The sequence below is a fragment of the Dyella soli genome (genome assembly GCF_054482295.1).
The window spans coordinates 789842-845578 of sequence record NZ_JBTFFU010000001.1 but is presented as its reverse complement, the minus strand read 5'-3'; the positions used below and the strand labels follow the sequence as shown (position 1 = coordinate 845578).

At 62.0% G+C, this 55737-nt stretch carries 53 protein-coding genes (1 of these 53 running past the window's edge); 28 read left to right on the top strand and 25 right to left on the bottom strand.

Features of this window, described 5'->3' with window-relative positions; all coding sequences use genetic code 11:
- The 3 genes from ACXU4B_RS04005 to ACXU4B_RS03995 all read left to right on the top strand — a co-directional run.
- Window positions 1-353, top strand: the 3' portion of a protein-coding gene (locus ACXU4B_RS04005; RefSeq protein ID WP_131407976.1) for an SDR family NAD(P)-dependent oxidoreductase. It extends 358 nt beyond the left edge of the window; 353 of the gene's 711 nt are visible here — the last part of the coding sequence; the start codon falls outside the window, past its left edge; the stop codon is at window positions 351-353.
- Between the two features lie 270 nt (window positions 354-623).
- Window positions 624-1841 (top strand): YbfB/YjiJ family MFS transporter, encoded by a 1218-nt coding sequence (locus tag ACXU4B_RS04000; RefSeq protein ID WP_131407974.1) that lies wholly within the window; start codon window positions 624-626, stop codon window positions 1839-1841.
- A gap of 256 nt (window positions 1842-2097) precedes the next feature.
- On the top strand, window positions 2098-3027 hold the full coding sequence (locus ACXU4B_RS03995; RefSeq protein ID WP_131410331.1) for an MBL fold metallo-hydrolase: 930 nt from the start codon (window positions 2098-2100) through the stop codon (window positions 3025-3027).
- Window positions 3028-3103: 76 nt separating this feature from the next.
- On the opposite strand, the gene ACXU4B_RS03990 is transcribed toward ACXU4B_RS03995, so the two are convergent.
- From ACXU4B_RS03990 to ACXU4B_RS03975, 4 genes are all read right to left on the bottom strand, one after another.
- Window positions 3104-3340: a tautomerase family protein gene (locus tag ACXU4B_RS03990; RefSeq protein WP_131407972.1), complete on the bottom strand. Its 237-nt coding sequence runs from the start codon at window positions 3338-3340 to the stop codon at window positions 3104-3106.
- A 55-nt stretch (window positions 3341-3395) separates the two neighbouring features.
- The gene (locus ACXU4B_RS03985) at window positions 3396-4106 is read right to left on the bottom strand and encodes an SDR family NAD(P)-dependent oxidoreductase (RefSeq protein WP_131407970.1); all 711 of its coding nucleotides are present in this window, start codon (window positions 4104-4106) and stop codon (window positions 3396-3398) included.
- 478 nt (window positions 4107-4584) lie between these two features.
- The gene (locus ACXU4B_RS03980) at window positions 4585-5544 is read right to left on the bottom strand and encodes an enoyl-CoA hydratase/isomerase family protein (protein ID WP_131407968.1); all 960 of its coding nucleotides are present in this window, start codon (window positions 5542-5544) and stop codon (window positions 4585-4587) included.
- A gap of 139 nt (window positions 5545-5683) precedes the next feature.
- A complete protein-coding gene (locus ACXU4B_RS03975; protein ID WP_458910839.1) occupies window positions 5684-6199 on the bottom strand; it encodes a helix-turn-helix domain-containing protein in 516 nt (171 codons plus the stop codon).
- A 421-nt stretch (window positions 6200-6620) separates the two neighbouring features.
- Between ACXU4B_RS03975 and ACXU4B_RS03970 the strand changes: the two genes are divergently transcribed.
- Window positions 6621-7004 carry a RidA family protein gene (locus ACXU4B_RS03970; protein ID WP_131407964.1) on the top strand — a complete coding sequence of 128 codons (384 nt, stop codon included), beginning with the start codon at window positions 6621-6623 and terminating at the stop codon, window positions 7002-7004.
- A gap of 320 nt (window positions 7005-7324) precedes the next feature.
- On the opposite strand, the gene ACXU4B_RS03965 is transcribed toward ACXU4B_RS03970, so the two are convergent.
- The 5 genes from ACXU4B_RS03965 to ACXU4B_RS03945 form a co-directional block, all read right to left on the bottom strand.
- Window positions 7325-8722 (bottom strand): amidase family protein, encoded by a 1398-nt coding sequence (locus ACXU4B_RS03965; RefSeq protein WP_131407962.1) that lies wholly within the window; start codon window positions 8720-8722, stop codon window positions 7325-7327.
- Between the two features lie 125 nt (window positions 8723-8847).
- The gene (locus tag ACXU4B_RS03960; RefSeq protein WP_131407960.1) at window positions 8848-9681 is read right to left on the bottom strand and encodes an enoyl-CoA hydratase/isomerase family protein; all 834 of its coding nucleotides are present in this window, start codon (window positions 9679-9681) and stop codon (window positions 8848-8850) included.
- A gap of 203 nt (window positions 9682-9884) precedes the next feature.
- A complete protein-coding gene (locus ACXU4B_RS03955; RefSeq protein WP_131407957.1) occupies window positions 9885-10121 on the bottom strand; it encodes a hypothetical protein in 237 nt (78 codons plus the stop codon).
- A gap of 53 nt (window positions 10122-10174) precedes the next feature.
- Complete coding sequence (locus tag ACXU4B_RS03950) at window positions 10175-11047, bottom strand: fumarylacetoacetate hydrolase family protein (protein WP_131407955.1); 873 nt, start codon at window positions 11045-11047, stop codon at window positions 10175-10177.
- A gap of 453 nt (window positions 11048-11500) precedes the next feature.
- A complete protein-coding gene (locus ACXU4B_RS03945) occupies window positions 11501-12532 on the bottom strand; it encodes an NAD(P)H-quinone oxidoreductase (protein WP_458910838.1) in 1032 nt (343 codons plus the stop codon).
- A 124-nt stretch (window positions 12533-12656) separates the two neighbouring features.
- Between ACXU4B_RS03945 and ACXU4B_RS03940 the strand changes: the two genes are divergently transcribed.
- Window positions 12657-13550 (top strand): LysR family transcriptional regulator, encoded by an 894-nt coding sequence (locus ACXU4B_RS03940; RefSeq protein WP_131407953.1) that lies wholly within the window; start codon window positions 12657-12659, stop codon window positions 13548-13550.
- Window positions 13551-13728: 178 nt separating this feature from the next.
- Here the strand turns inward: ACXU4B_RS03940 and ACXU4B_RS03935 are convergent, their stop codons facing one another.
- Window positions 13729-14214 (bottom strand): winged helix-turn-helix transcriptional regulator, encoded by a 486-nt coding sequence (locus ACXU4B_RS03935; RefSeq protein WP_131407951.1) that lies wholly within the window; start codon window positions 14212-14214, stop codon window positions 13729-13731.
- A gap of 318 nt (window positions 14215-14532) precedes the next feature.
- Here ACXU4B_RS03935 and ACXU4B_RS03930 point away from each other — a divergent pair, with 318 nt between their 5' ends.
- Window positions 14533-15291 carry an alpha/beta fold hydrolase gene (locus tag ACXU4B_RS03930; RefSeq protein WP_131407949.1) on the top strand — a complete coding sequence of 253 codons (759 nt, stop codon included), beginning with the start codon at window positions 14533-14535 and terminating at the stop codon, window positions 15289-15291.
- A gap of 140 nt (window positions 15292-15431) precedes the next feature.
- Here the strand turns inward: ACXU4B_RS03930 and ACXU4B_RS03925 are convergent, their stop codons facing one another.
- Window positions 15432-16451, bottom strand: coding sequence for an alpha/beta fold hydrolase (locus tag ACXU4B_RS03925; protein WP_131410327.1), 1020 nt, complete (start codon window positions 16449-16451; stop codon window positions 15432-15434).
- 570 nt (window positions 16452-17021) lie between these two features.
- Between ACXU4B_RS03925 and ACXU4B_RS03920 the strand changes: the two genes are divergently transcribed.
- Window positions 17022-18002 (top strand): sensor histidine kinase, encoded by a 981-nt coding sequence (locus ACXU4B_RS03920; RefSeq protein WP_240734005.1) that lies wholly within the window; start codon window positions 17022-17024, stop codon window positions 18000-18002.
- 115 nt (window positions 18003-18117) lie between these two features.
- On the opposite strand, the gene ACXU4B_RS03915 is transcribed toward ACXU4B_RS03920, so the two are convergent.
- Complete coding sequence (locus ACXU4B_RS03915) at window positions 18118-18918, bottom strand: SDR family NAD(P)-dependent oxidoreductase (RefSeq protein WP_131407947.1); 801 nt, start codon at window positions 18916-18918, stop codon at window positions 18118-18120.
- Window positions 18919-19035: 117 nt separating this feature from the next.
- On the opposite strand from ACXU4B_RS03915, the gene ACXU4B_RS03910 reads away from it, so the two are divergent.
- Window positions 19036-19989 (top strand): GlxA family transcriptional regulator, encoded by a 954-nt coding sequence (locus ACXU4B_RS03910; RefSeq protein ID WP_131407945.1) that lies wholly within the window; start codon window positions 19036-19038, stop codon window positions 19987-19989.
- 114 nt (window positions 19990-20103) lie between these two features.
- On the opposite strand, the gene ACXU4B_RS03905 is transcribed toward ACXU4B_RS03910, so the two are convergent.
- The gene (locus tag ACXU4B_RS03905) at window positions 20104-20559 is read right to left on the bottom strand and encodes a PaaI family thioesterase (protein ID WP_131407943.1); all 456 of its coding nucleotides are present in this window, start codon (window positions 20557-20559) and stop codon (window positions 20104-20106) included.
- A 216-nt stretch (window positions 20560-20775) separates the two neighbouring features.
- The gene (locus ACXU4B_RS03900) at window positions 20776-21642 is read right to left on the bottom strand and encodes a 3-hydroxyacyl-CoA dehydrogenase (protein WP_131407941.1); all 867 of its coding nucleotides are present in this window, start codon (window positions 21640-21642) and stop codon (window positions 20776-20778) included.
- 298 nt (window positions 21643-21940) lie between these two features.
- Here ACXU4B_RS03900 and ACXU4B_RS03895 point away from each other — a divergent pair, with 298 nt between their 5' ends.
- The 9 genes from ACXU4B_RS03895 (at window position 21941) to cyoD (ending at window position 30465) form a co-directional block, all read left to right on the top strand.
- Window positions 21941-22216, top strand: coding sequence for a hypothetical protein (locus ACXU4B_RS03895; RefSeq protein WP_131407939.1), 276 nt, complete (start codon window positions 21941-21943; stop codon window positions 22214-22216).
- Between the two features lie 593 nt (window positions 22217-22809).
- Window positions 22810-24033 (top strand): CaiB/BaiF CoA transferase family protein, encoded by a 1224-nt coding sequence (locus ACXU4B_RS03890; RefSeq protein ID WP_131407937.1) that lies wholly within the window; start codon window positions 22810-22812, stop codon window positions 24031-24033.
- 55 nt (window positions 24034-24088) lie between these two features.
- A complete protein-coding gene (locus ACXU4B_RS03885) occupies window positions 24089-25306 on the top strand; it encodes an acyl-CoA dehydrogenase family protein (protein WP_205746508.1) in 1218 nt (405 codons plus the stop codon).
- A 270-nt stretch (window positions 25307-25576) separates the two neighbouring features.
- Window positions 25577-26029 carry a hypothetical protein gene (locus tag ACXU4B_RS03880; RefSeq protein WP_425481368.1) on the top strand — a complete coding sequence of 151 codons (453 nt, stop codon included), beginning with the start codon at window positions 25577-25579 and terminating at the stop codon, window positions 26027-26029.
- A 219-nt stretch (window positions 26030-26248) separates the two neighbouring features.
- On the top strand, window positions 26249-26524 hold the full coding sequence (locus tag ACXU4B_RS03875) for a hypothetical protein (RefSeq protein WP_131407933.1): 276 nt from the start codon (window positions 26249-26251) through the stop codon (window positions 26522-26524).
- A gap of 60 nt (window positions 26525-26584) precedes the next feature.
- Window positions 26585-27472 (top strand): ubiquinol oxidase subunit II, encoded by an 888-nt coding sequence (cyoA, locus tag ACXU4B_RS03870; RefSeq protein ID WP_205746507.1) that lies wholly within the window; start codon window positions 26585-26587, stop codon window positions 27470-27472.
- 1 nt (window position 27473) lies between these two features.
- Window positions 27474-29438, top strand: coding sequence for a cytochrome o ubiquinol oxidase subunit I (cyoB, locus tag ACXU4B_RS03865; RefSeq protein ID WP_131407931.1), 1965 nt, complete (start codon window positions 27474-27476; stop codon window positions 29436-29438).
- Window positions 29439-29455: 17 nt separating this feature from the next.
- On the top strand, window positions 29456-30076 hold the full coding sequence (locus tag ACXU4B_RS03860; protein WP_205746506.1) for a cytochrome (ubi)quinol oxidase subunit III: 621 nt from the start codon (window positions 29456-29458) through the stop codon (window positions 30074-30076).
- Window positions 30076-30465 carry a cytochrome o ubiquinol oxidase subunit IV gene (cyoD, locus tag ACXU4B_RS03855; RefSeq protein ID WP_131407927.1) on the top strand — a complete coding sequence of 130 codons (390 nt, stop codon included), beginning with the start codon at window positions 30076-30078 and terminating at the stop codon, window positions 30463-30465. Before ACXU4B_RS03860 ends, cyoD begins: the two co-directional genes overlap by 1 nt.
- Window positions 30466-30560: 95 nt before the next feature.
- On the opposite strand, the gene ACXU4B_RS03850 is transcribed toward cyoD, so the two are convergent.
- Window positions 30561-32270 (bottom strand): NAD-dependent malic enzyme, encoded by a 1710-nt coding sequence (locus ACXU4B_RS03850; protein ID WP_131407925.1) that lies wholly within the window; start codon window positions 32268-32270, stop codon window positions 30561-30563.
- 732 nt (window positions 32271-33002) lie between these two features.
- On the opposite strand from ACXU4B_RS03850, the gene ACXU4B_RS03845 reads away from it, so the two are divergent.
- Window positions 33003-34301 carry a threonine/serine exporter family protein gene (locus tag ACXU4B_RS03845; protein ID WP_131407923.1) on the top strand — a complete coding sequence of 433 codons (1299 nt, stop codon included), beginning with the start codon at window positions 33003-33005 and terminating at the stop codon, window positions 34299-34301.
- Between the two features lie 312 nt (window positions 34302-34613).
- On the top strand, window positions 34614-35288 hold the full coding sequence (locus tag ACXU4B_RS03840; protein ID WP_131407921.1) for an NAD-dependent epimerase/dehydratase family protein: 675 nt from the start codon (window positions 34614-34616) through the stop codon (window positions 35286-35288).
- A gap of 170 nt (window positions 35289-35458) precedes the next feature.
- Here the strand turns inward: ACXU4B_RS03840 and ACXU4B_RS03835 are convergent, their stop codons facing one another.
- The gene (locus tag ACXU4B_RS03835; RefSeq protein WP_131410319.1) at window positions 35459-36346 is read right to left on the bottom strand and encodes a LysR family transcriptional regulator; all 888 of its coding nucleotides are present in this window, start codon (window positions 36344-36346) and stop codon (window positions 35459-35461) included.
- A gap of 161 nt (window positions 36347-36507) precedes the next feature.
- Here ACXU4B_RS03835 and ACXU4B_RS03830 point away from each other — a divergent pair, with 161 nt between their 5' ends.
- A complete protein-coding gene (locus tag ACXU4B_RS03830; RefSeq protein WP_131407919.1) occupies window positions 36508-37941 on the top strand; it encodes an aldehyde dehydrogenase family protein in 1434 nt (477 codons plus the stop codon).
- Window positions 37942-38317: 376 nt separating this feature from the next.
- On the opposite strand, the gene ACXU4B_RS03825 is transcribed toward ACXU4B_RS03830, so the two are convergent.
- A complete protein-coding gene (locus ACXU4B_RS03825) occupies window positions 38318-38932 on the bottom strand; it encodes a nucleotidyltransferase family protein (protein WP_131407917.1) in 615 nt (204 codons plus the stop codon).
- A complete protein-coding gene (locus ACXU4B_RS03820) occupies window positions 38929-40029 on the bottom strand; it encodes an XdhC family protein (protein WP_131407916.1) in 1101 nt (366 codons plus the stop codon). Before ACXU4B_RS03820 ends, ACXU4B_RS03825 begins: the two co-directional genes overlap by 4 nt.
- A 293-nt stretch (window positions 40030-40322) precedes the next feature.
- On the opposite strand from ACXU4B_RS03820, the gene ACXU4B_RS03815 reads away from it, so the two are divergent.
- The 3 genes from ACXU4B_RS03815 to ACXU4B_RS03805 all read left to right on the top strand — a co-directional run bounded on the left by ACXU4B_RS03815 (window position 40323) and on the right by ACXU4B_RS03805 (window position 44434).
- Window positions 40323-40802: a (2Fe-2S)-binding protein gene (locus tag ACXU4B_RS03815; RefSeq protein ID WP_131407914.1), complete on the top strand. Its 480-nt coding sequence runs from the start codon at window positions 40323-40325 to the stop codon at window positions 40800-40802.
- A 63-nt stretch (window positions 40803-40865) separates the two neighbouring features.
- Complete coding sequence (locus ACXU4B_RS03810) at window positions 40866-43148, top strand: xanthine dehydrogenase family protein molybdopterin-binding subunit (RefSeq protein ID WP_131407912.1); 2283 nt, start codon at window positions 40866-40868, stop codon at window positions 43146-43148.
- The gene (locus ACXU4B_RS03805) at window positions 43145-44434 is read left to right on the top strand and encodes a c-type cytochrome (protein ID WP_131407910.1); all 1290 of its coding nucleotides are present in this window, start codon (window positions 43145-43147) and stop codon (window positions 44432-44434) included. Before ACXU4B_RS03810 ends, ACXU4B_RS03805 begins: the two co-directional genes overlap by 4 nt.
- Window positions 44435-44765: 331 nt before the next feature.
- On the opposite strand, the gene ACXU4B_RS03800 is transcribed toward ACXU4B_RS03805, so the two are convergent.
- The 6 genes from ACXU4B_RS03800 to ACXU4B_RS03775 form a co-directional block, all read right to left on the bottom strand.
- Window positions 44766-45785: a DMT family transporter gene (locus tag ACXU4B_RS03800; RefSeq protein ID WP_205746505.1), complete on the bottom strand. Its 1020-nt coding sequence runs from the start codon at window positions 45783-45785 to the stop codon at window positions 44766-44768.
- Between the two features lie 18 nt (window positions 45786-45803).
- A complete protein-coding gene (locus ACXU4B_RS03795) occupies window positions 45804-47084 on the bottom strand; it encodes an epoxide hydrolase family protein (RefSeq protein WP_131407908.1) in 1281 nt (426 codons plus the stop codon).
- A gap of 30 nt (window positions 47085-47114) precedes the next feature.
- Window positions 47115-47954: a helix-turn-helix domain-containing protein gene (locus ACXU4B_RS03790; protein ID WP_131407906.1), complete on the bottom strand. Its 840-nt coding sequence runs from the start codon at window positions 47952-47954 to the stop codon at window positions 47115-47117.
- Between the two features lie 121 nt (window positions 47955-48075).
- Window positions 48076-48627, bottom strand: coding sequence for a carboxymuconolactone decarboxylase family protein (locus tag ACXU4B_RS03785; RefSeq protein WP_131407904.1), 552 nt, complete (start codon window positions 48625-48627; stop codon window positions 48076-48078).
- A gap of 299 nt (window positions 48628-48926) precedes the next feature.
- The gene (locus ACXU4B_RS03780; protein ID WP_131407902.1) at window positions 48927-49253 is read right to left on the bottom strand and encodes a DoxX family protein; all 327 of its coding nucleotides are present in this window, start codon (window positions 49251-49253) and stop codon (window positions 48927-48929) included.
- A 1-nt stretch (window position 49254) separates the two neighbouring features.
- Window positions 49255-49635: a DUF4267 domain-containing protein gene (locus tag ACXU4B_RS03775; protein ID WP_131407900.1), complete on the bottom strand. Its 381-nt coding sequence runs from the start codon at window positions 49633-49635 to the stop codon at window positions 49255-49257.
- A 115-nt stretch (window positions 49636-49750) separates the two neighbouring features.
- Between ACXU4B_RS03775 and ACXU4B_RS03770 the strand changes: the two genes are divergently transcribed.
- Entirely contained in the window at window positions 49751-50347 is a 597-nt protein-coding gene (locus tag ACXU4B_RS03770) for a TetR/AcrR family transcriptional regulator (RefSeq protein WP_131407898.1), read from the top strand.
- 373 nt (window positions 50348-50720) lie between these two features.
- Here the strand turns inward: ACXU4B_RS03770 and ACXU4B_RS03765 are convergent, their stop codons facing one another.
- The gene (locus tag ACXU4B_RS03765; RefSeq protein WP_131407896.1) at window positions 50721-50942 is read right to left on the bottom strand and encodes a TonB-dependent receptor; all 222 of its coding nucleotides are present in this window, start codon (window positions 50940-50942) and stop codon (window positions 50721-50723) included.
- An 890-nt stretch (window positions 50943-51832) separates the two neighbouring features.
- Here ACXU4B_RS03765 and ACXU4B_RS03760 point away from each other — a divergent pair.
- The 4 genes from ACXU4B_RS03760 (at window position 51833) to ACXU4B_RS03745 (ending at window position 55377) form a co-directional block, all read left to right on the top strand.
- Complete coding sequence (locus ACXU4B_RS03760; protein WP_131407895.1) at window positions 51833-52153, top strand: fasciclin domain-containing protein; 321 nt, start codon at window positions 51833-51835, stop codon at window positions 52151-52153.
- 28 nt (window positions 52154-52181) lie between these two features.
- Window positions 52182-52256, top strand: coding sequence for a hypothetical protein (locus ACXU4B_RS03755; RefSeq protein ID WP_425481402.1), 75 nt, complete (start codon window positions 52182-52184; stop codon window positions 52254-52256).
- 952 nt (window positions 52257-53208) lie between these two features.
- Entirely contained in the window at window positions 53209-54153 is a 945-nt protein-coding gene (locus ACXU4B_RS03750) for an MBL fold metallo-hydrolase (RefSeq protein WP_131407893.1), read from the top strand.
- Window positions 54154-54408: 255 nt separating this feature from the next.
- Window positions 54409-55377 carry an SOS response-associated peptidase family protein gene (locus ACXU4B_RS03745; protein ID WP_131407891.1) on the top strand — a complete coding sequence of 323 codons (969 nt, stop codon included), beginning with the start codon at window positions 54409-54411 and terminating at the stop codon, window positions 55375-55377.
- The last annotated feature ends 360 nt before the right edge of the window (window positions 55378-55737 follow it).

Below are 55737 nucleotides of genomic sequence, written 5' to 3'. Positions count from 1 at the left end.
AGAAGCAGGGCAGCGGCCACGTGGTGAGCATCACCAGCAGCCTGACGGATCATGCGATCGATGGCGTGCCGTCGGTGCTGGCCTCGCTTACCAAGGGTGGCCTCAATGCCGCCACCAAGTCGCTGGCCATCGAGTACGCCAAGCGCGGCGTGCGCGTGAACGCGGTGTCGCCGGGCGTGATCAAGACGCCGATGCATGGTCCGGAAACGCATGCCGGGCTCGCGAGCCTGCACCCGGTGGGTCGCATGGGCGAGATCGGCGATATCGTGGACGCGGTGATCTATCTCGACAACGCGGGTTTCGTCACGGGCGAGATCCTGCATGTCGATGGTGGCCAGAGCGCCGGCCACTGATGCGGAACGGGGTGGGCGCCACGCTCACCCCGTCGCCCCGGAAGAAACAGTCCCGCCCTTCGTCGACACCATGGTCACCCGCGAGGGCATGGCGCCTTGTCGCGATGCGACGACGGCGGATCCGTGAGGCGCCTGGCGCGGGATGCCTGTGATCCTGGGCGACCGGGCGACACGTTGGGGCCCTCATGCGTGGCTGGATTCCGGGATACAGCGCACAGGGTGCGGCCAGCTGGATCCCTGTCGTGATACGTAATGGATGGAACGCCTCCAATGAACGAGCATCGTGCGCGCCGTGGTGAAGCATCCGGCGCATTGAACACTTCGACCAGCCGCGCGGCGATTTCGGGTTTTTGCGCCAGCCTGGTCGGCATCGGACTGGCCCGCTTCGCTTATACACCGCTCCTGCCTGCCATCATCGATGCGCACTGGTTTGACGCTTCGAGTGCGGCCTATCTTGGCGCGGCAAACCTTGCGGGTTATCTCGCTGGCGCCTTGCTCGCGCGCCCGTTGAGCAGGGTGGTGTCGGTCGTAGGTTCGATCAGGTCGATGATGGTCATGGCGTCGATGGCGCTGATGGCCTGTGCCTGGCCCGTGTCCTTCAGCTGGTTCTTCTTCTGGCGGTTTGTCTCGGGTTTTGCCGGCGGCGGGTTGATGGTGATCGCCGCGCCAACCATCCTTCCGCACGTGCCCGTGGCGCGGCGAGGGCTGGTCGGTGGCGTCATCTTCATGGGCATCGGCGCCGGCATCGCTGCCTCCGGCACACTCATACCGCTGCTGCTGCAGCAGGGACTCGCAACGACCTGGCTTGGCCTTGGGGCGTTGGCGCTGGCCCTTACGGTGGTGGCCTGGCGCGGGTGGCCTTCGGAACATGGCGTCGCGCCTCCCGATGCACCGGTGACGCACGCGCGGGGTCCGGAACCGATCGCGTTGCGCGCGCTGTACATCGAGTACGCGCTAAACGCGGCCGGGCTGGTGCCACACATGATCTTCCTGGTGGATTTCGTGGCGCATGGGCTGGGGCAGGGCGTGCAGGTGGGCTCGGAGTTTTGGGTGCTGTTTGGGCTAGGGGCGCTGGTGGGCCCGGTGCTTACCGGGCACCTCGCCGATCGCACGGGTTTTGGTCCCGCCTTGCGCCTGGCGTATTTCATCGAAGCCGGGGCGGTGGTCTTGCCAGCGTTCGGACTGGATGGTGGCTGGCTGATGCTCTCCGCTGTGGTCGTTGGCGCCTTTACGCCAGGCATCGTGCCCTTGACGCTGGGGCGCATCCATGAACTTGTTCCGCATCAACCCGCGGCGCAGAAAGCAGCATGGGGTACGGCCACCACGAGTTTCGCGGTCCTGCAGGCAATCGCTGCGTATCTGATGTCTTGTCTGTTCGCCCACCGTGGTGCTGACTACCAGGCGATCTTCCTGATCGGCACGGCGGCGTTGAGTCTGGCACTGGCTCTCGACCTGGTGGTGGGTGTCACCGTACGGGGCAAACGATGAGCCCAGGGGTCAACAGCCGTGCTGGCATTCCCGTTGATCCAGGCCAGGATGCCAGGTGGTCCATGCGCGCCAAGTGATGTGATTGGGGGTCGCTTGCCATATAACCAGCCCGGTGGAAAATGCGCTGTCCCAGTGCTGCTCACTCGAGCTGGCCAGTCAGGCAGCGCTGCTTCTCGGGTGGCGCCCATACGGAACGGGCAAGCACCGTCTGCCGGAGCCTGGCATGCAGGCTGCGCACACACTCAGCGGGGCACGCATGTTCAAGCTGTCGCTTTGCATCGTGATCTGGGTGCTTGCCACCATGGGCAGCACGGCCGCACCAGTTACTCCTCCACTGGAGTTGGTCGTGCTGGGATCGGGTGGCCCAGGGGCGACAGGTCGCGCCGGCGCTGGATACATGGTGCTCGTTGATGGCGACCCCCGCATTCTGGTCGATGCCGGGCCGGGGACGTTTGCCCGCGTGGGCGAAGCGAAGCTGCCATTGGCCAAGACGGATATCGTCTTGCTGACACACCTGCACATCGATCACACCGGCGAGTTGCCCGGGATGTTCAAGGCGCGTGCGATCTCGAGCAACGCCCCGGTGAAGTTCAGCGTCTTCGGTCCGACCGGCCATCATGGCGAAGGCGACGAGGCCACTTTTCCGTCCACCAGCCGCTATATCGATCTGCTATTCGGCCCCGATGGTGCCTACAGTTACCTGCATGATTTTGCGGCGCCGATGACCATCCATGCGACGGACATCGATGCCTCTGGGAATGCCCCCACGGTGCCAGTGGTCATTTATTCGGAGCGCGGATTGAGCATCCGTGCACTGGCCGGCCATCATGGCGATGCGCCGGCAGTGATCTACCGCATCGACTATCGCGACCAGAGCATCACCTTCAGTGGCGACATCGATGCCAAGGGGATCGACAACCTGCGCCGCCTGGCCGCTGGCACCCGTCTGCTGGTTTTCAATTGCGTGGTCCTTGACCCGCCCGGTTCGCGCCCGCTGCTCTATACCCTGCACACGCCCCCGAGGACGATTGGCGCAGTGGCGGCCGGGAGCGGAATCCACAAGCTGCTGCTCAGTCACTTGTCGCCATCGATCGATGAAAACGAGGAGAGCGTCGAGGCATCCATTCGCAAGAACTACAAGGGCGAGATCGTATTTGCCAAGGACGGCATGCGACTGCAGCCCTAGCACGGGCAATGCGGGGTGCAGCCACCTTCGGTGCGCGACGGAAGGATGGCGCCGGACTCCGCGCCATCCTGACGATTCACTTTTGTTCCGCCTCACGCCGCTTGCGTAGTTCAGGCACGGGCAGTCCACCCCAGCCCCAGTTCTCAAGCTCCACCTCCTCGATCACCACGAAGGTGGAATCGAAGGGCTTCTTCAGCACGTCCAGCAAGACCTCGCTGACGCCCTTGATCACGGCGGCTTTTTCTTCGGCGGTGGCCGCGTCGCGACCCGGACCGGTACCCTCGCGGGTGATTTGGATGTTGACCATCGGCATGACACTCTCCTCGATGAGTTCGGGGGTGGGCGCGGCGCCCACCCCCTTGCTGGACTTAGTGACCGGCGCTCTGGCCGCCGTCGACGTGCAGGATTTCACCCGTCACGAAACGGGCTTCGTCAAGAAAGAGCACGGCGTCGACGATGTCCGCGATCTCGCCCATGTGGCCGACGGGGTGCAGGCTGGCGAGAACGTCGTGGGTTTCCGGTGCATGCAGCGGGGTCTTGATCACGCCCGGGGACACGGCATTGACGCGCACGCCACGCTTGGCGTACTCGATGGCCATCGACTTCGTCGCGGCGTTGAGGCCACCCTTGGTCATCGAGGCAAGCACCGAGGGCACGCCATCAATGGCGTGATCGACCAGGCTGCTGGTAATGCTGACCACATGGCCACTGCGCTGCTTTTCCATCTCGGCGACAGCGAGCTGGGTGATATGGAAGAAGCCCGTGAGATTCACGGCGATGTTGTTGGCGTAATCCTGCGTCGTGTAGGTGGTGAAGGGTTTGGCGGTGAAGATGCCGGCATTGTTGACCAAGGTATCGACGCGACCGAAGCGCGAAAGGGCCTCGACCATGATGCGCTCCGCCACGGCGCGATCGGCGATGTCACCGGCCACAGTGATCACGTCCGGATCGTTGGACGGCTTGATGGAGCGGGAGTTGGCAACGACGCGGTAATTGCGGTCGCGGAAGGCCCTGACGAGGCCGGCGCCGATGCCCTGGGATGCGCCCGTGATGATGGCGACTTTCTGCTGCTTGTTCATGGTCTGATTCTCTCGGAGAAGGAAGGGGCTGGATCGTGCAAGGAGCGGCATTGCTTTGGGATCAGTCGGGTTTGCTTGAAGGCTCCGGCCGCATCGGGGCGGTTCGCGAACGCTTGACCGGTGTACTCAGGAAACCCTCCTGATGTATCGCGGGTGTGTCTGCACACCCGACAAAACGCGTGGAATTGTGTAAGCCGTGTCGCTGGATACGTTCTGATGCAAAGATCAGGAGCGACCATGGATTCCTGTGGGACGCGGGGTGATCCGGCGGCGCGCATCGACGACAGCGCCGTCGTTGGCAGCGGCCGAATCCTGGTCGCGAATGTTTGCGACCGTGGCGGAAAGTGCTGGTGCCACGCATCGTGGCATTCGCTTCCACGCCCGAGCGTTTGGACGGGATCAGGGGCGAACGGGCCTTTAACCCAGGCACTTATGGCAGCGGGCACAGGACATGGGCCCGCCACCACGAGGCCTTCGATCACTTCGCGGGATCGTCGAGCAAGCCCGTGTAATGCGGAAGGTTCACTTCGACGTCGGGCTTGGTCTGCAAGCCGAGCTTCATCAACTGCTGGATGCGAGCCTGCGCTTGCGGGCGTTGCACCGAAGTAATGAACGAATCCCACTCGCCACCAAGCTCCTTGTCCGGAGGCAGGCTGACGATGTCCACGCGCTGCTTGATGTCGGCAAGGGTCTGCTTGTCGAACCTGGAGATGCGACGAGCGAGGTTGTCGACAAACCCGTCCAGCTCCGCGTCGGGGAAGGCGCGGTTCACGTAGCCATAACGCTCGGCGAGTTCGCCATTGATGTCATCGCCGCTGAGCAGCACTTCGAGCGCACGTCCCCGACCGATCAGGCGAGGCAGGCGAGCCATCGGGCCGCCACCCGGCGTGAAGCCGGCACCGATTTCGAACTGCGAGAGCACGGCTTTTTCGCGGCTGGCAAAGCGCATGTCGCTCGCGAGGGCGAGCTCGCTGCCGACGCCCGTGGCCCGACCGCGGATCAGCGCAATCGACACGACGGGTGCGCGGCTCAGGCGGGCCAGCATATCGGGGAGCGGCGGAAGTCCCGTGCGGCCCGGCGCCATGCTGGTGGTATCCGAAAGGGGCGGAACAAAGTTGTAGTGCGTCAGGAAGAAGCCCGGCACCGCACTATCGAACACCACGACCTTGACGCGCGGGTCGGTCTCGATCTGGGTGATTGCGTCGTTGAGCTGTGGAATCGTTTCCGGCCCGAAGATGTTGTAGGGCGGATTGTCCATCGTGATGCGCCAGTATTCGGGCGTCACGCGCGTAATGCGCACTTCCTGCTTGTGGCTGGGGTGGGCGGCGTGTTCCGTCGCCGGCGGAGAGGGCGCCGATTCGGCGGCACTGGCAAGAGCGGGGAGAGTGGCGGCCATGGCGCCGGCAACCAGTGCGGCGGCGATTGGGTGGAGTTTCATCGGAAAGACTCTCTGGGTGATGGGATGGATGGAATGCTCCGCCTGCGCATGCGCGATGAGAATCGACGTGGCTCGAAAGCCACTGTTCCGCCGGGCGGAAGAATCCGGTCCCGCGCACCGCATGCGGAGGAGGGTCGTATTACTCGCGTGGAATGAGGCCGGGCCAGACGAGGCCTGCCGTGTTGCTTTTGGGCCTCGCAGGCGGGCGGGTCTGCAGGCATCGGCGTGCGTACTGGAGTGGTGTCATGCCAACGGCGCGGCGAAAGTGCCGGGTCAGATGACTCTGGTCGGCAAAGCCGATCTCGACGGCGATATCACTTATCCGCATGGCCCGCTGGCGAAGCAATGCCTTCGCCTGCTCCAGTCGTGCGTGCAGCAGGTATTCCATCGGGCTGTAGCCGGTGCTGCGTCGAAACAAGCGCGCAAAATGGAAGCGGCTCATGCAGGCAGCCTCGGCGATTTCCTGTAGCGTCACTTTCTCGCCCAGTCGCTGATGGATAGCGTCCATGACCCTGCACAGGGAGGGATGCGGCAGGCCGCGGTTCCGGACGGCAGCTAGTCCCGGCGGGATGTGGCCATCGGCGCCGCCCCTTTCATGGTGGTCGCCGGGGCGCCTGCTTGCGCCGTCGTGGTGTTTGGCATCCAGGTAAGTCACAGGTCCCGTCCGGTGAGTCCGGCGCGCAAGTGCGCCGTGGTCGTGTTCGATATCCACACAAATCGTCAGCCTGTGGCGGCTCGGGTCGCTCTTGCTTCCCTCAAGGCGTCAAGCTGGCCACCAGGCCGTGGTCACGAGCTGCTGGCCGGCGGGCTCAGGAAACCGTCATGACGTATCCCGGATGTGTCATCTGCGGCGACGGGCGCGGCGAAGTGTGTAAGCGGCAGCGTCGGATACGTTCGGATACAAAAAAAGGTGTCGGCCCTGCTGCCGGTTCCATGGATCGGCCATCCGATCGCGAAGAACGCGCAACGACGCCTGCGCTGCCGTGCGTCGCCGTCGACGCATGCGCACTGCTGTTCTATGGCCCCGGTCTGGCCGTGTCTATGTTGCGCGAACGACAACACACGGGAGTACCCCAATGGAACGCAGCATCATTCACACCGAGCATGCGCCTGCCGCGATCGGTCCATACAGCCAGGCCGTGAGATGCGGCAACACGGTTTACCTTTCGGGCCAGTTGCCCATCTGTCCGCAGACGAAGCGTCCGGTGAACGACACAGTCGAGGCCGAAATCCACCAGGTCTTTCGCAACCTGAGGGCAGTGGCGGAAGCCGCCGGCGGTGATCTGTCGCGCATGGTCAAGCTCAATGCCTACCTTACGGACCTTGCTGACTCGCCCACCCTCAACGCCATCATGGGCGAATACTTCACGGCGCCTTACCCCGCGCGCGCCGCCGTGCGTGTTGCCGGCCTGCCGCAGGGCTTGCGCATCGAGGTCGAAGGGATCCTGCTGCTTGACTGATGCCGCAGGCATCCCACTCACCCGGCTACCACGGCAACGCCGGCGCACGCATGGCACATACCCGTGCCTGCGTGTCGCCGGCCGCATCGAATCAATCAGAAGAAAACAGCGTGAGCAGGACCGTCGCGGAACCCTTCGTGGAGACATTCGAAGCGGGCGCCGTTGCGTGCGGCGTCCAGCCAGTCCACGGATCCGGCCCGGATGGCGCTCGGCATGTGAGCGTGTCGCGCCGTACTTCGGTGCGCTTTCGCGGTGCATGACCGTGCGTGGCCATGCATCGTCCCGCATGCATGGCCACGATTTCGAGACAAGCGGGAGAGTCAGGCTGGATCGGTCGCCACAATGCGCTCGCCACGCGCCTCGATATCCGCGCCGGCCAGCAGGCAGAGATCTTCCCTGAAGCGCGCGGACACGAGCTGCACACCGACGGGCGTACCGTTCGCGCTGCCGGTGGCGACCGCCAGGCCAGGCAAGCCGACCGCCGGGAACGCGCGCAACAGCAGTTGCGCGTCCCACACGCGCCGGAAGCCTTCGGGTCCCTGCAGATCCAGGTCGTCCGGGAAGGGGAGTTCTGCGGATACAGGTACCAGCAAGACGGGGTGGCGCGCGAAGAACAACTGCCATTCCCGGGCGGCAGTGGCGCGACGCACGAGAGCCTTGGCCACGGCGTCTGGGGCCAGCGCTGCCACATGGTCGCGCACGCCTTCGACGACGACCCGCGCACCAGGGTCGCCATCGCGTTCCACCGCGGCGACCAGATTGGCGAAGCCGTCTCCAAGCCATAGATGCTCCTGGATTTCGGCGGCTTCGGTGACCGACGGCGTGTCGTGGATTTCCTCGACCTGCCAGCCGGCATCCGTCAGCCGCTCGCGTGCATCCCACAGGGCTGCCTCCACCTCCGGAGCGATGGCCATGCCGCCCGGGCGCAGGCATAGCGCGGCGTGCCTTGGCATGGCCGGACCAATCAGCGGCAGGTGGATGTACCAGGGGTCGCGCAAGTCAGCGGCCGACATCACCGAGAGGCCTAGCGCGATGTCTTGTATCGTGCGCGCCATGGGGCCGGTGGCGGACATCAGTTGCGGTCCGATGCCGCGTTCGGGCGAGGATGCGTTGTAGGCAGGCACGCGGCCAAAGCTGGGGCGCAGCCCGTGGATACCGCAGGCGTAGGCGGGATGGCGCAGCGAGCCACCGATGTCGGTGCCCAATGCAATGCTGCCGACGCCAGACGCAACCGCTGCGGCGCCGCCCCCCGATGACCCGCCCGGCGTGAGCCGCGCATCGCGCGGGTTGAGTGTCTTGCCGTGTATGAGGTTGCTGGTGAACCAGCGCAACGCGAACGTCGGTGAGTTGCTGCGACCCAGCATCACGGCGCCGGCACGCAAAAGATGGTCGACTGCCGGGCTGTTGGAGCGGGCGATCAGTTGCTCCTGCAGGTGCGAGCCGTTGGTGGTGGCGTAGCCTTCCGCATCGGTGTTGATCTTCACCGTGACCGGCACGCCAGCGAGCGGCCCGGGGTTATCGCCACGGGACAGCGCCGCGTCGACCTGGTCCGCCTGCTGAAGCACCTCGTCAGGGCGACTCTCCACGATGGCGTTAATGCGTGGATTGACGGCATGGAGCCGTCGCAAGGCATCTTCGGCCACCTCCCGCGCGGACACCTCGCGTGAGCGGACCAGCCCGGCAAGTTCACTCGCCGACTTGCGCCAGAGTTCAGTCATGTTGCCTCCAGGAATGGCTTGATCAAACGAAAGAAGAACGGTTGATCAAACTTAGGAGGCACCTAACTCAGCTCATAGAACACCTGTGCGCATCGGCTCGCCAGGCTTCGTCTCCATCTGCATGGCTATTTCCCCGGAGAAAGTCTTTCGAGGAAATCCATTTCCAGTTCACCCTCATAGGTCTCGGCTCCGACCTTCAAGGCTTCCTGCACGCGGGCCTGCGACACCTCGCTGGCGACGCTCAGATCGGACTCATGGGCTTCGACCAGCAGCCCCTCTGCCAGGGAGCCGAAGGTTCCCCTGTCTACAGCCGCCTTGGCGTGGGCGATGGCATGCGCCGGAAACGAGGCGATGCGGTGCGCAAGCTTTTCGACAAACGGCGTCAACTCGTCCGCTGGCAATGCCCGGTTGATATAGCCATAGAGCTCGGCCAGTTCAGCCGGGAAGTCATTGCAACCCAGGAGCACCTCCAGCGCGCGAGCCCGGCCCATGACGCGCGGCAAACGTTGCGTGGCGCCGCCGCCAGGGACAAGGCCCACCGCCACCTCCGGATGGCCAAAGACTGCTTTCCCTGACGCGGCAAAACACATGTCCGCAGCCAGCGCGATCTCGCTTCCGCCGCCCCGGCATCGGCCTTCGATTTTGGCGATCGTTACCTTGGCCATGTTCCTGAAGCGCTCACCGATCATCTGCGTAACGCGAAAGCTGCGCGTGTGCGACACGAATTTGGAAGCCGCGCCAACCCTGCCCAGGCCAGAGTGTGCAATGAAGAAATCGGGCAGGGCGCTCTGCAGGACGATCACCCGGACGTTCGGGTCGAGTTCGAGCTCCCTGCCGAGCCTGTCGAATTCCGGGGACAGCACTTCGTCAAGTAGATTGATCGGCGGATGATTGATGCTGACGAAGGCCACTCCGGCATCGAACGAAATCTGAAAACACTGGTAATCGCCATATGGCATGGCTTGGCTCCTTTTTCGTGATCGTCCCGGTCATGCCCGGCTTCCGCAGTAACCGCGTCTTCCGACTTCCATGGCCTGGTACGGCAAGGCGAGGTCTGGATGGACTTGCGAGCTGCCGTCAGTGCGCCTCCGGACGACTCAGTTCCTCGAGCAGAAAGACAAACGACTCATACGGTCGCCCGGTCGCATGCCGAAGGCCCATCTCACAGGTCCGGTTTGCCGAGATATAAGCCTCGGCCGGGTTTGCATCGACAATGGCCTTGACCTCGAGGGTCGGCAGCCACTGTGTCGATGATCGTGCCGGAGGCTGTCACGAACGTCATCGCCGCGGCGGTCTGATACGCGTCGTTCTTGACCGTGCAGCGCACGTCACCGGAGTTGTTGGCCGGCACGTCGCCGATCGTGCCATCGATCAGGGAGGCAGACACCGCGTCGCTCATGGGCGGCCCATTGCTCCGCCCTATGCGCGCAGGGGTCACGGAAAACAGTTTTCTCATGGCGGTGCATCCCCTGCTGAATCGCGCTGGACGGGATTGCTCAGGACACCCATCCGCTCGATCTCCACTTCGAAGACATCGCCCGGCTGCATGAAGACCGGTGGTTTCCGCGTGGCTCCGATGCCGCCAGGCGTCCCGGTGATGATCACGTCGCCCGGCTCAAGACTGATCGCGACGCTGATCATGTCGATCAGTGCGGGGACATCGAAGATGAGCAGCTCGGTCGACGAGTCCTGCATCACCTGACCGTTCAGGCGGCCCTGGATGCGCAGGCCGCGGGCGCCCGGTGGCAGGGCGTCGGGCGTCACCAGCCAGGGGCCGAACGCCCCGGTTCCGTCGAAATTCTTGCCCATCGTCCATTGCGGCGTACGCATCTGAAAGTCGCGGATCGTCGCATCGTTGAACAGGGAGTAGCCCGCCACGTGGTCGAGGGCGCTCTGGCGGCTGATGCGGCGGCCGCCCTTGCCGATCACCACGGCAAGCTCCGACTCAAAGTCCAGCGCGGGCGATTCGGGTGGGAGGCGGATGGGTTCGCCGTGCGCGATCAGGCTTGTCGCGAAGCGCGCGAAGATTTCCGGATAGACGGGTTTCTGGAGGCCGCTTTCCTCGAGGTGGTCATCGTAGTTCAGGCCGACGCAGAGGATCTTCGGTGGCGTTGGTACCGGAGGCAGCAGCCGGACTGCGCTCAGATCGATGGCGCGCTCGGGAAGGAGTTCCCTGCCTATGCGCAGCAGATCCGCGCCTTGCGCAATGAGTGCCGGCAGCATGCCTGGAAATCCGTCTTCGTGCTCGACCAGGCCGTGCCAGCCCGAGCCTTCATCGGCCGCAATGCCGGCGACGCCACCCATCTCGAAATGGACGAGGCGCATGGGCTTCTCCTTTTGAGGCGGTGATTGAGAAGAGCGTCGTTTCCGCTCGGTGCTGCGAGGCTGGGGTCGAAACGATGGCGCCACCCATGGGGCCGCCCAACGTGTTGGATGTCCGCGAGCCGCAGATCGGATCGAATGCGTGTCGCGAGGCGGGACGCGATTCGATGTGCGCGGACAATCGACCGGGCAGGGCGGAGGCGCTTGCCATCGTGGGTTTCCTCGCGGCCCTCGCGTGGCCGCGGCATGGAAGAAGCTCGTCAACCCACGCTAGCGCAGCCCGGAACCGCTTGATTGTACGCAATGGCCTCGCTATGTATAAAAAACAGGCGGCTCGGCAGGAGACCCCGGAACGAGCCGGAACGAGCTCCGGTTCCGGCCCGCCGAGGTGGGCGACGGAAGTGGCGAAAGCGAGCCTGAGCCCGCGTCCGCCATGGCCCGGAGCCCATTAGCCAGTCAGGCGCCGAGGTGTGCCGAGGTGGTCAACACGATCTTGCCAAAGTGCACGCCCGAGTCGATCAGCTCGTGGGCTCCGCTGGCGTGTTCGAGCGCGAAGGAGCGATAGACCTGCGGCTTGAACTGCCCTGCATCGATGAGCGGCCAGACTTGCGCCTCCAGCTCGGCAATGATGGCGGCCTTCTCCTGGTAAGTACGCGAGCGCAGCGTCGAGCCAACGAGGGTGAGGCGCTTCGACATCAGCGGGAACAGGTCGAGCTCCTTGGCCGGGCCCTTGAGCACGCTCACCTGGACGATACGTCCATTCAGCGCCGCGGCCTGGAAGTTTCGCGCCACGTAGTCTCCCGCAATGATGTCGAGGATCACGTCCACGCCCTTGCCATGGGTGAACTCTTCAACCTTCGTGACGAAATCCTCTTCAAGAAAATGGATCGCGTGATCTGCGCCAAGCAACAGACTCGCCTCGCGATGCGCCTCGGAGCCCACGGTGGTGATGATCTTCGATGCCCCCATGGCCTTCGCAATCATGGTCGCGGTGGTGCCGATGCCGGAGGCGCCGCCGTGAATCAACACCGATTCACCCGCCTGCAGCTTGCCGCGCTGGATCAGGTTCATCCATACCGTCATCAGCGTTTCCAGCATCGCCGCGGCCTCCGTCATGCCGAGGCCGGCCGGCAGCTTCATGGTGACGTTCTGATTGGCTACCGCATACTCCGCGTAGCCGCCTCCCGTGACGAGCGCACAGACCAGATCGCCGCGCTTGAACCGCTGCACGGCCGAACCTGCCGCGACGACCTCACCGGCGATTTCGAGCCCCGGTATGTCGGATGCGCCCGGCGGGGGTGCGTACAGGCCCTTGCGCTGGAATACGTCGGGTCCGTTCACGCCCGCGGCATGGACCCGGATCAGCACTTCGTCCGCGCCGGGCTGCGGCACCTGCCGCTGCGCCGGGACCAGCACTTCAGGGCCGCCGGGGCGGCTGATTTCAATCGCCGTCATGGTTGCCGGCACGGATGAGAGAGCGTCGAACATGGGGAGCCTCGCGACTAGCTGAGTGATTGTTGCCAGGCAAAAGCATATGCTTGCCTGGCGATGAATTCGCGCAGCGATTTCCACATCGTCGAATGCAAATTTGCATCACTGCCAGGGCCTCCCCGTGAACTGGGACGACACTCGCATCTTTCTCGCCATCCAGCGCGAACGCAGTTTGCGCGGCGCGGCGCGGACCGTGGGGCTCGACCAGGCGACGGTGGGCAGGCGTCTCGCGGCCCTTGAGCGAGCTCTTGGAGCCACTTTGTTTTTGCGCACATCGAGCGGCTATGCGCTGACTTCGGTGGGCGAGATTGCGCTGCGTGCAGCGGAAAAGATGGAGCAATCAGCCAACGACCTCGTTCGGCAGACCCAGGGCGTTGACGAGCGCCTCGCCGGCGAAGTCCGAGTGACGACGACCGACTCGATCGGCCTCGAATTCGTGATGCCCGCGATTCGGAGCCTGCACGAAGAACACCCGAACGTACGCGTGCTGCTGGACACCTCGACGCAAGTTCAAAACCTGGCGAAGCGCGAAGCAGATATTGCCGTGCGCACGATACGGCCCGAGAACCCCGATCTTCTCGCCCGCAAGCTGGCAACCTGGCCGATGGGGCTCTATGCGTCGGCCGACTATCTTGAACGGCATGGCGAGCCCGTTCCTGGCACGGCTTTCGAAGGGCACGACATCGTGTGCTACCTGCCGTATATGCAGGCACGCCGACAACTGACGCTGGCGGGTGAGCCTATCCTTGGCGGGCGGATCGTGGGCGGTTTGAACTCGAGCCTGACGCTACGCGCGGCCGTGCGCGAGGGGCTTGGCCTTGGCGAACTCCCCGTGCCGATCGCTGAGCGCGACGGCCTGGTCCGCATCTGGCCGGACCGCTCCAGTGCATCACCGTATGAAGTGTGGATGGTCACGCACAAGGATCTTAGGCATACCGCGCGTGTCGTCGCCATGATTGACCACATCGTGCGGGTATTCGAAGAGACACCGCTCGCACATGGCTCGCAAGGCTGAGGGCGGCGCTGGCTGGGCGTTACCTCGGCCTGGCTTGATGCGAAGCGTCGGGACCGAAACGGTCGGTCAGGCGATCAGGGTGATTGAGACCGTCCATGAGGGCCGTGGTCCGGCGTTTGGCCAGTCGATGGATGGGTTGCCGGCCGGCGACAGGACACGGCATTCCCATGGCCTGTCATTACGCCAGGGTTGACCTCGCGCCTCTGCCCCTGGATCGCTTGCTCTTGTGTCCCTTGATCACCTGGATGTCTTCAGGCGCCAGGATCTCTCCGGCGGAATTGAGGATGCTGAGGCGAGCGATGGGCAGGTTCTCATGATCCCGGACCACGGTCATCTCTTCACCATCTTCGAAGAGATGGTCTTCGCCCCATTGACGCAAGGCGAACAGGATCACACGCAGTTGACGCCCTTTCTCGGTGAGGTGGTATGTGCTGCGGGCGCCGCCATCGGCGGCTGGACGCTTTTCGAGGACTCCGTTGGCAACGAGCATGCGCAGACGTTCGCTCAGGATGTTCTTGGCGAGCCCCAGGCTCGTCTGAAACTCGCTGAAGCGGGTCTTTCCGGCAAACGCGTCGCGGACGATCAGCATCGTCCACCAGTCGCCAATCGCATCGAGCGCCCTGGCGACAGGGCAGGTGGCCTTCTCTAGACGTACGCGCCGCATGATCCGGGCACTCCCGCAGGCATTGTGCAGAGACTAGCACAAAGAGGTTGCATTATAAAACTCTCTGCCGTATAAGAGGTTTAATTACGAAACCGTATGTGGCAGTCTCCCATGTGGATCATGCAGGGCGCCGAAGCGAGCAGAACGCCAAGTCGTTCCAGGTGTCGAGCCGGGGTCACCCCGATCGGGCTTGGTTGACATCCCTTGATTTATCCGCCCGGTCACGCGCGCAGAGCCACCTGCCGGGCAATCGAGGCATCCAGCGGATGGCAGCCCTTCCTCTCATGGACGCCCAATGCATCAACTCTGGAGACTGTCGTGATCAAGCTGCAAAAACTGTTAGTCGGCGCCATGCTGTCGGTCATCGCGGCCACGGCGGCACACGCCGATTCGACGCCCGTGGCGAAGGACATTGTCCTCGTGCACGGCGCATTCGTGGATGGCTCGGGTTGGCGGGCTGTCTATGAAATCCTGAAGAAGGACGGCTTCCATGTCAGCGTCGTGCAGGAGCCGCTCACCGGACTGGCCGAGGACATCGCGGCCACCAGGCGCATCATCGATCAGCAGACGGGGCCGGTCGTGCTGGTGGGGCACAGTTACGCCGGCTCCATCATCACCGATGCCGGCACCGATCCCAAGGTGCGCGCGCTGGTCTATGTTGCTGCGTTCCAGCCTGACGCCAACGAATCGATCGGCCAGCTGGTCTCGAAGTTTGCTCCGCCCAACGATGCCGTGCAGGCCACGCCGGACGGCTTCCTCTACGTCGACCCGGCCAAGTTCCATGCCACCGTTGCCGCGGATCTGCCGCCGTCGGCCATCGAGTACCTGGCCAACTCGCAGCAACTGGTTTCCGCCAAGGTATTTGCCGCGCAAACGTCGGTTGCCGCCTGGCGCGTCAAGCCGAGCTACGCCATCCTGACCACCCAGGACCATGCCATCAACCCGGAACTTCAGCGCTGGATGTACAAGCGCTCCGGCGCGAAGGTCACCGAGGTCAACGCCAGCCATGCGGTGTACGCGTCCCAGCCGGACGCCGTCGCCCGGGTCATCGAGACGGCCGCCCGGCAATCGAACTGACCGTTTGTCCACCACGCAACTCTTGGCACCCGGTCGAAGGCTCGCCATCGCCAGTGGATGCAGAAAGGGGACTGGCTTCGCCAGTCCCCCATGGTGCGAACGTACGGGCAGGGAAGGGGCGGTCGGCCTTCCGCGCCGTATTACAGGTGATCGGCATCGATCACGGCCTGCGTGAACGCTTGCGGTGCTTCTTCCGGCAGGTTGTGGCCGACGCCACCGGGCACCAGGCGGAACTGATACTTGCCCGCGAACCTCTTCGCATAGGCTTCTGGCTGCGGGTGCGGTGCGCCATTCGCATCACCTTCCAGGGCGATCGTCGGAACCGTGATCGCCGAGAATTGAGCTAGTCGCTTTTCCATGGCGTCGTATTGCGTTTCGCCCTTGGCGAGATCCAGGCGCCAGCGATAGTTGTGGATGGCGATGGCTACCTGATCCGGATTGTCGAGCGCGGCTGCACTTCGCTCGAAGGTGGCATCATCAAAGTTCCATTTCGGCGAGGCCAGTTGCCAGATCAATTTGGCGAAGTCATGGCGGTATTTGTCATAGCCGACGCGACCGCGCTCGGTGGCGAAGTAGTACTGGTACCACCATTGCAGCTCGGCCTTGGGCGGCAGCGGGGTAGCGCCGGACTCCTGGCTGCCGATCAGGTAACCGCTCACCGTGACCAATGCTTTCACGCGTTCCGGCCACAGCGTTGCCACGATGTCTGCCGAGCGCGCACCCCAGTCAAAGCCGCCCAGCACGGCGTGCTTGATCCGCAAGGCATCCATGAAGTCGACGAGATCCTTGGCCAGTGCGGCAGGCTCACCGTTGCGCACGGTGCTGTCAGACAGGAAGTGGGTGTCGCCGTACCCACGCGCATAGGGGACAAGCACCCGGTAGCCTTTCGCCGCCAGCGCAGGCGCGACCTGTTCAAAGCTATGGATGTCATAGGGCCATCCATGCAGCAGGATCACCACCGGACCGTTGGCCGGACCCATTTCTGCATAAGCGACGTCCAGTACGCCGGCGTGGACATGCTTCAGCGGACCCCAGGGATCCTGCGCTGCGGCGAGCGGCGCGGACTGCTGATGCAACGGGTCCTCAGCGTGTGCGGCCGTGGCAAGGCTTGAAAGGCTGAGGGCAAGTGCGGCGGCGAGCGCCAAATGCGTGTGCTTCATGGTGATTTCCTGGAATGCGTGCTGGTGACGGGCGAGGACAGAAGCGCATGGAAGACCGCCTTGGTGGGAACGCTGCGGCAAGGCGTCACTCGGTGTGCACAGGAAACCGCGGCGACGTATCCCGGCTGTGTCCGGGAGCGCGCCGGAAGTCTGAAAACGTGTAGCAGGCGGGTCCTGAAACATTTCGATACAAAACACGCCGCCAGAGCCGGGGCACCGAGAGCTGGGTCGGCGCCTTGATGGAGTCGCGGATGCCCGGCCACCGGATCCAGGCAGGCCTGCGGCTCGCAGGAAGCGTCGCCGTGAACATGCTGGTCTTCATGACGGGGATCTGTTCAGGTTGAGCTGTAACCAGGACTGTCTTCACTGCGAAGCCTTAGCTATGAAGACATCAAAACGTGCAGTGATTGCCCTTGCACCGGGTACCGGGAACGGCTTCCCCGGGACTACGCCGTCGTCGGTCGACGCAAGCGGCGCGCGTTTGTGCTGACCGGCACATCAGTTGCCGTGGCGGCCGATGCCCGAAGTCGACTCGTCGTCATGCATGGATCCTTGCCAAAGCCTTTATCAATGACGCGCAACCAAGCCCCTTCGGCCCATGGCCCCGCCGCCAACCTGCCTGCCACTTGCACCGACCGCATGGTCGGGCGGACGCATGATCGTGTGCTTGCGTCCCATGATGGGACTCGAACGGGTCCACTCAGCCAGGCATTCCATCGCGAGACCAGCAGACCCGTCGACGCGCACCAGGCGAATCTCTTCGACCCCCATCAACTTGCCCGCGCAGGCAGTCACCCGCAGGACGATTCGAGCATCGGACACATGGGCATGGCGGCGGTCACCACGGTTCCGGATCATGGGGTCGACGAGGAATCCGGGGCGGTGATGGCCTTCGACCCGAGGCAGGAACGCCTCAGCGGTCATCTCACGGAGCACTTCAAGATACTTGCCTCGATCTCGCACGATCTGCAGACACCGATCACCCGCATGCGCCTGCGCGTCGAGAGGCTGGACGATTGCGCGGAGCAGCAGAAGATCGTCGGCGATCTGCGTGAAATGGAGCATCTGATTCGCGAGGGTGTGGCCTACGCGCGGGGCACGCTCGGTGGCGAAAAGGCACGGGTCAAGATGGATCCGGTGGCCTTTCTGGAGAGCCTGGTCTTCGACTATCAGGACATGGGCCGAACCGTATCGCTGGTTGCATCCGCCGGCGGTCACGTCACGACTTGCCCCCATGCGCTGCGGCGCGTCCTCGGCAATCTGATCGACAATGCCATCAAGTACGGCGGAGCCGCTGAAATTGGCGCACATCGGGATTCACGCGGCGCCTTATGCCTGACCGTATCCGACCGGGGCCAGGGCATTCCTGAAAGCGAACTCAAGGAAGTGCTCAAGCCCTTCTATCGGCTTGCCGTTGCGCGCGAAAGTGACATCAGCGGAGCCGGGCTTGGCCTTGCCATTGCCGCCCAGTTGATAAGCTCGATAGGTGGCACGCTGTCCCTGTCCAATCGCAGCGGCGGTGGTCTTACGGCTGCCATAACGCTGCCCTAGAACGGTGAAGCAGCCAGATCATGGAGCTGTGCGCCACGACGTTCCTTTCTCCAGGCGTCGTGGCCACGGCACATGCATCCCTTGATGCCTTCAGATTCGCCGCACGGGATCGGGCTTATCGGTCTGCCGCATATCGCGACGCAGGGATACTGCTCGACAAATGCGGGGACATCGTTCGCCTGGCGGATTCGTAGGCATCCCACTCTTCGCCGGCGTGCAGCGCGGGGATCGTCACCAGTTCGCCGCGATCGAAGCCGGTCAGTGACGCGTCGACCATATCTTCTGCGGACATGACGATGCCCTTGGGCAGATGCTCGAGCGGCAGGCCGCCAACCTCCCAGAAATCGGTCGCGGTTGCGCCGGGTAGCACGGCTTGTACCTGGATCCCTTTCGCCGAGAGTTCATGGTGCAAAGACTGACTGAAGGCGAGGACGAAGGCCTTGCTGCCGCCGTAGACGCCGTTGAGCGTCTCCGGCGAAATCGCCACGATGGACGAGATGTTGATGATGGCGCCCTTGCCGCGTGCGACAAAGCCTGGAACGGCGGCATAAGTAAGGCGAGTCAGCGCGGTGACGTTGAGGTCGATCAGTCGCGTCATGGCATCCACGTTGCTATCAAGCAGGGGGGTGTGGGTGCCCACGCCCGCGTTGTTGACCAACAGCGTGATACTGGCGTCCTGCTTGAGCTTTTCTTCGACCGCGGCAAGTGCGACACGGTCATTGAGGTCCGCGTCCAGGATTTCGACGCTCCGGTGGGTTTCGTTGGTAATGCGCTCGGCAAGCCTTGCCAGCCGGTCGCGGTTACGGGCGACCAGGATCAGGTCGTAGCCTCGGCGCGCCAGGCGCTCGGCGTAAACTGCACCGATGCCGGACGATGCGCCCGTAACAAGGGCCGTACCTTGATGTTTCGTATTCATGAATGTCACTCCGCCTGGGGTGGTTGATCAGGATGAGGCCATTCTGGGCCTGCTTCGGCATGGCATAAAGGACGTCGATAGTGCTAATTTAGGACATGGCAAGAACAGAGGTGGCCCATGCACCGAATCGGCTTTCTGCTCAGCGACGGCTTTCAGGTGATGGCGCTCGCCCCGCAAGCGGTGTTCGAGTGCGCGAACACGATCGTGGGCGAAGCGTTCTACAAGATCAGCAATTTTTCGATCGACGGAGGAGAGGTCCGCTCGTCACTCGGACTGCCGGTGAGCACGCGCTCGCTGCGTGGACGGATCGACGTGGACACCTGGATGGTTGCCGGCGTCATCGATCCACTCAACTCGCCCCCTGCCGAGGGCGTCGTCGCGTTCCTCGGAGGCAGGGCAGGGAAGCGGGCGCGGCGAATCGCCGGCATTTGCACCGGTGGATTCGTGCTGGCCGAAGCAGGCTTGCTGTCCCAGCGGCGCGCCACGACCCACTGGATGTTCGGGCGCGAGATGCAGAAGCGCTTTCCCGACATCCACGTCGAGGAAGATCGCATCTATATCGTCGATGGGACGATCTGGACGTCTGCGGGAATGACGGCCGGCCTGGATCTTGCGCTGGCGATGGTCGAGAAGGACCTGGGTGAGGAAACCGCGCGCTCGGTGGCCCATGGCCTGGTCATGCCGCAGCGACGGGCCGGCGGCCAGTCGCAACATTCGGAGATGCTCGAGCTTGCTCCCAAGTCCGATCGCATCCAGGGCGCCCTGAACTATGCGCGCGGGCATCTCAAGCATCCACTGAGCGTCGAGGAACTGGCGGAGAAGGCTCACCTCAGCCCGCGCCAGTTCAGCCGGGTGTTCACGCTTGAAACGGGACAGTCTCCGGCGAAGGCCATTGAGAGGCTGCGACTTGAGGCGGCACGACTGATGATCGAGCAGAGCCGTCATCCACTTGACGTCATCGCCAAAGAGACCGGCTTTCGCGACCGTCGCCATATGCGGGAAGCCTTCATGCGCGGTTTTGGGCTTCCGCCTCAGTCGGTTCGGCGCGGCGTGTCGGCCCATGGCCCGTAAGTGCGGGTCACTTCGGCCAAAGGCGACAGACCGCGCAATCTGGCGAAACAGGCCTATGTCGCGTGGTGCGACGAGGTGGAGCAAATGATCGCGCGAACGGCTGCGTGAGGCCCGTCAGTCGGGCAGGAACTTCGCCACGCCCAGCTGCAGGCCCTTGCCCGGCAGGGCCATCAGCGTGGAGGTGCCGTGCGCGACCAGTTCGCCCGCCTCGTCGAGTATGCGGGCTTCGGCATAGCTGATCTGCCGGCCGGGACGCAGGCAGCGGCCCTCGGCGCGCAGATGGCCGCGCGTCGCTGCCTTCAGGTAGTTGAGCTTGAGATCGACGTTCACCAGGCCGGCATCTTGGGGCAGACGCAGGAACGCGGCCCAGAACGTCGCGGTATCGATCAGCGTGGCCAGAACGCCCCCATGCACAATGCCAAACGGCTGCAAGTGGCGTTCGGCCAGGTCCAGGCCAATGACGCAGCTGTCGATCTCGAGCGCGTCGATGACCATGCCGATGAGGTGAAGGTAGGGCGACTCGCGTACGCTCTCCTGCACGGCCCGAATATAGGCTGGATTGGCTTTCATGGGTCCGGCTCGCAACGGGAAGATACGCAGCTTAAACCATGAACGGCGACGTCGTTCAATCGTTGCGACGTGCGACTCACTCGTTCAGGCCGTCCAGAAAACAGGAGCGAACGAGCTGCATGCAGGCCTGCGTGGCATGCGGATCCGTAGGTTGGCGAGTCCGATGCACGCAGCTCATGCTTGCGTGCAGTGGATCGGGCGACATCTTTCGCCCCATCAGGAAAGACTGCTCATCGGTATGCCAGGGCGAATGATGCGCGGCTGGCTGGTCCCACTCAACACCGCGGTTCGGAGAATGCCGCCAAGATCGCTGAGGATGACTTCATCGTGCGCAGTGTCAAGGGCCAGGTCGATTCCTTCCTGCAGGTCTGACAGCAGGGTTTCGATCTTCCCTGGAATCCCATTCGTGAATCGGCAACGATTGAGCGTGCTTCCCTGCGACATGGACCCGCGATCCGTCCAGTAAAGCGCATTGCTCGCCACGTCCCATTCAAGATCGATGGGCTCGGGCAAGTTGTCGAGCAGCACACGCAAATCGGTACGCCTGGCAGGATTCATGCCCTTGGGAAGATCCATTGGCGCGCTAAAGATGCGCCCTCTACCACCCTTGGCCGGTCCCATCTGGGTCCAGAAGATCTGGCCTCCATGACGGTCAAGCGCGATGCCAGCGCAATGGTTCCGCTCATCCGCGCGATCGGATTGGGTGACTCCGGTCTGGACCAGGACGGTCACATCGGAGCCATCAAGCCGCGACCGCATGACGCGCATTCCTTCGCGATCGCACCAATAGATCAGCCCGGCGTCAACATCCAGTTGCATTTGCTTTGGCGTATAGGTTGCGCCTTTCGGCACGATGACTTTCCTGTTGGCGCCATCGAAGTCGGCGCGCTCGATGAAGCCATCGTTCTTTGACCAGTCCGCGCCGGTATTTGTCCAGTAGACGTGGCTATTCACATAGTCAATGGCGATACCCTCCGGTGTCCCGCCCTGCTTGTCGAACAGGGCGTCCAGAAGTCGACCCCGCACAGGTGCGGAAAGCATGTGCGCGGAAACGGCATGAAGGACAAGAAGGCTGTTGCTCATGGTGGATCCCTACGGAAGTCACATGGGTACAAGACGGCTTGTCCCTTGCAGTTGAACAGGTCCGGCCAAAGTCAGGTGATGAAGTGCGGCCAGGACGTTGGTCGGTCGGATGCGCCATGACTTCGCTTCCTCTGGCAATCATTCGTGCGCGAATGGTGACAAGGCACGTACCTTGCCTCGGGACTCATGGCCATTCTTAATGGGGATGCTGAACGTGTGCGTATCACCGTTGAAAGGAGCGCCGCGTGCTTCCGATGTTCCCATGGCTGAGTGGCACAGCTGCATGAGGCGCGGCCCAATGATCGCCGCCATAGTGGTCGCAAAGGACGAGGCGCAACAGAAAAGTCTCGAGGAGCCGATGCATGCCGCGCTCAACAAGCACCTCGGCGGTGACCCCGCCAAGCTCACGAATGCATGTCTCGCTCCACCATTCTTCGACCCTATCCACAGCGGGCTCGATAAGCATGGCGAGTGCGAAAAGGTGTTGCCGCATGTCGCTTACCCCAACGCCTGGCTCCTGCAGCGCGACGGAAGGTGCCGGATCGGTAGCGGCGGTATGTCTCGCCAAATTTGACATGTTCATGCATTCACCTCTGACGTTCTATCAGCAAGGATGGGCACGGATAGGCTATGTGCCGGGCGTTTGCCCTGGCCTGACAGGCTCCTGACAATCCTGTAAGAAGAGCAGCGGGCATCATGCGGTCGCCACGCCGCGAGAGGACCGATGAGCCCACTGGAAAGCAAAGACGAGGACGAGGTGACCAGTACCTGAAGAAGGGGTTCGAAGACGGCGACCCCACCATCAAGTGAAGGTCACTGGTTGGGATGAGGTCCGCTTACGCCCCCAACGGACCGCATGGGGTGGAGCGGAGCACCCGGGTGCCGACCCATGTCGTCCGTGAGGGCTCGAAGCATCCTGTGGCTGCGATCGGTGCGCCCGGCACGTCACTGGCAATAATGATCAAGCGCGGACAGGATTCGCCAATCGCTCCTGCCAAACCATCCCTAGACTCCGCCCCTGACTCGCTGCTCGGTCTGGAACCTGTTCCGTGAATCCGGTCGCGTGACGCCACCAATACCGTAGTTGACCGCCTGCGACGGCACCGTCGCGACCTGGCGCAGTCGACCTTGGTGTCCCTCGACTTCCGACCGGGTGAACGACGAGCCATGGGCGCAACGAACAACATCTTCTCCGGCCTCAAGGTGGTGGATCTGGCGAGCTATATCGCCGGACCTGCCGCCACGACCATCTTGTCCGACTTCGGCGCCGACGTGATCAAGGTGGAGCCGCCAGGCATCGGCGATCCCTACCGGCTGTTCTACGCCACGCCACCGAATCCCGTGTGCGAGCGCAATTACGCGTGGCAATTGACCAATCGCAACAAGCGCAGCATCGTGCTTGACCTGAAGAACCCGGCCACGCGGCGGGTGCTGGAGCGGCTGGTGCGCTGGGCCGATGTGCTGGTGACCAACTATCCGCCCAAGGTGAAGCAGGCGCTGGGACTCACTTACGAGCAGGTTGGTCCGCTCAATCCGCGCCTGATCTATGCGGATATCACGGGTTACGGCGCCGAGGGGCCGGAAGCCGACAAGCCAGGCTTCGACATCACGGCGTACTGGGCGCGCACGGGGCTCATGCAGGTGACTCACGACGAGGACAGCCCGCCCACGCTGCCCATTCCGGGCATCGGCGACCACGCCACTGCCAGCACACTGTACTCGGCGATTGTCACCGGCCTGTACCGGCGCGAGAAGACCGGGCAGGGCGGTCACGTCGGCACCTCGCTTATTGCAGAAGGCACGTGGGCGGCGGCGACGTGGATCGAAGGCGGTCTCAACGGCGCCAAGTTTTTTGGCCAGCACAACCGCAAACGCCCGCCCAATGCGCTGCTCAATCCGTATCGCACGGCCGACCAGCGGTGGCTGCTGCTGGTCGCCGCGCAGCGCAAGGATTGGCCGGGCTTCCTCGCAGCGATCGGCATGCCGGAACTCGAGCACGATCCGCGCTTCGCCGACGCCAAGCTGCGCGGGCAGAACGCGACGGCGCTGGTGGACATCCTCGACCCGCTCTTCGCCAGCCAGCCGCTCGCACACTGGAAGAGCGTGCTCGACGCGGGGCGCGTGATCTACAGCGTTGTGCAGATTGCCGAAGAGATCATCCACGACCCGCAGATGCATGCGAACAAGATCTTCGTGCCGCTGGATGATCCTTCCATCGGCGCGACGCATACAGTCAGCAGCCCCATTCATGTCGCTGGCGTAGACAAGGTGCCGCCGCGGCGCGCGCCGGCATTGGGTGAACATAGCGCCGACGTACTGCGCGAACTCGGCTTCGCGCCCGGCGAGGTCGATGAATTTGTCGCTGCACCCGTCACAGGCGACGTGCCCTGAGCGCCTGTCCCACCGCGACCCATCCCGTCTGTCCCATCCGCCCAGGAACTTCCGCATGACCCCTTCCGCCGCCCCCGCCGAAAAGATCGCACCGCCGCTACCCGAGGCCAATGGCGATTTCTACCAGGTCGCCCAGACCCTGTCCGCGGAGGACAACGCGGTGCGCCTGAGAGTGCGCGAGTTCATGGAAAGGGAAGTGCAGCCCATCATCAGCGACTATTGGGAGCGTGACGAGTTCCCGTTCGATCTGCTGCCAAAGTTCAGCGCGCTGGGCATTATGGGCTTGCCTTACGAAGGTTACGGCTGCCCTGGCAAGAGCACCACGCTGATGGGTTTCGTGATGATGGAGATGGCGCGCGTGGATGCGTCGATCTCCACCTTCTTCGGCGTGCACACCGGCCTGTCGATGGGCTCGATCTATCTGTGCGGTTCCGAAGAGCAAAAGCGCAAGTGGCTGCCGCCGATGGCCGCGCTGGAAAAGGTCGGCTCGTTCGGCCTGACCGAGCCGGACGTGGGCTCGGGCACCGCCGGTGGCCTGACCACCACCGCCAAGCGCGAAGGCGATAGCTGGGTGCTCAACGGCCAGAAGAAGTGGATCGGCAACTCCACCTGGGGTGACATCACGATCATCTGGGCGCGTGACGTGGATGACAACCAGGTCAAGGGCTTCATCGTGGAAAACAAGACTACGCCGGGTTTCCACGTCGACAAGATCAAGCACAAGATGGCACTGCGCGTGGTGCAGAACGGCCTGATCACCATGCAGGACTGTCGCGTCCCCGAAGCCAACCGCCTGCAGCACGCCAACAGTTTCAAGGACACGGCACGGGTACTTCGGCAGACGCGCGCCGGCGTGGCCTGGGAATCCGTCGGCTGTGCGACCGGGGCTTACGAGCACGCGCTGCGCTACGCGCAGCGGCGCAAACAGTTCGGCAAGCCGATCGCCAGCTTCCAGCTGGTACAGGACCTGCTGTTCCGCATGCTTGGCAACATCACCTCGACCCAGGCGCTGTGCCTGCGCCTGTCGCAATTGCAGGACCAGGGACTGATGCGCGACGAACACGCCTCGCTGGCCAAGGGCGTGTGCACCGTGCGCATGCGCGAGACGGTGGGCTGGGCGCGCGAACTGCTTGGCGCGAATGGCATTTTGCTGGACCAGCACATCGGACGCTTCGTCGCGGACGCCGAGGCGCTCTATTCCTACGAAGGAACGCGCGAAATGAACGCGCTGATCGTCGGTCGGGCGGTGAGCGGGTTCAGCGCCTTTGTCTAGAACCGTCGCTTGCCCATGCCATCAGGCCATGCGTGGCAGGCCCGCTTGTTCGAATGCCCCACGGGATGTCTTCGCTTCGATGGATGGGCCACCTGCGGCGAGCCATGCATCGGGTTGATCAACAATTGCCCGATCGAAGCAGGAATCTTCAATCAGTGCATGTCGATGATCGCTACATTGGTTGCTTGCACGTCCAAGGCTGGGCCAAACGGGCAGCAGGCGCAGCCTTTACGTGGACAGTATCACCTCATCTGACATTTGGAGATTTTCATGCGTAAGTTCGGTTTGGCGGCCATGGCTCTAGGCTTCGCTAGTATCCTTGGCACGTTCTCAGCTTCCGCCGTACAGGCAGCTGACGCTGGTGTGACCTGCCATATGAGCTTTGGCTTGTCGGGCTGGTCGGTGATCTACAAGCATGCATCCGGTACCGGAGTAGTGACGTGCAGCAACGGTGAGCATGCCAATGTGAAGATCACGATGAACGGTGGCGGCCTTACAGCTGGCAAGTACCGCATCAACGACGGCAAGGGCGAAATCACTGACGTGCGCGGTATTGCTGACGTATTCGGCGATTACGCGCAGGCCGGCGCAGAGGCGGGCATCCTGAAGAGCGGCGAGTCTCAGCTACTGACCAAGGGCACCACCTCGCTGGCACTGCATGGCAGCGGAGAAGGGATCAACCTGGGTCTCTCGGTGGGCGCGGTTTCGGTTTCCCGCTACTGAATCTCGTGCATTACGTTTAGCTGAGAGAAATGCGACGGCGCCCTATGGCGCCGTTGTACTTTCGGTGTCGCGGTACGACTGCATGGAGCAGCGCCAGGGTCGGCGTCGACATGCATCCGGCCATGCTCGTGGGCGGCCGCTTTCCTCCTGGCAGCTCAAACTTCGAAGCCGACGTCGCCTCGGCGCCATGGTGGCGCCAATGGCGAGAAAGTCCGCGGCGTGAACATCATCGATTCGATCACGGTAGCGTGCGGGTCGGCCGAAACAACAGGTCGCATCCATACCTGGCCTGGCATTTTCGTTCAATTCATCCGTGAGGCCACGCCCTATGGTTCTGGGCCATGGCTGCCACGACGCGATGTGCGGCGACTGGCATCCGACGAACAGCTAAAGCGCGGCTCGCTGATTCCGGCATCACCCTTTGGTGACTTCAGTGATTCATCTGTTGCGGCTGACGCGCGCTTCGCCTGGTCTTTGGGCGAGGTCGCGACGTAAATGCAAATCTGGCGGAGGGCGACAGTGAAGTATCCAGAGAGAGTCCGATGGCATCCGGCCGTGCGACTGACGGCGATGCTCCCAGCGTTGATGATGCTTTGCGCCTGCTCAGAAGGCGTGCTGGACCCGAAGGGGCCCGTCGGTGAGCAGGAGAAGCAGCTGCTGATTGACGCCCTGGTGCCCATGCTCCTGGTAGTCATTCCGGTCCTCGCATTGACGCTCTGGTTTGCCTGGTGGTTCCGGGCCTCCAATGCACGGGCCACCTATCGGCCACGCTGGGAGTACTCAGGGAAGATCGAGTTCCTGATCTGGATCGTTCCCCTTCTCGTCATTCTGTTCGTCGGCACGCTTGCGTGGAGTGGGGCGCATCAGCTCGATCCCTATCGGCCGTTGACATCGAATCGAAAGGAGATCCATGTCGACGTCATCGCCATGGACTGGCGATGGCTATTTGTCTACCCCGACGAAGGAGTGGCCAGCGTCAATGAGCTGGTGATCCCCCAAGGGACACCCGTGTCGTTTCGCTTGACCTCGGCCACGGTGATGAACTCGTTCTTCATTCCTTCCCTGGGTGGTCAGATTTACACCATGCCAGGCATGCAGACCCGACTTTCCCTGCTGGCGAGCGAGGAGGGCGTGTATCGAGGGATGGCCGCGCAGTTCAGCGGCGACGGCTTCTCGGATATGCACTTCCGGGTCAAGGTAACCAGCGACGCGGCGTTCTCGTCATGGGTACAGCACGCCCGTGCCGTCGGGGCGACGATGGATGCCTTGAGCTTTGACAACCTCGTGGCGACCAGGGGCACCAGTCCGGTGTCGTACTACACGCTCCTGGACAACGGCGTATTCGATCACGCCGTCAGCAGCACATCGCAAAGGCACGCTGGCGATTCGTCCATGCCACGCGTCGCCGCCAGAATCGACAGCTCCAGCGGGAGTGAGCATTGACATGTTGGGGAAGCTGACACTGAGTGCCATCCCGTTTGATCAGCCGATCATCATGGGGACATGCCTTGCGATCATTGTCGCGATCGTGGCCATCCTTGGCCTGATTACCTATCTTGAGCGCTGGCAATGGCTGTGGTCCGAATGGATCACCACCGTCGACCACAAGCGTATCGGCATCATGTATACGCTTCTCGCGATGGTGATGCTTCTTCGCGGATTCAGCGACGCCATCATGATGCGGTCCCAGCAGGTGCTGGCCAGTGGCAATGCACACGGCTTCCTGCCGCCTGAGCACTACGACCAGATTTTCTCCGCGCACGGGACGATCATGATCTTCTTCATGGCCATGCCGTTCGTCGTCGGGCTGATGAACTTCGTCGTTCCGTTGCAGATTGGCGCCAGGGACGTCGCCTTCCCGGTACTGAACTCCGTCAGCTTCTGGCTAACGGCGGCGGGCGCGCTGCTCATCAACGTATCCCTTGGCGTGGGCGAATTCGCACGCACCGGGTGGCTGGCGTATCCGCCGCTGTCCGAGCTGCCGTTCAGTCCCGGCGTGGGTGTCGATTATTACCTCTGGTCGCTGCAGATATCCGGCGCGGGGACCTTGCTGTCGGGCATAAACCTGGTAACGACAATACTCAAGTTGCGAGCGCCGGGCATGAAGCTGTCGATGATGCCCGTCTTCAGCTGGACCGCGCTTGCCGCAAACATGCTGATTGTGGCCGCCTTTCCGGTCCTGACGGCGACCTTCGCCATGTTGCTGCTCGACCGCTACCTGGGCATGCACTTCTTCACGAACGATGGCGGTGGAAACGCCATGATGTTCATCAATCTTATCTGGACATGGGGGCATCCGGAGGTCTACATCCTCGTCCTCCCGGCTTTCGGCATCTACTCCGAAGTCATCTCGACGTTTTCCGGCAAGCCGTTATTTGGCTATCGATCCATGATCGTGGCGACCATGGTGATTACCATTCTTGCGTTCACCACCTGGATGCATCACTTCTTCACTATGGGAGCCGGTGCTGACGTCAATGGCTTCTTTGGCATCACCACAATGGTGATCGCCATTCCCACCGGCGTGAAGATCTTCAACTGGTTGTTTACGATGTATGGCGGACGTGTCCGATACACCTCGCCTGTACTGTGGACCATTGGATTCATGCTCACCTTTACGATCGGCGGCATGACGGGCGTGTTGATGGCGGTACCACCCGCGGACTTCGTCCTCCACAACAGCCTGTTTCTGGTCGCGCATTTCCATAACGTGATCATCGGTGGCGTCGTCTTTGGATGTTTTGCCGGCCTCACGTACTGGTTCCCCAAGGCCTTTGGCTTCCGACTCCACGAGGGTCTGGGAAAGTGCGCGTTCTGGTGCTGGTTTGTTGGCTTCTATCTCGCCTTCATGCCCCTGTATGCCCTGGGCTTCCTGGGAATGACGCGCCGCCTGAATCATTTCGACAACCCTGCCTGGTTTCCCTACCTGGCGGTGGCCGAATGCGGGGCCGTGCTCATCTTCATGGGCGTCGTCCTGCAGATTACGCAGCTTGTCTGGAGTGTTCGTATCCGGGATCGGCTGCGCGCGCAGGCCGATGACCCATGGAACGGCCGCACCCTTGAATGGTCGACGACTTCGCCGCCGCCCGCGTACAACTTTGCCATCGTTCCTCGCGTGACTGCATTGGATGCCTATTGGGAGGCAAAACAGGAGGTCACGCCAGCACAGGCGCAGCAGTGCTATGAATCCATAGACGTACCGAAGAATTCCGGCCTTGGATTCTTGCTGAGCTTCTTCGCGGTCGTCGGTGGGTTCGGCATGATCTGGTGGATCTGGTGGATGGGCCTGGTGGCACTCCTCGCATTCGTGGTGCTCGTCGTGTGGTCGTCATGGGACGAGGATGACGAGCATCTCTTGCCGGCCACTTACATCGCTCGCCTTGAGCACAGCATGCGCGCAACTCCCTGATGGCTCGTGAGGCCCCTATGTCCGCGGAAGCATTAACCCTCGATGCAAGCCTGTCCGATGACGACAGTGGCTCGCCCACCCGGCAGCACGTCACTGCCTTCGGTTTCTACATCTACCTTCTCAGCGACGGCATTCTCTTCGCCACTCTGTTTGCCGCCTTCGCAGTTCTGCGCAACGCGACGGACGGCGGTCCGGACGCGCACGAGCTTTTCGGCTCCAGAAATGCCCTGATCGAAACGATCGTCCTGCTTTCCAGCACGTTGACCTGTGGCCTGGCGATGTTGGCCGCGGATGGTCGCAAAGGGTTTCTGGCAGTTGCCGGCTTCCTGGCGACGGCCGTGCTCGGCGTGACCTTTCTGAGCCTGGAACTGCATGAGTTCGCGGACCTCATCACGCGCGGGGCAGGGCCTGACAGGAGCGCCTTCCTGTCCTCGTTCTTCACCCTGGTCAGCGCCCATGGCATGCATGTGGCAGTCGGACTGCTGTGGCTTGGGATACTCATCGTCCAGCTATTGGGTCGAGGCTTTACGCCGGCGATGATGCGGCGCCTCCTTTGCTTCAGCTTGTTCTGGCATGTGCTTGACGTGGTCTGGATCGGCGTCTTTACCTTTGTCTACCTGATCGGAGGAAATCTGTGATGCGCCAGCCCATGCACGATTTGCCGCCCGGATGGAAACAGACTCCCGGCCTGGAGGGAAAAGGGAGTCACGGTACATGGCGTACCTACCTTGTGGGCTACGTGATCGCCATCGTGCTGACGCTTGCCGCGTTCGCTCTTGCACCTTCAAAATCGATGCTGCCATCGGGTGCCGAGGCAGCGCTAGCCGTACTGGCGTTGGCGCAGATGCTCGTCCATTTGATCTTCTTTCTTCACATCAACACGTCACCGCAGAGCAAGACGAACATCCTGGCGCTCGCGGCCGCCATGACGATCATCGCCATCGTGGTTATCGGATCGCTATGGATCATGTCGCACCTCAACAGCAACATGGTTCCCATGGATCGGCTGATGGATATGCAACGATAGGGCGGTGCGACACCGGCGATCCGGCGTCGCGCCGCCAGGGCGCCTTATGACTTGATGACCGACACCAACACGGCAGGTGTCCAGTCGCACGTCGCTTACGTCTCTCCACCCGCTTCAAAGGGCCGATACTGGGGTTCCCAGAAGAGGCCTTTGATGCGCTCGGACAAGGTAGCCTCATCACAATGACCGGCCACTCCGTCGGCTTGGGCCTGGCGCGCGACAACCTTGGCGACGGCGACAGACACCTCACGCAGTTGGGCTACGGGGGGCAGGAGCATCCCGTTTTTGTCCTTTACGGTAGGCGACATCGCCGCGACGGCTTTGCCGGCGACCATGAACATGGCATCGGTTATCCGTCGGGCGCCTACCGCGAGCACGCCCATCCCGACACCCGGGAAGATGTACGAGTTGTTGGTCTGGTTTACTGGAATCATTTTCCCGTCCCACGCCACTGGATCGAAGGGGCTGCCGGCGCCGACCAGCGCCCGCCCGTTGGTCCAGGCAAACAAATGCTCCGGCGTGGCTTCCGAACGCGAGGTGGGATTCGACAGAGGGAAAATGACCGGACGCTCCGTATGCTCGGCCATCGTGCGAATAACCGTTTCGGTGAAGGCGCCGCGTTGCCCGGACACGCCTACGAGCACCGTCGGCGCGGCGTTGCGCATGACATCAAGCAGAGATATCTCGTGTGCGTTCTCCAGGCGCCATGGCCCAATCGCCTCGCGCTTCTGCACAAAGGGCGCTTGCGCAGGCGTGATATCCGGCATCCCCTCTACGATCAACCCGTTGCGGTCAACCAGGAAGAAGTGCTGCCGCGCCTGTGCCTGGTCTGCGCCAGCATCGATCATGGCCTGCAACAACAGGGACGCGATGCCACAGCCAGCCGATCCGGCACCAAGAACGGCAATGCGTTGATCGGTCAACTTGACCCCGGTCACGTTGATTGCCGCCAGCATGCTCGCCACGGCGACGGCAGCGGTGCCCTGGATATCATCATTGAATGTGCACAGTCGATCGCGATAGCGTTGCAACATGCGACTGGCATTGGACCCTGCAAAATCTTCCCAGTGGAGAAGAACATTCGGCCAACGCTCGGTCACGGCGCTGACGAATTCCTCGACGAAATCATCGTAGTCCTGACCAGTTACCCGTTCATGTTGCCAGCCGATGTAGAGAGGGTCGGCAAGACGGTCCTGATTGTTCGTGCCGACATCCAGCAGGATAGGGAGCGTCAGCTCCGGATGGATGCCGGCGCAGCCGGTATAGAGCGACAGCTTGCCGATCGGAATACCCATGCCACCTGCGCCCTGGTCGCCAAGGACAAGAATCCGTTCGCCGTCGCTCACGACAATTACGCGGGTGCGGTCAAAGCGCGAATCAGCCAGGATCTCGCGGATCCGGTGCTTGTTCGGGTAGCTTAGAAACAGGCCCCTTGGTTTACGCCAGATCTCGCTGAAACGTTGGCACCCTTCGCCTACCGTAGGTGTGTAGACCAGGGGCAATAGTTCAGCCAGGTTGCGCACCAATAGCGCGTAAAAGAGGGTCTCATTGATGTCCTGCAGGTCTCGCAGGAAAGCATAGCGTTCAAAATCGGAATTGAAGGCACGCAAGACCTTCAGGCGGCGCGCCACCTGCACATCGAGCGTCCCGATATGCGGTGGAAGCAGGCCATGAAGGCGGAAACGATCACGCTCTTCGTCGGTAAAGGCAGTGCCCTTGTTCAGCATCGACGTATTGATCAAGTCGAAGCCTGAAAGGTTGGTCTTGATCGGAGTGTCCGGGATGGATGTTGGCAAATCACTCATGGTACCTAGGCTCCCGCGTTCATCGTGGCTATGCATGGCCACGCCTGCAGACAAGAATCGACGTCACGACCTCTCGGCCTGTTCGATCGCCTTGTCGTTCTGCAGCCATGGCATAAGTCGTGGCGCGTGCTCGTCATGCCGCCTTGATGACAATGGCTGACGGCGCCTTGGCGAAGGCAGGGTGCCGACCAGTTGCCATCCGCCGGCTTTGGCAGGTCGGCCGACGGGTCAAAGTCGATGCCCTGCCAGCCGGCATGGTCTTCCAGGGTAGCGGCGTCGCCCCCAGCACCTGGAGATATTGCCAAGGCGGTGGGGCGCCCGATGTGCCACCAGTGAAAGTCCAGCCGGAGGTCGTCATGGCCCGCACGATGCGCCTGGTTCCCGCAAGCGGTTCCGGCGTGCCAGGAGGATCATCGAGGCAACGCCTTTGGCGCACCATTCCGGGACCAGATTGCAGGCTGGCCATGCACACAAACTTCTTCCAGGAAGCAGCAAAATACGCTCGAGTGCGTGAATGCGATGCCTATGGTCGCCGCCGCCCTGGCAGGCCGAAACTTCGCCTCGGTGGGCGCGCATATCAGTCAAAGCCGCGAGGGCCAATACGACGTGTCCATGAGCAGCAAGCGGCATGCGCAGGAGTTCAGGGCTGAGGCAGTCGAGCAGGTATTGAAGTGCGTCCGTGGGTTCCCCCGCGGGCGTTCGAACTCGCAAACCAAAGCGCAGGGTTAAGGTATGAAAGATGCCAGCGATTGCTCGCCCTCCGGCACGACTGGAAACGAGCGCGATCTATCGTTAGATACGATAGCCTTTGCCGCAGCGCTCCTGTTCGCGAACGGACAGACTACCGAGCGAACCGTGGCTTCCACGGAGCGACTGGGGCGTTCCTTCGGCTTGAATGTGAGGGTACTTCCCCAGTGGGGAGAGTTGACCGTTGAAGTCGAGCGCACGCTTCTTTCCGACGTCTACCCCATTGCCCCTCTCGGCGTCGATATGGGCCGGGTGATTGCTGTCTCCGACATCGTCGAAAAGGTCGTCGACCAATCCTTGCCAAGGGAATCTGCGCACTCACTTCTTGAGCGGGCGGGGCAGCTTCACACGGTATCCACACTTCGCTTTGTGCTGTTTGCTGCGCTAGGCGCCGCCGCCTTGGGCGTCATTTTTGGCGCGCTTGAGATTCAAAGCCTGCTGCTCATCGCGCTTAGCGCTGGTGTAGGTGCGTTCGCGAGGCGCTGGCTTGGGCGGCACGCGAGCAATCCGTTCGCGCAGCCGCTGGCAGCGTCGGCGATTGCAGGACTCCTTGCGGCCATCGTCATTCGCACCCATGCGTCGAATGCAGCGACTCTGGTTGCCTTCTGCCCGTGCATGGTGCTTATTCCTGGCCCGCATATCCTCAATGGCGCCATTGATCTCGCACGCACGCGAATTTCCCTGGGTATCTCACGACTGGCGTACGCCGGAGTGCTGGTGCTCTTGATCTGCGTCGGCTTGCTTGCCGGACTTGCCGCAGGAGGTGTTACTTTCCTGCCTTCTGATTCCCCTGTCGCAGTGCCGTTCGTTGCCGATGTCGTCGCTGCAGGGCTCGCAGTCGCAAGCTTTGGCACATTCTTTTCCATGTCGTGGCGTCTCTTGCCAATTCCCATTGGCATCGGAATGCTGGCGCACGCGGTGCGCTGGGCCTTGATTGCATTCGCAGGCGTCCATGTGACAACAGCTGCCCTGGTGGCCTGCCTGCTGGTGGGCGTCATCATCACGCCGGTTGTCGATCGCTTGCAGCTTCCCTTCGCGGCGCTCGCTTTTTCAGCGGTCGTCTCCATGATGCCTGGCTACTATCTTTTCGAGTCGGCCAGTGCGCTGCTTCGCCTGGTTTCCAGTGCTCCCCAGGCGTCGACGATGGAACTTCTCACTGGTGTTGTCCGCAACGGAACGACGGCGTTTCTCGTCGTTCTCTTCATGACCATCGGGCTGATTCTTCCCCGAATGCTGCTTGAGCGCTACGGTCCCGCAAGAACGCGGCGTTCTGCACCCTTGTGACCGATCCATCACACGAATGGTCCGCCGTCAGCGCAGGGTCCGGGAAAGGGCGGGGGACGATTACGGCAGGAAGGCGTGACGCAAGGCCAAGGCCAGGAACCACAACAACGCACCCGCCAGGATGGTCGGGGCCAGCAGTCGCAGGTATTGGGCAAGAATGATCTTCATCGCGCATTCCTCCAGCAGCCCGACGGTGGGGCAAGAGGGAGCATGACCCGGGGAGGCGTCCAAGGATTGAAGGTTTCGGTTCGCCCTGGGACGAATGAATAGCGAAGACGGGCGTGATCTACAACGAACAAGGGAGGGCATGACATGGGTTTTCGCGTCTTGGTTGCCGGAGGTACCGGGCAAGTAGGGTCGGCGCTTGTACGGACTTTGCTCGCGACACCCTCGTGCCTGGAAGTCATCATGGTCAATCGCCGGTCCAGCCCGCTCGTGGGCGATGCGCGGCTGCGCCAGGTAGTCATGGATACCAGTGACGCCAACTTCGCTAACGAGGTCGCCCAACTTGCCCGCGCCTGCACGGTACCTGGCGAACCGTTGTATGCCGCGTCATGTATCGGCATCGGCAAGGGTAGCCAGCAATGGAGCGATGAGGACATCAGAAAGCTGGAGCTTGGCGTCGTCGGCGCCTTTGCACGAGGCTGCCTGGCCGCGGGAATCGGGGCCTTCGGGCTGCTTTCGGCGGCCGGAAGCAGCAAACAGAGCAGGATTCGCTATGCCCGCATCATGGGAGAAAAGGAGGACGTGGTGCGGGGCCTCGGATTCAGGCGCCTGGCCATCTTTCGTCCGGGCATCATTGCGGGCAATGCGTATACGCCGGCGTTTCTCGCCTTGCTGGGGCGACTCGTTCCAGGCTCGTTTGGGACGATTGACCAGGATGACATCGGTCGAGCCATGGTCGAGGAGCTCCTCCATGGCCAAGACGGCGTGGCGATCCTGGAGAATGCCGCGATCAGGCGACGGTCGCATGCCCTTCAAAGCTGACGAGACGGGGAGGGCGTTCTGCATGGCGACTCGTGCTTGCCCCCACCAAGGCACGCGGCGTCCCTTTTCAGCCGCCAGCTGACATGCCTGCGCTCGATGCTAGCCCCGGGCACGACGAGTGCGCCTTGCGCTGGTTCGAGGTCGATGCCTTCTTAGGGGGAAAGCCAGCTTCAGACCGTGGCCAGCCGCAACTCCTTCACCAGATCGATCAGCGCGCGCAGCCGCGCCGGCACGAAACGGCGACCCGGGTAGTAAAGGCTAAGGCCGCCGAAGGGTGGGCACCATGGCAGCAGCACGGGCACCATTGCGCCGGCCTGCAGTTCCTCTTCGATGAGCCATTCGGAAATGAAGCCGATGCCCAGTCCGAGCAGCACCGCCTGCTTGATCGCGGCAAGCTCGTTGAGTGCCATGCGCACGGGCAGGTCCATCTGCAGCTTGCGGCCGTTCCTCTCCAGTTCCCAGTGGTAGATACCGCCGTGCGACATGTTCATACCGATGCTCTGGTGCTTGAGCAGGTCGCGAGGGTGTTTAGGCGTGCCATGGCGTTCCAGATATTCCGGCGTCGCCACCACCAGCATGCGCAGGTCGCGGGAGAGTGGCACGGCGATCATGTCCTGTGGCACCGATTCGGCAAGGCGGATACCGGCATCGAAGCCGTCGGCCACGATGTCGATCATGCGCGACTCACTCACCAGGTCGACGCGCACCTCGGGATAGCGTTGCGCGTAGGGTCCGAACAGGGGCCCCAGCAGCAGCGATGCGGCCCCCTGCGGTGCATTGATGCGCAACGTTCCGCTGGGTGTATTGGGGCCGCTGCCGGCTTCCTCGCCAGCGCTGCGGATTTCGGCGAGTGCCGGGGCTATGCGCTCCACATAGCGTTGCCCTGCGTCGGTGAGTGCCACGCTGCGCGTCGAGCGATTGAACAGGCGCACCTTCAAGCGCGCCTCCAATCCGGCCACGGCACCGCTCACTGCCGTGGTCGACATGCCAAGCTCCAGCGCCGCGCCGCGAAAGCTGTGGCGTCTGGCGACAGCCAGGACCACTTCAAGTTCGGTCATTCCTGTGCGGTGCATAGATTGTCCTGATATTCGGAATAGGTCATTCCATACAAAACGGATTATCGGAACTATCTTCCCTCCCTAGACTGCGTCCTGCAACAACCCCGGTGCCGAATCCCCTTGCATGGCGGGGCACCTTCACCTTTCCCGAGGACATCGAGATGCAACGCATCGAACACGTCTACATCAATGGCGAATTCGTCGTGCCGCACGGCCAGGAATGGTTCGATCTGCACAACCCGAGCACCGAGGAAGTCATCGGCCAGGTCCGGCTGGGTGATGAGCAGGATGCGCAGCGTGCGATCGCAGCGGCCAAGTCGGCGTTTCCCGCCTGGTCGCGAACCACGCGCGAAGAGCGCATCGATGCGCTCCAGCGCATGCGCAAGGCCATCGCGGCGCGCGAGGATGCACTGATGGAAGCAGTTGTCACCGAATACGGCGCGCCGCGCGCACGCGGTCGCTGGATGGCGACCTATCCCGCCGACGTCATCATGCAGGCCATTGAAGCGCTTCGATCATTCGAGTTCGAGGAGCAAGCTGGCAGCGCACGCGTGATCCTGACGCCGGTCGGCGTGGCTGGCCTGATCACGCCATGGAACAGCGATGCTGGCTTCATCTGCAACAAGCTGGCGACAGCGTTGGCGGCCGGTTGCACGGCTGTCATCAAGCCCAGCGAAATGAGTGCGATGCAGACGCAGGTCGTCATTGAGGCGCTGCACGAAGCGGGTCTTCCCAAGGGCGTGTTCAACATCGTCAATGGCCGCGGCGACGTGGTCGGCGAAACCATTGCGCGGCATCCCGACATCGCCAAGGTCTCGTTCACCGGTTCGTCTGCAGTCGGCCAGCATCTGATTGGCGCCGGCGCTGAGACGATGAAGCGTGTGACGCTCGAGCTTGGTGGCAAGTCGCCGACGGTGGTGCTCGACGACGCAGACTTCGCCTCCATCATGCCCCTGGTGTTGCAGGCAGGGTTCGCCAACAGCGGACAGGCCTGCATCGCAGGCACGCGGATCCTGGTGCCGCGGCAGCGGCTGCCGGAATTCGAGCATGTCGCGAAGGCGGCCGTCGCACAGGTCAAGTCAGGTGATCCGCGCGATGCGACGACCGACATCGGACCGATGGTGAGCGCGAAGCAGTGGGAGCGCGTACAGGGCTACATCCGCCTCGGCATCGAGGAGGGCGCGCAAGTCCTCGCCGGCGGCGAGGGCCGGCCCGATGGCCTGCGCGTCGGCTGGTTCGTGAAGCCGACGATCTTCACCGGCGCAAACAACCAGATGCGCATTGCGCGCGAGGAAATCTTTGGCCCCGTGCTCACGATTATTCCCTACGACGGTGAGGCCGATGCCATCGCCATTGCCAACGACACGCGCTATGGCCTCAGCGCCGTCGTACTAGGCAAGGACATCGAACGGTGCGAGCGGGTGGCGCGCCAGATCGACGCCGGTCGCGTACTCGTCAACACGCTTGCCCACGAGCCACGCGCACCGTTCGGCGGCTTCAAGCAATCCGGGCTCGGCCGCGAGATGGGTCGATGGGGCATCGGTGCATACCTGGAACCCAAGACCTTGCTGATGGCTACGGGGGTATCCCTCTGAGCGGAAGCTGGCTCCGGGCGGAACAGAGGCGGGCGACTACGCGCCCCGCTTTTTCAGCCAAGTCGCGCCACGAACCTCGCAGTTTCTTGGTGCCCCCGCGCAGCATGCTGGCACGCTTTGTCGCCGGGGCTCGGCCCGTGCAGGGCGCTGTGCGCGACGACTCGAAGGTTTAGCGCGTTACCGCGGACGGGGAAGTGGATTCACCAGATAGGTAAACGTCCGCTTTTGACCCGAAACCGACACCTCGCGTTCGACGACTGATGGCTAGCCGCCAGAGGCACCATGGCACGCGAGCGCGGAGACGGTGATTAGCGAGGGCTATCGGGGATAGCGAAGCCAGGCCCCGCGGGAGTTCCACCACTGCTTGCCGCGATTTTTAATCGCTCCCTCGTTGGGCGAGCCACGCTGCATGATCGGTGGGCGTATCGATGTCGAAGGCTGCGGAAGGAAGGTCGTGAGCATCGACGCGGTCAACATGGCGCTCGAGCAGTCGCCGTGCGCCGTTTGGTCCTTGCAGCGAGGCCAGCTCGTCAAAGTAGTCTCGAGGGAACAGGCACGGAGGTCCAAGGTGTCCGTTGAAGTGCGCGGCCTGGATGTGCCCGAGTGCAGTGGCATGTGCTTCCATCATGCGTTTTAGGTCCGCGGCCCGTATGGCCGGCTGATCCGCCAGGAGCACCAGCAGCGCTTGCGGCATGGCCTCCATCGCCATGGCAGTTCTGACGCCAAGTCCCAACGAACTACCCATGCCGGACGTCCAGTCGGGGTTCTCGACGAGTTGCACCGGCAAGCCGGCGAGACATGGCTCGACCGCGTCAGCATAGGCACCGATCACCACGACCACCGGTGAGAGGCCGGCGTCGAGCGCGGTCTTGGCGGCTCGACGCACCATGGGAACGCCTTCGATGGGCAGGGTCTGCTTGGCTTCACCGAAGCGGCTGGCGTTTCCCGCCGCAAGCAACACGGCAGCAACGTGCTGCACATGACTGTTCATGGATGTATCGGGGTTTGCGAGTGGGACAGTGGACCGCCGTCTCGACCGTTGCGCACGGCCAGAATTTCCGCGGCTACCGCCAGGGCAATTTCATGCGGCGTTTCCGAACCCACGTCGAGCCCCGCGGGTGCATGCAGCCGCATCTGTGCATCCGGGAAAGCCTCGCGCACACGCGCAGTGCGCTGGCGCGATCCAATGACACCCAGGTAGCCGACCGGCGTTGCCAGCAGGGCTTCGAGGTATGCCAGATCGCGCTCCAGACGGTGCGTCATCACAACAGCGGACGTCGCGGCGTCCAGCGGTACTTGCGTCGTGAGTGCGCGCGGAGAAGCGTTGATGAGGCGAATGCCATCCGTCTCATCGGTGATCTCATGCGTGTAGTCAACCAGCGAGGTTTGCCAGCCCAGGCGCACCGACAATTCGGCGAGCGATCGCGCACTGGCACCAGCGCCAACGACAACCAGTGCGTGCGGTGGGCGCTGGAATTCGAACAGGACGTCGAAATGCTTCCCCCTCGCCAGGACATGCCGGGTGACTGCCGCGTTTGTCGGGGTCGCGTGGATCGTGGCCAGCTCCGCCGCGATTCGATCGCGAAAGGACGAGTCCTCGATATTGCTCCAGTGGAGGCCATCGCCATATAGCAGCCGAAGTGGGCGGGGAGCGAGGATTTGCCCATCCACCGCATAAACGGTGGCCATGGCACCGGCGACACGCCGCGCACGCATGTCCGCGATGGATTCAAGGAAAGCCAGGTCACGCGGCTCCCGTAGCGGCTCGATGAGTACTTCCAGTTCGCCGCCGCAACCGGTTTCAAGCATGACGTCCAGGTTCGCGTGGCGACCGTACTCCACCAGCGTCGGCTGATCATCGCCAATAACCCGCTGCGCGCGAAGCGCGATATCCCGCTGCGGACATCCACCAGACAACTCGCACACCATGCGCCCGTCGTGAAGCACCAGCATGCTCGCGCCCGCGCGGCGGAAGGTGGATCCGTGCGTTCGCGTGATGGTGACCAGTGCCGCACCCTCCCGGCGCGGCTCCAGGGTTAATGCCCGGGCCGCGCGGTAGAGCGGATCGAACTCTTGGGCGACGTTCATGACTCGAGGCCAAGATGGGTACCGGTGCCATGTTCGGTCATAAAGCGGGGCGAATGCCAGCGTCGGCTGGTGGCGGCGATCGAAACCTGGATGGACTCTGTCGGAGCCAGCGGCTGAGCGACGGCCACTTCTTCACTTGTCTTTTCTTTTCGCTGGAGGAAGATTTGATCCTGTTTTCACCCCGCGCGGGGCCTTCCACGCGGTGATGACGGCACCCCAATGACGCATGGCCGCGGTTCCCGGGTGCACACTCCGGGCGGGTCGCGGCGACACGACTTCGCAGGGAGATCCGCATGATCGTCCTTTCTATCAATGGTCAGGAATCGCCGGTTGATGTGCCGGATGACATGCCCCTTCTGTGGGTGTTGCGCGATGTCATTGGCCTGACTGGCACCAAGTTCGGATGCGGTATTGCGCAGTGCGGCGCGTGCACCGTGCATCTGGACGGCCAGCCGGTTCGTTCCTGCGTGCTACCGGTGAGCGGTGCGGCAAACAAGAAGATCACGACCATCGAAGGCATCGGCGCCACGGATGTCGGCAAGCGCGTGCAGCAAGCGTGGCTCGGGATCGAAGTGGCGCAATGTGGCTACTGCCAATCGGGCCAGATCATGTCGGCGACGGCGTTGCTCGCGCAGACGCCACAACCGACAGATGCGGACATCGATAGGGCCATGTCCGGCAACCTGTGTCGCTGCGGCACCTACGTCCGCATACGCGCAGCCATCAAGCAGGCCGCAACGGGACAAATCACCCTGCCGCAGACCATCGCCTGAGATCTGCCGACCTTGCTGCGGGGACGCGGCTACGGGCATCAGACACCGACCGAGAGCTAAGCCATGGCTATCCGCTTTACATCTGTTCAGGACGACGATGGCCTGCAGAATCCGTCCCGCCGCGAGTTGGTCAAGCGTGGTGGTCTGGTGGTGGCCTTCATGTGGTTGAGCGGCCCCATGCGTGCCTGGGGGCTGGCGGACACAGCGCGAATCGACCATGGTCAGCCACTGTTTGCGCCAAACGCCTTCGTGCGCGTCGGCAACGACGGCAGCGTGCAACTCGTGATGCCGAGTATCGAGATGGGGCAGGGCGCGTATACGGGGCAGGCCACCTTGCTGGCTGAGGAGCTGGACGTCGGGCTCGACCAGATCACCGTCGAGCACGCGCCACCCAATCGAAAGCTCTATTCCAACCCCCTGCTGGGCGACCAGGCGACCGGTGGTTCGACCACCATTCGCTATTGCTGGTCGACCCTGCGGAACGCGGGAGCCGCCGCGCGCTCCATGCTAGTGAATGCCGCAGCGCAGCGTTGGAAGGTGGACCCCTCGCAATGCACGGTGGCACGCGGTGTAGTCACTCATGCGCCCAGTGGTCGCACCCTGCGCTATGCGGAGCTGGCCGATGCGGCGGCACAGATGGCACCCCCCGACAAGGCGCCACTCAAGAACCCCAGCGATTTCCAGCTCATCGGCAAGCCACTGCGCCGCGTGGATACGCCAGGCAAGGTGGATGGCAGCCTGCCTTTCGGCATCGACATACGCGTACCGGGCATGAAGGTGGCCACGGTGCAGGCCTGCCCGACGTTTGGCGGACGCCTGGCGTCGGTGGACGATACGCGCGCCCGCGCCGTGCCCGGTGTGCTCAAGGTGGTGAAGCTGGCCAATGCCGTGGCGGTTATCGGTGAACATTTCTGGGCGGCCAGGCAGGGCCTGGATGCGCTGGACATTCACTGGGATCGCGGTGCCAACGGCAGACTCACCACGGAGCAGTTATTCAACGACCTGGCCGAGGCGTCCCAGCATGGCACGCCCATCGTGGCGCGCGACGTCGGGCACGTGGATGGCGTCAGGGGCAAGCTGGTTTCTGCCACCTACCAGTTGCCGATGCTCGCGCATGCCACCATGGAGCCGATCAACACGGTGGCCCATGTGCGGCCCGATGCCTGCGAAATCTGGGTGGGCTCGCAGGTGCCTGCGCGCTGTGTCGATGTCGCCACCAAGATCACCGGTCTCCCGGCCGAGCGCATCGTGGTGCACAACCAGTACATGGGAGGAGGTTTCGGGCGGCGCCTGTTCGAGGACTCTGTGGAGCAGGCCGTCGCCATCGCCAAGCAGGTGGACTATCCCGTCAAGGTGATCTGGACCCGCGAGGAAGACATCGCGCAGGACCGCTATCGCCCGGCCTATTACGACCAAATCTCCGCCACGCTCGAGGGCCAGGGCAAACCCGTGGCGTGGACGCATCGCACCACCGGTGCGTCGGTGTTGGCTACATTTGCTCCCTCGGCCATGGGCAAGAACGGGCTCGATCCGGACCTGGTGGAGTGCGCGGCAGACCTTCCCTACGAAATGCCGAACATGCGCGTGGAATGGGTGCGGCATGACATGCCCTCAGGCCTCGCGGTCGGTTGGTGGCGCGGCGTGGGGTCGACGCATAACGTGTTCGTCGTCGAGAGCTTTGTGGATGAACTTGCGCATGCTGCAGGCAAGGACCCGATTGCCTACAGAAAATCCCTGCTCGGCGATAATCCACGTGCTCTGGCCGTCTTGGAATTGGCGGCGGAGAAGGCAGGATGGGGAAAGGGCACCTTGCCCGCGCGACACGGGCGCGGCGTGGCCTTGGCTGCGCCGTTCGGCAGCTATCTGTGCGTGGTGATGGATGTGGAAGTGTCGCCGCAAGGCGAGATCAGTCTGCGGCGCGCGGTGACAGCCGTCGATTGCGGCATGGTGGTCAACCCGAACACCGTGGAGGCGCAGATCCAGGGCGGACTCGTGTTTGGCTGGAGCGCGGCCCTCTACAGCGGCATCACCTTGAAGGAGGGCGCGGTGGAACAGCGCAACTTCAACGACTACCGTGTGATGCGGATCAACCAGACGCCGCCGATGGAAGTCCACATTGTTCCCAGCAAGGAGCAGCCGGGCGGCATCGGTGAAACCGCCACCGTGATGGCCATGCCAAGCTTGTTGAATGCCGTTTTTGCAGCGACGGGCGTGCGCGTAAGGACCTTGCCTATCGACACGTCGGCCCTGGTGTCGGACAGCAACGCGCTCAAGGCCGTATTGTCGGCAGCGGCGCCATCGGATGTCCCCAGCGATGTTGCCTCGGTGGCGAGGAGGCTCGTATGAAAATCGGTCGCCTCCTCGGGGTGCTCGTCATCCTGGTCCTGCTGGGTGTGCTCGGCTTCGGCGCCTACGCCTTGCTCACCGTGCGCAATGGCGGGGAGGATCAGGCGCTTCAACCTGCCGGCGCGGGCGCCCCGGCCAGCATCACCGATGCCCTGGCACGCGGCGAATACCTCGCGCGCGCAGCCGACTGCGCGGCATGCCATACAGCGCCAGGCGGCCAGCCCTATGCCGGTGGCGTGGCCTTCAAGCTGCCGATGGGAACCCTCTATTCCACCAACATCACTGCCGACAAAGAAACCGGCATTGGCACCTGGAGCGACGACGATTTCGTGCGTGCCTTACATGCGGGCGTGAACAAGCAAGGCAGGCCGCTGTATCCCGCTTTTCCTTACACGTCGTACACGGCGCTCAGTCGCGAGGACATTCTGGCCATCAAGGCCTATTTGTTCAGCCTTCCCACGGTTCACGCGCCAGCGCGGAGCAACGACCTTGCATTCCCTTACAACCACCGCTGGACGATTACTTTCTGGAACGCGTTGTTCCTCAAGAAGCAACGTTTTGTGCCAGAGCAAGGCAAATCCGCAGCGTGGAATCGCGGCGCCTACCTGGCCACGGCACTTGGTCATTGCAGCGAATGCCATACGCCAAGGAACGGTGCCCTTGCGCTAAAGATGGGCGAGGACCTGGGGGGCGCCGAGTTGCAGGGCTGGACCGCCTACAACATAACCTCGGACAAGGATCACGGCATCGGTGCATGGAGTGACCAGGAGCTGGCCGAATACCTGGCCACGGGGCACGCCGCAGGGCGCGGCACCGCTTCCGGGCCCATGGGTGAAGTGATCGAAAACAGCCTGCAATACCTGACGCCAGAGGACATATCCGCCCTCGTCGCCTACCTGCGTGAAGTGAAGCCACAGCAGGGCGGTGTCGCCGTTCCGGCGCCGGCAGCCACGGGCAGCAGCTCGGCGAACGGCACGCCCGCCCTCGGCGAACAGTTGTTCGTAGGTGCATGCGCGGGTTGCCACCTCGAGAACGGGCAAGGCCGGCAAACCGACTATGCCTCACTCGCTGGTCTGCGCTCCGTCAGGGATCCTCATGCGAGCAACCTTACCCAGGTGATCTTGCATGGGTCGCAGCTGCGTGTGGGCGCTCAGCATGTCTTCATGCCGTCGTTTGGTCGTGCGTATTCAGACGCAGAGATTGCCGCCTTGTCGAACTATGTCGTTAATCACTTCGGCGGACAGCAGGGCACTCTGAGTGTGGAAGACGTAGCGAAGCGAAGATGATGTGTGTATCCGTTGCGGACGGGGCGTAGGGCGCTTGATATACCGCTTGTCTTTGAATGCGGCTATCGCCAGGCGTTGAGCTGCACCCACGTCCGACTGCTGGTTCCATGCAGCGCATGGAGAGTTGGCCTTTCCCGATCAATAGGACATCCGCTTGCCTTCGCGCTTGAGCGGAAAGCGATAGCGGGCGCTGGGGCGACACGATTAGGTCAAGTTATCGGGGGGTAGAGGAGGGCGTATTTGCCAAGATTGGAAAGGGTTCGTTTCCAACCCCAGTCTGGCTTGCCTTTCTCGCTGGCCTTGGGTGTGCACCATTCGGACGTTTATGCGACTACGCACCCTCTACTTTCCGAAATAGCGACTGGAGCAACGATTCGCCGTTGACGATGAATGCGCCGCCGAGCACCAGAATTGCGCCTGCGGCAAAGCTCACGTCGACAGGCTCGTTGAGGAGCACATGCCCGAACGCGACGCCGAAGAGTGGCGTGAGGAAGGAGAGCACGCCAAGCCGAGCAGCAAGGTAGCGGCGCAGCAGCACGAACCATGTGAGATAGCTTGCGAATGACACGATGATTGCCTGGAAACCGAGGCTCATCCACACGGGAGTCGTCCAGGTCAGGCTGGTCTGGCCACTGGCAAGCGCTACGACGAGCAAGACGATGAATGCGGCCGCCAGCTGATAGAAAAGCGTTTGCGCGGCGGGGGCCTGGCTCAGGGCGGAGGTGCGGACGACTACGGTGGTAAATCCCCATGCCGCCCCGCCGCAGATGCCCATGAGGTCTCCCAGCAGCGAATTGTCAGTATGGTGTGAGTCGGATGTGCCTCCATGCAGCAGGAACGTCGCCGTGATGCCGGCGAATGCGATCACGACGCCACCCCATTGGAGGGGCGACAGCCGTTCTCCGGGTGCAAACGCATGCAAGCCAAGCGCCGCAAAGAGTGGCGCCGTGTACAGAAACACCGCCATATGAGCAGCCGTCGTTCGAGTCAGGCCTTCGGCAACAAAGAGGAATTCCGCAGCAAACAGGACCCCTGTCACCAAGCCGGCCACGCCCGCGCCTCGGAGCCAACGAGCCGAACCAAACAGTCGGTCGGCAGCCAACACCAATATGGCGGCGATGCCGGAACGAACGGCGATTTGCATGACAGGGGCAACGTCCGCGGCAATTGCTTTGATGGCGACCTGCTGGAACCCCCAGACCGCGCACAAGACGGTCATGATCAGAACCGCATTTGTATCCAGGGGGCGGCGCAAGGGAATGACCTCATTCGCGGTGACGGGGATTGTGGACTGGACGCAAGGGCGCCAGTGGCAAGGTGCTTGCTGATGCTTGTTGTCATGACGACTCATGACAAGACGACGCGGTGATCAAAGATTGCGCAGGTGCCGGGCAAACTGACGGACATCTGCAGCATATTCAGCAGGCGCTTCCCAGCCAGGGAAGTGGCCTCCGATCTTCTGGAGAGAGTACTGCTGAACATTGTAGAAGCGCTCGGCCCATGATTTGGGCGCCGTCACCAAATCTTTGGGCCACATGCAGATGGCGGTAGGCACGCTGACGTGATCGCCCGCCTGGAGTTTGGGGCGAAAATGACGGCTGTCGTAGTAGTACCGCATGGACGATCCGATCGTTCCCGTCGCCCAGTAGATCATCAGGTTATCGATAAGCATGTCGAGCGGAAATGTTTGCAGAAGGTCCTGGCCATGGTCGCTCCAGAAGTAGTACTTCTCAACAATCCAGCTGGCGAGGCCGGTGGGAGAATCGGCAAGCGCAAAGGCCAACGTCTGCGGCCTTGTCATTTGAAGATGTTCGTAAGCGCCTTCTTCTGCCTCCCAACGGGAGGCACTAGCCAGATAGGCCTTTTCGCCATCGGAAAGCGGCGCCGAGGTCGCCGTCAGCGGTGGATCGACCACTGTCGAAATATGTATGCCCATGACGCTATCGGGGTGCTTTAATGCCAATCGCGTCGCGACGCCAGCGCCAATGTCCGTTCCCGCGGCGAGATAACGCGTGTAGCCGAGATGCTCGGTCATCAAGGTATGAAACAGATCTTCGGCATTCACCTGGTAAGGACGCGTGGGTCGATCGGAATAGCCAAAACCAGGAAGCGCCGGGATCACCAGATCGAAGGCGTCGTCTGCCGTGCCCCCAAAGGTCAAAGGATTGGCAAGCATCGGCGCGAGCTTTCCATACTCGACGAAGCTGGATGGCCACCCATTCATCAGAAGTAGCGGTTTGGGGTTGGTTCCTCGCCCCTTCAGATGGATATAGCTGATGCCGAAGCCTCCAATGTTCGCCCGGAATAGAGGAAGGGTATTCAGTCGCTTTTCGGCTGCGTCGAAATCGTAATCCACATTCCAATGCTGCACGAGTGTTCTTATGAAAGATTCGTTCATGCCGTAAAGCCAGTCTGTCGTGACTGCATCGCTCCAGCGCGTCTGTGCCAGTCGCTGCCGAAGGTCCTTTTTCAAGTCGCTATCAAATCGGATCGTGAAGGCTTGATCGGTCATGGTGTCGCTGATTCGCTTGGATGCAGGTTGGTTGAAAGCTAGCCAACTCTTCGCCGGTGCTGCCATGGCTGAGATGGATGCGGTGGCTGCCATGGCCATGGCGCCACCGGCCTGCTTGAGAAACTGGCGTCGTAACATATGCGACTCCTGAAAAAAGACTGTATTCAGCTAGTGGCCAAGCATCTGCAAGTGTTTCGCCTCAGTGCTTTCGTCGGCGGGAAACATGCATTCGACACGAAGTTCCTGTGCACTGATCGTCTGGGGAGTGCCGACAGTTGTAACCAAGGAAAAGTAGTTCAATACCACCCCTTCTCTCACGAAGCTAAGAGGTATAACAGGGGTGGTTGGCGTATAGGACTCTGCGGCGTGTACCTTCTCGTCGTCGCCAACATCTGAGTAGGCTTTGAGCGACTGCAGCAACTCCTCCGTCTTTTCGTCGATGATGTTGCCCACCGCTTCGCGATGAACGCGTCGAATGAGACTGCGTGAAGTACGCTCCCAATCGTTCACGAACGGCTTCATTCCGTTCGGGTCAAATATGAGATGGAGCATGTTGCGAGGTCCCTCACGCTTTGATGTGTCGAAAAAGCAGTTGAAGAAGCGGGGTGCGTACGCATTGGTCATCAGGACATTCCAATACCTGTCCATGACGATGGCCGGAAATGGATCGTGCTGTCGGAGCATGCGTTCTATCGCATTTCGCAAGCCTCGCATCTCCAGAGCTTCGAGCGGGCTTTCGGTATAAATCGGAGCGAATCCGGCAGCCTGGAGTAGGGCATTTCGCTCGCGCAACGGGACATCAAGCGCGAGGGAAATGTCGATCAGTACCTCTCGGCTAGGATTGCTTCGGCCACTTTCGATAAAGCTGATGTGGCGCTGCGAGATGCCCGTATCGAGTGAGACGTCGAATTGACTCTTGCCACGCTGCGCTCGCCAGTAGCGCATCAAAGGGCCCAGAGCGTTTGCGGTGCCGGCATCATGAGCATGTTTATGCGACGACGAATTCATTGCGCTATCCACCTATGAGGCACAGTACTCACTGGTACTTTCGTTTGCGGCGATACCACGAGGCATCGATGCGACGATATTCGATGCATCGATGCCCGCGGCAGCGCCTACGGCCAGAGGATTAGTACGCCGTCCAGGCGTGGGTCTGGAAGGCCTTCTCCACCGGCGGCTGGGTCACGCTTCCGGTGTAATTGGTGATAGTCGATGCGGCGACTATGGCAATCACTTCGAGAAGATGATCGACACCGAAGCCAGCCTGCAAAAACAGTTGCTTATCACGCTCATTGAGACGGCCTCTCTTTTCGATCAGTGTCCTTGCCAACCGGGAAAGCGCGGCAAGCTTGGCGTCCCTGGGCATATCGCCATCACGAATCGCCTCTACGTCGGTAGCGTCGAGACCATTCTCGAGTGCGAGCGCGGTATGGAAAGCCACCGCCCACGTAGATGCATTGGTGACGGCGTTGGTGAGCAGAACCGCCTGAACCTGGGGTTCGGAGAAACTGCCTCCATGAACATTGCCAAACAGCCCAACAAGGCTCTTGATCAATACAGAGGACGTCGACATGGCGCCGGCGATGTTAGGAATGAATCCAAATGCGCCTTGCAGGGACTCCAAGGCCGGCTTTGAAGCTTCTGGGGCTGAATGAAGGCTATGAATGGGGAAGTTCGACATGGCTATATCTCCCAAATGAAATCCAAAAAGCGATGTGCCTTTCTCGGCGGAAGGTGCGTCCGAGTGGATGTAAATTTGAGCCGTCGAAGGAATCCCTTCAATTACTCCTGAGGTAATTAGCTGGGCTGCGCTGGAGGCGCACCTCGATTCCATAGGCAACCAATACACGCAAATGCGGTGCCCTTATTGCGGACGTCCACGAAATGTCGGCTGGGGTTGTGGCGCGTAGGGCCGGTGTCCGTTTCCGATCCGAAGCAATGAGACGGACCTCACCAACCACAGGAGTTCAGCTGCTTCAATTAGGGGGAAGACGAGATAGCTCCGAATGCGATCAATGCGACAAAGACACCAAGGGGTGCAAGGCGTGGAAATTCGCGATGGCGCAGAACGGTCAGAATGGCAGCCGCAACGATTGCCGCCCCAAGCGCCGTACCAACCATGCGACTGACAGGTAGCGCAATCAAAACGGCGCTCATCAACTCCAGTCCGCCGGTAAGGCGGCTCCACCAGCGGGGGTAGCCCCATCGAGCGAAACTGCTTTGCGTGGCGGGCGTGGCGATCGCGTTGACCAGGCCTGCGCTGAAAAAGCCTGCAACGAGGAGCCAGATGGAAATCGCATGGACCATCTCAGCGCACCCCCATCATCAAAAGAATCGCCGTCAAGACCATCACCCCGGCCGTAACGGCGTGCATGCCGAAGGCACTTATGGCGGAGCCTTTCCCTGCAAGCACGACCAGCATGTCGCCGACGGGGATGAAGGCTTCTGCCAACAAGACGATGCCGACCTCGCGAGGGCTAGCCCAAGCCATCAATGCCAGTACGGTCAGTCCCGATGCTATGTCGCGCACCCCCTTGAGACGCAGCCACCAGGCGATGTTGGCGCCGCTTTCTGGAAGGGGCAGGCCGAAGCTGCCTACCGCTGTCCTGGGGGTTGCGAGATATTGGATACCGATCGCGATGATCGCGAGAGCCAAGAGCAGTGCCAGTCCGATAGCAAACGTTTGCATCGAGGTGTCCTACAGTGAGTGTCATACCGGTGGAATATAAACTAGCAATGCTAGATTATCAAGCTTCGGTATAATAGTGTGGCCGTTCGGCCAGATGGGTGCGGGAGATCGAAGGTTGAGCATTGCTGAGCGAAAAGGGAGGCACCGGGCGGAGCGTGAGTCCCGCATCGTCGCGGCAGCGCGCGCGATTGCCGAGCGTGACGGATGGGATGCCGTTACCGTCCGCCGCCTGGCCGGGGAGATCGAATACAGCCAGCCAGTCCTCTATTCGCACTTCCAGAACAGGGATGCGATTGTTGCAGCGGTTGCCATCGAGGGTTTCCAGGAGCTCACGGCAGCTCTTCAGGAAGCAACCCGCGGATCGTCCGGGCAACGAGGTGCCCTGGAGAATGCCGCCAAGGCCTATCTCGACTTCGCGCTAAGGTTTCCGGCTCTCTACGAAGCCATGTTCAACCTCCCGACCGATCTGCGATTCGCCGATGCTGAGACCCGGCCGGAACTGCGGGCCGGATTCGATGCTCTTGCAACGGTCGTAACGCCGTTCTGCGTCGATGCGGATGTAGCGACCGAGACTTTCTGGGCAGCTCTTCATGGGCTCGCCGGACTTGAACGCTCAGGCCGAATCAGGCCCAGCGCGCGCGGTGAACGTCTCGCGTTGCTCATTCAGGCCATGATGGCTTCCCACGACAATTCGCCCGACCGCAGCTTGTGAGCCAAGACAGTGCCAGTACTGGCAGAGCCTGATCTGACCGCTATCGACCCATAGCGGTCATTTAAGATAGTTCGTCAGCCAATCAGTTGGCACGCTGTGCCAGCGGCATTGACTCCAATGATGGCTGTGGAGGCAAGTATCGCGACGTTCGCGACGCCTTCGACGTCTATTCGGGTGGGGCGCATCGTTCTGGCGAGGCGTGCAAGTAGGCAAATTCAATTCCGCCCCTCTTCTTTGGAGGGTAAGTGGAAGCGACGCCTTACTCAGGCGAACCTGCCCTCACGATTCCTCTGGTGATCATTCATCCCGCCGGCAACATCTCCCTCGAGCTGGATGAGGAGGATGCACGTTCAAATGGCACCTCGAAAGGCACCTAGCTGGACTGGACCCACGCAAGCTCGATGTCATCTTGCACGGCTTCATTGACCTCTCCGGCCGGAACGCCCATAAGTTCGTTGATACGTCCGTGCCGCATGCCAAAAAAGACGCCGCTACGGCGGTAGGTTGCGGCCCACGTGACACGATCCGCACTCGCGTGTTCGTAATCACCTTCGTATGTGAAGCCGTTGGTGGTCTTGCCGGAAATACTAGTCATGATGGCGGCCTTTGGAATCGGGCGCGTCCGTGCCCTCTCTTTCTGGAAGAAAACGGTTCGTAACGCTCGAGCGTTGTTGAGCCAACGACTGCAGTTAGCGATCGCTCGGTTCCGCGGTTGGATAGGGCCCGCCGTCGTCATCCATGCGAGCGGTATCCACGTCTTGCCGGTCTTTGTCAGGTTCAGGGAGATCGACCTTAAGGATGGTCACACTCTTCCGAGCCAAGGCGTTTGCTTGCGTTGATGCTACCGATACGTCGCATCCCGGGAGCCAGCGATTGCGCTGCTCGCTGTTTGCAGCATCCGGAACGGATGAAAAGTGCAGCCTATGAGGGTGAAAGTACAGCGAGTTCGTTTGATTGATGATGTACATGGAGTTGCCTCGAGTGTTGACCCGCATCCTGCAGGTCATAAGCAAGCGCTAGCCCGCGGCTCCGGCCAAGGCGGAGAAAACCCAGAGGCCTTGCAAGCAAAACCAAAGATAATCTGAGGCGTCCGAAGCGGGTCTAACGAAGCCTCGGCGCACGATCAACATGCGCTTTGTTCTGTTATGCCTCTGTAAGTTGTCGCCAGCTTGCAGGCCCGATCTTTTTCTGGACTCGCACCGCTCCTACTCGCCAGTTTTCGCGTGTGGTAGCTCGTGTGACGATAGGGCCAGGATGAAATAGGCAACTTCCTGGCCCACCGCAAAGACCGAGCTCTAGTAGTCCGGAGACCACCGGATGGGTCCCTGGTGGTCATAGAACCCCGGGGGAATAAAGTACGCGGTGTTCATAAATTCAGCTGGAGTGCTGGCCCGCATCACGCGATGCGTAGGCGGATAGCGCTCCGCAACTTCGGAAATACATGGAGATGTCCCAGCGGGCATCGGTGAGGGTGTCGCGCGATTGATGCGCGGAAAGATTGTAAGAGAGCTCGGCGACGGAGCAGCGGCCCCTATCCATACGCTTAGCAAAGCTCTCGAAGCGGCCGAGTTCACCAATGTCCTGAAGGGCTCAGACCCTTACGCCGTCTTTGCGCCGACAGATGCAGCGTTTGAAAAGCCGCCCACGGGCACACCGGAAAGCTGGCTGAAACCAGAGAACAAGGCAGAGTTGATCTCCGTAAGGAAGTGCCACGTGCTGCCGGGCCGGGCATCGTCCGTCGAGGTCCAAGAACTGACCGCGCCGAAAATGATGGGGCCAGACTGGGCCGATCACGAAGGAAGGTGACAAGCTCGACATCGGCGGCGCCACCATCATGGGGCAGGAAATTGCCGCGAGCAACGGCACCATCCACGCGATCGATGCGGTAATCGTGCCGACTAAGCACTAAACGACAGGAGCTTCTGATGGGGAACGCCTCACCACAAGACTCTCTGGGGCGTCCTGTTGCGGGGCACACCCTTCGCCTCGATGCGGCTAATGTCGAGCATGTGGTCCGAGGGATTCACTCCCCCTGGTGGCGCAAATTGCGCGCTCCACGTCAACGGAAGAACCCATGCCGTAGTCCGGCCACATGAGCGGATTCTCCGAGGGTGCCATAGCGTCCTTCATTTCAATCGATGCCGCGCCAACAAGCTCCATGAGACGACGAACATCGTCAGCTGGCATTTCATCGTCCAACTCCACCGTAACCACAGCACAGCCCATTTGTGCCGGCACGGGAAGACGGCTTGGCGATCGGAGCTCGGATGCTTTTGGACCTTCGCGGTGACCCTGATGACTTAGCCTGGACACAACCGAAGTCGGCGCGCTTGCGCTTGCGGCCGAGTTTCCCACGCTCTCATCCACGCAAGTCAGCACATGGGCGTGTCCCATGCCCCGTGCCAAAAGCTTGTTGATGACAGACGCGGCTGCAAACTGATTAGGAAATGTGGCAACGATGAGGCTAGACATGCTCGCGGACCCCTCGTGAAGAAGAACCATGTGGATGTTACGTGTTCGCCTGGAATCGCTCCGTGACGGTTTCCTTATGCGTACCATCCAGTCGTGTGCAAGCTCTGATCCACCACGATTGATTCTCGGCTTCTTGAATGAGACGGCATGCCCACGTGGCATTATTGCCCTGAAGATGACCGGGCTCACTGAGGACCAGTTGGACCTTGGGTGCTGCGAAGGCACCGCCGACTTTCAGGCCATGCGGAGGACGTGAATTGGCACTTAAGACGTTTGAGCAATTTATTGAGCTTATGAGGCATGGAAGCGCTCACACTCCTCTCCTACGCTGACTCCATTGCAGCAAGACTCCGAGCTCTTGCTAACCACTCACCGCAATGGAAAACATAATGAAAACCAGCTTCTTCTCCGCACCACGCCGCCTGGTCCTGTCCGCCACCGTTACCGCAGCCACCGCATGGATGCCGATGAGCCATGCCCAGGCCACCAGCCCCGTGATCGCCATCAATGAAGCGACCGCCAAGGCCGATATCCAGGTCGAGCAGGTGCGCGACGGCATTAGCGTGCTGTCCGGCTCGGGAGGCAATATCGTGGTCCTGGACAGCAAGGGCGGCAAATTCCTGGTGGACGCCGGCATCGCCGTGTCGAAAGACAAGCTAACGGCCGCGCTGAAGCAGATCAGTCCCGCCCCGCTAAAATACGTGGTCGATACCCACTGGCACTGGGACCACACGGACGGCAACACATGGATGCATGAAGCGGGCGCCACCATCATCGCTCACCCGAATACGCTCAAGCACCTGTCCGAAGAAACCCGCGTGGAAGACTGGAACTACACCTTCAAGCCCCTCCCCGCCGCCGGACTACCCACCATCCTGGTGGAGAAAGACAAGACCATGAATTTTGGCGGCAGCAAGATCCAGCTGCAAAACTTCGGCCACGGCCATACCGACGGCGATCTATGGGTCTATTTTGACAAAGCCGACGTGTTGGTGCTGGGCGATACCTTCTGGAATGGCTACTACCCCTTCATCGACAATGCCGATGGCGGTGGCATCAACCAAGCCATCCACTGGGTCGATGAAGCGATCAAGCATACCTCCGACCACACCGTGGTCGTGCCCGGCCACGGCCCCGTGGGCAACCGCGCCCAGCTGGCCGAATTCCACGACATGCTGGTGACCATCCGCGACAACGTGCAGACCCTGAAGAGGCAGGGTAAGTCGCTGGACGAAATCATCGCCGCCAAGCCTACTGCCGCCTACGACGCCAAATTTGGTGGCTTCGTGATCAATGGCGACTTTTTCACCAAGCTGGTTTACGCCGGCCTGTAATATCCCACAGCCTGAGAAGCAAAAGAGCCGCGTCTTTCGACGTGGCTCTTTTATTCCGTCTCCCCGGCCTGGACTCGAGCCAAGGACCTGCAGCAGCACTGCAATCAAGCTGTTATTGGACCGGGCCAGCGTTCGCCGGGCAGGCCGAAACCGTCATCGATGCGGCTGTGCCGGAGGACTATGATTGGGTCGTCACCCCGATCGACGCTATGCTGGACTCCCGAGGTTTAATCCCCGCACGCTGAGCATCTGGCTATGTGCTACTCCGCCCAGATTGAAGCTGACTACGACAAGTTCGTGCGCGAGTGGGGCGCGATCATCAGCATTAAGCGCTTCGTTGAGCTGTTCTGGGAGAAGCGTAAAGACGGCGGCTGGTCCAAGATTCCGAAAGCCATGCGCGAGGCCTTCCGCAAGCCGCACGGCGAGGAGGGGTTCGAGCTAGCCAAGCTGGTCGCCGAGGGCGACCGAGAGCAAGCAGTCGCCCTGCAGGCGGGGCTAGACGCCCAGGTCGCGCGCCTGCAAAGGGCCGAGGCCGTTCTGGCCGGGCCAAAACCCACCAAATCAGCGTCCAGCGACAAGCGCATCGCCACTGACAAGATCAGCCGCGCGCCGCGAAACCTGGACGACCTCACGAGTAAAGAACCCAAGGACCACGACACGCGCATCGATCCGGGCATTTATGCCCCGGTGATGATCGAGAAGGACGGCCAGCGGATCGTGGTGCCGATGCGCTATCAGTGCCCGTTGCCGGGCTGGAACGAGAAGACCGAGCGGCGTTACGCGGGCACCTATAACGCGCGCCGCGACAACCTCGAAAAGTCGTGGGGCAAGCTGTTCGGTCACCGGCACCGCATCATGATCGTCACCCGCTTCTACGAGAACGTCTCCCGTCACAAGATGGAGGGCAGGGAGCTTGCCACGGGCGAGAAGGAGGAGAACGTCGTCCTCAAGTTCGATCCGAGGCCGCCGCAGGAGATGCTGGTCGCCTGCCTGTGGAACATGTCACTCGGCGCAGACCACGGGACAGACCTCTTCACCTTTGCCGCCATCACTGACGAGCCACCGCCCGAAGTCCTGGCTGCCGGGCATGACCGCTGCATCGTCCCCATCAAGCCAGAGCACGTCGACGCCTGGCTCAGTCCCGGCCCGAACAACCTGGAGGCGTTGTACGCGATCCTTGATGACCGGGCACGGCCGTACTACGAACACAGGCTGGCCGCCTAACAATGGAAACGCCTCAACTCCCAACCGCCGAAGGTAAACGACGTTATCCCCAGACCAACGACTATCTGCCCAATGGCCCCAAATCTGGTAGTGGTAGAACGCCCTGTACCTGCACTCCGTCATGTTTACGCGGGTGCGATGGACGGTGCGGCTGCGAGGCCTGCGCGCTGTCGTTCATGATGTATGCCGATGAGATGGGGTGGCTTTCGCCAGGCGGCCTTACAATCGATCCGGATGATGCACTCGTGATTTATGGGGAGTGCTGGCCGCCTGTTCCGGGTCGGCTTCAGGAGTAGTAAGTAGCCAGCGAGCAAATGCCGCGGCGTTGTACGACTTGATGCTCGGGCTTCGACCCAGAGC

Excerpts from the sequence above, each read along its gene's own strand:
- ACXU4B_RS03805 (WP_131407910.1), top strand. The coding sequence starts at position 43,145 with ATGAAAATCGGTCGCCTCCTCGGGGTGCTCGTCATCCTGGTCCTGCTG.
- ACXU4B_RS04000 (WP_131407974.1), top strand. The coding sequence starts at position 624 with ATGAACGAGCATCGTGCGCGCCGTGGTGAAGCATCCGGCGCATTGAAC.
- ACXU4B_RS03780 (WP_131407902.1), bottom strand. The coding sequence starts at position 49,253 with ATGGTCCATGCGATTTCCATCTGGCTCCTCGTTGCAGGCTTTTTCAGC.
- ACXU4B_RS03860 (WP_205746506.1), top strand. The coding sequence starts at position 29,456 with ATGTCCGCGGAAGCATTAACCCTCGATGCAAGCCTGTCCGATGACGAC.
- ACXU4B_RS03935 (WP_131407951.1), bottom strand. The coding sequence starts at position 14,214 with ATGCGGCGCGTACGTCTAGAGAAGGCCACCTGCCCTGTCGCCAGGGCG.
- ACXU4B_RS03840 (WP_131407921.1), top strand. The coding sequence starts at position 34,614 with ATGGGTTTTCGCGTCTTGGTTGCCGGAGGTACCGGGCAAGTAGGGTCG.
- ACXU4B_RS03795 (WP_131407908.1), bottom strand. The coding sequence starts at position 47,084 with ATGTTACGACGCCAGTTTCTCAAGCAGGCCGGTGGCGCCATGGCCATG.
- cyoD (WP_131407927.1), top strand. The coding sequence starts at position 30,076 with ATGCGCCAGCCCATGCACGATTTGCCGCCCGGATGGAAACAGACTCCC.
- ACXU4B_RS03790 (WP_131407906.1), bottom strand. The coding sequence starts at position 47,954 with ATGAATTCGTCGTCGCATAAACATGCTCATGATGCCGGCACCGCAAAC.
- ACXU4B_RS03965 (WP_131407962.1), bottom strand. The coding sequence starts at position 8,722 with ATGACTGAACTCTGGCGCAAGTCGGCGAGTGAACTTGCCGGGCTGGTC.
- ACXU4B_RS03915 (WP_131407947.1), bottom strand. The coding sequence starts at position 18,918 with ATGAATACGAAACATCAAGGTACGGCCCTTGTTACGGGCGCATCGTCC.
- ACXU4B_RS03810 (WP_131407912.1), top strand. The coding sequence starts at position 40,866 with ATGGCTATCCGCTTTACATCTGTTCAGGACGACGATGGCCTGCAGAAT.
- ACXU4B_RS03850 (WP_131407925.1), bottom strand. The coding sequence starts at position 32,270 with ATGAGTGATTTGCCAACATCCATCCCGGACACTCCGATCAAGACCAAC.
- ACXU4B_RS03745 (WP_131407891.1), top strand. The coding sequence starts at position 54,409 with ATGTGCTACTCCGCCCAGATTGAAGCTGACTACGACAAGTTCGTGCGC.
- ACXU4B_RS03820 (WP_131407916.1), bottom strand. The coding sequence starts at position 40,029 with ATGAACGTCGCCCAAGAGTTCGATCCGCTCTACCGCGCGGCCCGGGCA.
- ACXU4B_RS03760 (WP_131407895.1), top strand. The coding sequence starts at position 51,833 with ATGCGCGGAAAGATTGTAAGAGAGCTCGGCGACGGAGCAGCGGCCCCT.
- ACXU4B_RS03825 (WP_131407917.1), bottom strand. The coding sequence starts at position 38,932 with ATGAACAGTCATGTGCAGCACGTTGCTGCCGTGTTGCTTGCGGCGGGA.
- ACXU4B_RS03950 (WP_131407955.1), bottom strand. The coding sequence starts at position 11,047 with ATGCGCCTCGTCCATTTCGAGATGGGTGGCGTCGCCGGCATTGCGGCC.
- ACXU4B_RS03880 (WP_425481368.1), top strand. The coding sequence starts at position 25,577 with ATGCGTAAGTTCGGTTTGGCGGCCATGGCTCTAGGCTTCGCTAGTATC.
- ACXU4B_RS03910 (WP_131407945.1), top strand. The coding sequence starts at position 19,036 with ATGCACCGAATCGGCTTTCTGCTCAGCGACGGCTTTCAGGTGATGGCG.
- ACXU4B_RS03925 (WP_131410327.1), bottom strand. The coding sequence starts at position 16,451 with ATGAAGCACACGCATTTGGCGCTCGCCGCCGCACTTGCCCTCAGCCTT.
- ACXU4B_RS03960 (WP_131407960.1), bottom strand. The coding sequence starts at position 9,681 with ATGCCATATGGCGATTACCAGTGTTTTCAGATTTCGTTCGATGCCGGA.
- ACXU4B_RS03765 (WP_131407896.1), bottom strand. The coding sequence starts at position 50,942 with ATGACTAGTATTTCCGGCAAGACCACCAACGGCTTCACATACGAAGGT.
- ACXU4B_RS03895 (WP_131407939.1), top strand. The coding sequence starts at position 21,941 with ATGATCGCCGCCATAGTGGTCGCAAAGGACGAGGCGCAACAGAAAAGT.
- ACXU4B_RS03905 (WP_131407943.1), bottom strand. The coding sequence starts at position 20,559 with ATGAAAGCCAATCCAGCCTATATTCGGGCCGTGCAGGAGAGCGTACGC.
- ACXU4B_RS03750 (WP_131407893.1), top strand. The coding sequence starts at position 53,209 with ATGAAAACCAGCTTCTTCTCCGCACCACGCCGCCTGGTCCTGTCCGCC.
- cyoB (WP_131407931.1), top strand. The coding sequence starts at position 27,474 with ATGTTGGGGAAGCTGACACTGAGTGCCATCCCGTTTGATCAGCCGATC.
- ACXU4B_RS03815 (WP_131407914.1), top strand. The coding sequence starts at position 40,323 with ATGATCGTCCTTTCTATCAATGGTCAGGAATCGCCGGTTGATGTGCCG.
- ACXU4B_RS03995 (WP_131410331.1), top strand. The coding sequence starts at position 2,098 with ATGTTCAAGCTGTCGCTTTGCATCGTGATCTGGGTGCTTGCCACCATG.
- ACXU4B_RS03945 (WP_458910838.1), bottom strand. The coding sequence starts at position 12,532 with ATGTTCGACGCTCTCTCATCCGTGCCGGCAACCATGACGGCGATTGAA.
- ACXU4B_RS03955 (WP_131407957.1), bottom strand. The coding sequence starts at position 10,121 with ATGAGCGACGCGGTGTCTGCCTCCCTGATCGATGGCACGATCGGCGAC.
- ACXU4B_RS03845 (WP_131407923.1), top strand. The coding sequence starts at position 33,003 with ATGAAAGATGCCAGCGATTGCTCGCCCTCCGGCACGACTGGAAACGAG.
- ACXU4B_RS03990 (WP_131407972.1), bottom strand. The coding sequence starts at position 3,340 with ATGCCGATGGTCAACATCCAAATCACCCGCGAGGGTACCGGTCCGGGT.
- ACXU4B_RS03830 (WP_131407919.1), top strand. The coding sequence starts at position 36,508 with ATGCAACGCATCGAACACGTCTACATCAATGGCGAATTCGTCGTGCCG.
- ACXU4B_RS03885 (WP_205746508.1), top strand. The coding sequence starts at position 24,089 with ATGACCCCTTCCGCCGCCCCCGCCGAAAAGATCGCACCGCCGCTACCC.
- ACXU4B_RS03980 (WP_131407968.1), bottom strand. The coding sequence starts at position 5,544 with ATGAAACTCCACCCAATCGCCGCCGCACTGGTTGCCGGCGCCATGGCC.
- ACXU4B_RS03785 (WP_131407904.1), bottom strand. The coding sequence starts at position 48,627 with ATGTCGAACTTCCCCATTCATAGCCTTCATTCAGCCCCAGAAGCTTCA.
- ACXU4B_RS03920 (WP_240734005.1), top strand. The coding sequence starts at position 17,022 with ATGACGCGCAACCAAGCCCCTTCGGCCCATGGCCCCGCCGCCAACCTG.
- ACXU4B_RS03835 (WP_131410319.1), bottom strand. The coding sequence starts at position 36,346 with ATGACCGAACTTGAAGTGGTCCTGGCTGTCGCCAGACGCCACAGCTTT.
- ACXU4B_RS03970 (WP_131407964.1), top strand. The coding sequence starts at position 6,621 with ATGGAACGCAGCATCATTCACACCGAGCATGCGCCTGCCGCGATCGGT.
- ACXU4B_RS03800 (WP_205746505.1), bottom strand. The coding sequence starts at position 45,785 with ATGAGTCGTCATGACAACAAGCATCAGCAAGCACCTTGCCACTGGCGC.
- ACXU4B_RS03775 (WP_131407900.1), bottom strand. The coding sequence starts at position 49,635 with ATGCAAACGTTTGCTATCGGACTGGCACTGCTCTTGGCTCTCGCGATC.
- ACXU4B_RS03985 (WP_131407970.1), bottom strand. The coding sequence starts at position 4,106 with ATGAACAAGCAGCAGAAAGTCGCCATCATCACGGGCGCATCCCAGGGC.
- ACXU4B_RS03890 (WP_131407937.1), top strand. The coding sequence starts at position 22,810 with ATGGGCGCAACGAACAACATCTTCTCCGGCCTCAAGGTGGTGGATCTG.
- ACXU4B_RS03900 (WP_131407941.1), bottom strand. The coding sequence starts at position 21,642 with ATGAGCAACAGCCTTCTTGTCCTTCATGCCGTTTCCGCGCACATGCTT.